Source organism: Bradyrhizobium sp. F1.4.3, from assembly GCF_040548375.1.
Taxonomy (GTDB): domain Bacteria; phylum Pseudomonadota; class Alphaproteobacteria; order Rhizobiales; family Xanthobacteraceae; genus Bradyrhizobium.
Genome location: NZ_JBEPRN010000023.1, coordinates 1 through 56,130 on the forward strand (window position 1 = coordinate 1; position 56,130 = coordinate 56,130).

At 64.3% G+C, this 56,130-nt stretch carries 52 protein-coding genes (1 of these 52 only partly in view); 19 read left to right on the forward strand and 33 right to left on the reverse strand.

Features of this window, described 5'->3' with window-relative positions:
• Positions 1-466 precede the first annotated feature (466 nt).
• Positions 467-1,996: a serine hydrolase domain-containing protein gene (locus ABIB73_RS34180; RefSeq protein WP_354231476.1), complete on the forward strand. Its 1,530-nt coding sequence runs from the start codon at positions 467-469 to the stop codon at positions 1,994-1,996.
• Between the two features lie 158 nt (positions 1,997-2,154).
• Here ABIB73_RS34180 and ABIB73_RS34185 read toward each other — a convergent pair whose 3' ends face one another.
• The 5 genes from ABIB73_RS34185 to ABIB73_RS34205 are packed head-to-tail and all read right to left on the reverse strand — an operon-like array spanning position 2,155 to position 5,752.
• The gene (locus tag ABIB73_RS34185) at positions 2,155-2,925 is read right to left on the reverse strand and encodes a sulfite exporter TauE/SafE family protein (protein ID WP_354231478.1); all 771 of its coding nucleotides are present in this window, start codon (positions 2,923-2,925) and stop codon (positions 2,155-2,157) included.
• Positions 2,922-4,190, reverse strand: coding sequence for a CCA tRNA nucleotidyltransferase (locus ABIB73_RS34190; protein WP_354231480.1), 1,269 nt, complete (start codon positions 4,188-4,190; stop codon positions 2,922-2,924). The genes ABIB73_RS34185 and ABIB73_RS34190 overlap by 4 nt, the downstream gene beginning before the upstream one ends.
• A gap of 10 nt (positions 4,191-4,200) precedes the next feature.
• Positions 4,201-4,464: a DUF6111 family protein gene (locus ABIB73_RS34195; RefSeq protein WP_354231482.1), complete on the reverse strand. Its 264-nt coding sequence runs from the start codon at positions 4,462-4,464 to the stop codon at positions 4,201-4,203.
• Entirely contained in the window at positions 4,461-5,144 is a 684-nt protein-coding gene (locus tag ABIB73_RS34200; protein ID WP_354231484.1) for a CoA pyrophosphatase, read from the reverse strand. The genes ABIB73_RS34195 and ABIB73_RS34200 overlap by 4 nt, the downstream gene beginning before the upstream one ends.
• On the reverse strand, positions 5,141-5,752 hold the full coding sequence (locus ABIB73_RS34205; protein WP_354231486.1) for a DUF1285 domain-containing protein: 612 nt from the start codon (positions 5,750-5,752) through the stop codon (positions 5,141-5,143). The genes ABIB73_RS34200 and ABIB73_RS34205 overlap by 4 nt, the downstream gene beginning before the upstream one ends.
• 268 nt (positions 5,753-6,020) lie before the next feature.
• On the opposite strand from ABIB73_RS34205, the gene ABIB73_RS34210 reads away from it, so the two are divergent.
• From ABIB73_RS34210 to ABIB73_RS34240, 7 genes are all read left to right on the forward strand, one after another.
• Entirely contained in the window at positions 6,021-7,019 is a 999-nt protein-coding gene (locus ABIB73_RS34210; protein WP_354231488.1) for an AAA family ATPase, read from the forward strand.
• Positions 7,019-7,963, forward strand: coding sequence for a DUF58 domain-containing protein (locus ABIB73_RS34215; protein ID WP_354231489.1), 945 nt, complete (start codon positions 7,019-7,021; stop codon positions 7,961-7,963). Before ABIB73_RS34210 ends, ABIB73_RS34215 begins: the two co-directional genes overlap by 1 nt.
• On the forward strand, positions 7,960-10,773 hold the full coding sequence (locus tag ABIB73_RS34220; protein WP_354231491.1) for a DUF4159 domain-containing protein: 2,814 nt from the start codon (positions 7,960-7,962) through the stop codon (positions 10,771-10,773). The genes ABIB73_RS34215 and ABIB73_RS34220 overlap by 4 nt, the downstream gene beginning before the upstream one ends.
• A 7-nt stretch (positions 10,774-10,780) precedes the next feature.
• Positions 10,781-12,844 carry a hypothetical protein gene (locus ABIB73_RS34225; RefSeq protein ID WP_354231493.1) on the forward strand — a complete coding sequence of 688 codons (2,064 nt, stop codon included), beginning with the start codon at positions 10,781-10,783 and terminating at the stop codon, positions 12,842-12,844.
• Positions 12,845-12,993: 149 nt separating this feature from the next.
• On the forward strand, positions 12,994-13,392 hold the full coding sequence (locus ABIB73_RS34230) for a DUF2946 domain-containing protein (protein WP_354231495.1): 399 nt from the start codon (positions 12,994-12,996) through the stop codon (positions 13,390-13,392).
• A 142-nt stretch (positions 13,393-13,534) separates the two neighbouring features.
• On the forward strand, positions 13,535-15,805 hold the full coding sequence (locus ABIB73_RS34235; RefSeq protein WP_354231497.1) for a TonB-dependent receptor: 2,271 nt from the start codon (positions 13,535-13,537) through the stop codon (positions 15,803-15,805).
• A gap of 292 nt (positions 15,806-16,097) precedes the next feature.
• Positions 16,098-16,514, forward strand: coding sequence for a nuclear transport factor 2 family protein (locus tag ABIB73_RS34240; RefSeq protein WP_354231499.1), 417 nt, complete (start codon positions 16,098-16,100; stop codon positions 16,512-16,514).
• Between the two features lie 164 nt (positions 16,515-16,678).
• Here ABIB73_RS34240 and ABIB73_RS34245 read toward each other — a convergent pair whose 3' ends face one another.
• The 4 genes from ABIB73_RS34245 to ABIB73_RS34260 are packed head-to-tail and all read right to left on the reverse strand — an operon-like array spanning position 16,679 to position 19,875.
• A complete protein-coding gene (locus ABIB73_RS34245) occupies positions 16,679-17,194 on the reverse strand; it encodes a GNAT family N-acetyltransferase (RefSeq protein WP_354231501.1) in 516 nt (171 codons plus the stop codon).
• A gap of 57 nt (positions 17,195-17,251) precedes the next feature.
• Positions 17,252-18,187, reverse strand: a complete 936-nt coding sequence (locus ABIB73_RS34250; protein ID WP_354231503.1) for a glycosyltransferase family 2 protein — start codon at positions 18,185-18,187, stop codon at positions 17,252-17,254.
• Complete coding sequence (locus tag ABIB73_RS34255) at positions 18,184-19,335, reverse strand: hypothetical protein (protein ID WP_354231505.1); 1,152 nt, start codon at positions 19,333-19,335, stop codon at positions 18,184-18,186. The genes ABIB73_RS34250 and ABIB73_RS34255 overlap by 4 nt, the downstream gene beginning before the upstream one ends.
• Positions 19,336-19,383: 48 nt before the next feature.
• Positions 19,384-19,875, reverse strand: a complete 492-nt coding sequence (locus ABIB73_RS34260; RefSeq protein ID WP_354231506.1) for an NUDIX domain-containing protein — start codon at positions 19,873-19,875, stop codon at positions 19,384-19,386.
• Between the two features lie 92 nt (positions 19,876-19,967).
• On the opposite strand from ABIB73_RS34260, the gene ABIB73_RS34265 reads away from it, so the two are divergent.
• Positions 19,968-20,849: a metallophosphoesterase family protein gene (locus ABIB73_RS34265; RefSeq protein WP_354231508.1), complete on the forward strand. Its 882-nt coding sequence runs from the start codon at positions 19,968-19,970 to the stop codon at positions 20,847-20,849.
• A gap of 42 nt (positions 20,850-20,891) precedes the next feature.
• Here ABIB73_RS34265 and ABIB73_RS34270 read toward each other — a convergent pair whose 3' ends face one another.
• The 3 genes from ABIB73_RS34270 to ABIB73_RS34280 form a co-directional block, all read right to left on the reverse strand.
• Complete coding sequence (locus ABIB73_RS34270; protein ID WP_354231510.1) at positions 20,892-21,443, reverse strand: hypothetical protein; 552 nt, start codon at positions 21,441-21,443, stop codon at positions 20,892-20,894.
• A 189-nt stretch (positions 21,444-21,632) separates the two neighbouring features.
• Complete coding sequence (locus ABIB73_RS34275; protein WP_354231512.1) at positions 21,633-21,842, reverse strand: DUF4170 domain-containing protein; 210 nt, start codon at positions 21,840-21,842, stop codon at positions 21,633-21,635.
• 30 nt (positions 21,843-21,872) lie between these two features.
• Positions 21,873-23,510, reverse strand: a complete 1,638-nt coding sequence (locus ABIB73_RS34280) for an isocitrate lyase (protein WP_354231513.1) — start codon at positions 23,508-23,510, stop codon at positions 21,873-21,875.
• Between the two features lie 244 nt (positions 23,511-23,754).
• Here ABIB73_RS34280 and ABIB73_RS34285 point away from each other — a divergent pair, with 244 nt between their 5' ends.
• Positions 23,755-25,200: a helix-turn-helix domain-containing protein gene (locus ABIB73_RS34285; protein WP_354231515.1), complete on the forward strand. Its 1,446-nt coding sequence runs from the start codon at positions 23,755-23,757 to the stop codon at positions 25,198-25,200.
• Positions 25,201-25,380: 180 nt separating this feature from the next.
• On the opposite strand, the gene ABIB73_RS34290 is transcribed toward ABIB73_RS34285, so the two are convergent.
• Positions 25,381-25,674, reverse strand: coding sequence for an antibiotic biosynthesis monooxygenase (locus ABIB73_RS34290; protein ID WP_014497428.1), 294 nt, complete (start codon positions 25,672-25,674; stop codon positions 25,381-25,383).
• A gap of 229 nt (positions 25,675-25,903) precedes the next feature.
• Between ABIB73_RS34290 and ABIB73_RS34295 the strand changes: the two genes are divergently transcribed.
• Positions 25,904-26,716: a M90 metallopeptidase family protein gene (locus ABIB73_RS34295; RefSeq protein WP_354231517.1), complete on the forward strand. Its 813-nt coding sequence runs from the start codon at positions 25,904-25,906 to the stop codon at positions 26,714-26,716.
• Between the two features lie 188 nt (positions 26,717-26,904).
• Positions 26,905-27,249, forward strand: a complete 345-nt coding sequence (locus ABIB73_RS34300; protein ID WP_354231519.1) for a hypothetical protein — start codon at positions 26,905-26,907, stop codon at positions 27,247-27,249.
• Positions 27,250-27,499: 250 nt separating this feature from the next.
• Here the strand turns inward: ABIB73_RS34300 and ABIB73_RS34305 are convergent, their stop codons facing one another.
• On the reverse strand, positions 27,500-28,141 hold the full coding sequence (locus tag ABIB73_RS34305) for a tetratricopeptide repeat protein (protein WP_354231521.1): 642 nt from the start codon (positions 28,139-28,141) through the stop codon (positions 27,500-27,502).
• Positions 28,142-28,278: 137 nt separating this feature from the next.
• Positions 28,279-29,235: a zinc metalloprotease HtpX gene (htpX, locus tag ABIB73_RS34310; RefSeq protein ID WP_354231523.1), complete on the reverse strand. Its 957-nt coding sequence runs from the start codon at positions 29,233-29,235 to the stop codon at positions 28,279-28,281.
• Between the two features lie 184 nt (positions 29,236-29,419).
• Between htpX and ABIB73_RS34315 the strand changes: the two genes are divergently transcribed.
• From ABIB73_RS34315 to ABIB73_RS34330, 4 genes are all read left to right on the forward strand, one after another.
• Entirely contained in the window at positions 29,420-30,721 is a 1,302-nt protein-coding gene (locus tag ABIB73_RS34315; protein ID WP_354231526.1) for a lytic murein transglycosylase, read from the forward strand.
• 167 nt (positions 30,722-30,888) lie between these two features.
• Positions 30,889-31,392: a DUF1993 domain-containing protein gene (locus ABIB73_RS34320; RefSeq protein ID WP_354231527.1), complete on the forward strand. Its 504-nt coding sequence runs from the start codon at positions 30,889-30,891 to the stop codon at positions 31,390-31,392.
• 174 nt (positions 31,393-31,566) lie between these two features.
• Entirely contained in the window at positions 31,567-32,661 is a 1,095-nt protein-coding gene (locus tag ABIB73_RS34325) for an alkene reductase (RefSeq protein ID WP_354231529.1), read from the forward strand.
• A 130-nt stretch (positions 32,662-32,791) separates the two neighbouring features.
• Positions 32,792-33,601 carry a tetratricopeptide repeat protein gene (locus ABIB73_RS34330; RefSeq protein ID WP_354231531.1) on the forward strand — a complete coding sequence of 270 codons (810 nt, stop codon included), beginning with the start codon at positions 32,792-32,794 and terminating at the stop codon, positions 33,599-33,601.
• Here the strand turns inward: ABIB73_RS34330 and ABIB73_RS34335 are convergent.
• From ABIB73_RS34335 to glpD, 8 genes are all read right to left on the reverse strand, one after another.
• Positions 33,590-34,300, reverse strand: a complete 711-nt coding sequence (locus ABIB73_RS34335) for a hypothetical protein (protein ID WP_354231533.1) — start codon at positions 34,298-34,300, stop codon at positions 33,590-33,592. The two genes, ABIB73_RS34330 and ABIB73_RS34335, sit on opposite strands and share 12 nt — an antisense overlap.
• A gap of 151 nt (positions 34,301-34,451) precedes the next feature.
• Positions 34,452-36,233 carry an ABC transporter substrate-binding protein gene (locus ABIB73_RS34340; RefSeq protein WP_354231535.1) on the reverse strand — a complete coding sequence of 594 codons (1,782 nt, stop codon included), beginning with the start codon at positions 36,231-36,233 and terminating at the stop codon, positions 34,452-34,454.
• A 75-nt stretch (positions 36,234-36,308) separates the two neighbouring features.
• Complete coding sequence (locus ABIB73_RS34345; protein ID WP_354231536.1) at positions 36,309-36,638, reverse strand: DUF2160 domain-containing protein; 330 nt, start codon at positions 36,636-36,638, stop codon at positions 36,309-36,311.
• A gap of 12 nt (positions 36,639-36,650) precedes the next feature.
• Positions 36,651-37,457, reverse strand: a complete 807-nt coding sequence (locus ABIB73_RS34350) for a carbohydrate ABC transporter permease (protein ID WP_354231537.1) — start codon at positions 37,455-37,457, stop codon at positions 36,651-36,653.
• The gene (locus tag ABIB73_RS34355; RefSeq protein WP_354231539.1) at positions 37,457-38,431 is read right to left on the reverse strand and encodes a carbohydrate ABC transporter permease; all 975 of its coding nucleotides are present in this window, start codon (positions 38,429-38,431) and stop codon (positions 37,457-37,459) included. Before ABIB73_RS34355 ends, ABIB73_RS34350 begins: the two co-directional genes overlap by 1 nt.
• Positions 38,431-39,516 (reverse strand): ABC transporter ATP-binding protein, encoded by a 1,086-nt coding sequence (locus ABIB73_RS34360; RefSeq protein WP_354231541.1) that lies wholly within the window; start codon positions 39,514-39,516, stop codon positions 38,431-38,433. The genes ABIB73_RS34355 and ABIB73_RS34360 overlap by 1 nt, the downstream gene beginning before the upstream one ends.
• Before the next feature lie 12 nt (positions 39,517-39,528).
• Positions 39,529-40,668 (reverse strand): ABC transporter ATP-binding protein, encoded by a 1,140-nt coding sequence (locus tag ABIB73_RS34365; protein WP_354231542.1) that lies wholly within the window; start codon positions 40,666-40,668, stop codon positions 39,529-39,531.
• Complete coding sequence (gene glpD, locus ABIB73_RS34370; protein ID WP_354231544.1) at positions 40,665-42,215, reverse strand: glycerol-3-phosphate dehydrogenase; 1,551 nt, start codon at positions 42,213-42,215, stop codon at positions 40,665-40,667. Before glpD ends, ABIB73_RS34365 begins: the two co-directional genes overlap by 4 nt.
• A 231-nt stretch (positions 42,216-42,446) precedes the next feature.
• Here glpD and ABIB73_RS34375 point away from each other — a divergent pair, with 231 nt between their 5' ends.
• Positions 42,447-42,728 carry a type II toxin-antitoxin system Phd/YefM family antitoxin gene (locus ABIB73_RS34375; protein ID WP_354231546.1) on the forward strand — a complete coding sequence of 94 codons (282 nt, stop codon included), beginning with the start codon at positions 42,447-42,449 and terminating at the stop codon, positions 42,726-42,728.
• Complete coding sequence (locus ABIB73_RS34380) at positions 42,725-43,168, forward strand: type II toxin-antitoxin system VapC family toxin (protein ID WP_354231548.1); 444 nt, start codon at positions 42,725-42,727, stop codon at positions 43,166-43,168. Before ABIB73_RS34375 ends, ABIB73_RS34380 begins: the two co-directional genes overlap by 4 nt.
• On the opposite strand, the gene ABIB73_RS34385 is transcribed toward ABIB73_RS34380, so the two are convergent.
• Together ABIB73_RS34385 and ABIB73_RS34390 are read right to left on the reverse strand one after the other, a co-directional pair.
• Positions 43,155-43,994: a DeoR/GlpR family DNA-binding transcription regulator gene (locus ABIB73_RS34385; RefSeq protein ID WP_354231550.1), complete on the reverse strand. Its 840-nt coding sequence runs from the start codon at positions 43,992-43,994 to the stop codon at positions 43,155-43,157. The genes ABIB73_RS34380 and ABIB73_RS34385 overlap by 14 nt on opposite strands.
• A gap of 91 nt (positions 43,995-44,085) precedes the next feature.
• Positions 44,086-44,772, reverse strand: coding sequence for an HAD family hydrolase (locus ABIB73_RS34390; RefSeq protein WP_354231552.1), 687 nt, complete (start codon positions 44,770-44,772; stop codon positions 44,086-44,088).
• A 154-nt stretch (positions 44,773-44,926) separates the two neighbouring features.
• Between ABIB73_RS34390 and ABIB73_RS34395 the strand changes: the two genes are divergently transcribed.
• The gene (locus tag ABIB73_RS34395; protein ID WP_354231641.1) at positions 44,927-45,403 is read left to right on the forward strand and encodes a nuclear transport factor 2 family protein; all 477 of its coding nucleotides are present in this window, start codon (positions 44,927-44,929) and stop codon (positions 45,401-45,403) included.
• A 117-nt stretch (positions 45,404-45,520) separates the two neighbouring features.
• On the opposite strand, the gene ABIB73_RS34400 is transcribed toward ABIB73_RS34395, so the two are convergent.
• From ABIB73_RS34400 to ABIB73_RS34435, 8 genes are all read right to left on the reverse strand, one after another.
• The gene (locus tag ABIB73_RS34400) at positions 45,521-45,712 is read right to left on the reverse strand and encodes a hypothetical protein (RefSeq protein ID WP_247497106.1); all 192 of its coding nucleotides are present in this window, start codon (positions 45,710-45,712) and stop codon (positions 45,521-45,523) included.
• 221 nt (positions 45,713-45,933) lie between these two features.
• Complete coding sequence (locus ABIB73_RS34405) at positions 45,934-46,344, reverse strand: acyl-CoA thioesterase (protein WP_354231554.1); 411 nt, start codon at positions 46,342-46,344, stop codon at positions 45,934-45,936.
• Between the two features lie 22 nt (positions 46,345-46,366).
• Positions 46,367-48,460, reverse strand: coding sequence for a 3-hydroxyacyl-CoA dehydrogenase NAD-binding domain-containing protein (locus ABIB73_RS34410; protein WP_354231556.1), 2,094 nt, complete (start codon positions 48,458-48,460; stop codon positions 46,367-46,369).
• A 2-nt stretch (positions 48,461-48,462) separates the two neighbouring features.
• Entirely contained in the window at positions 48,463-49,746 is a 1,284-nt protein-coding gene (locus tag ABIB73_RS34415; protein WP_354231558.1) for an acetyl-CoA C-acetyltransferase, read from the reverse strand.
• On the reverse strand, positions 49,746-52,013 hold the full coding sequence (locus tag ABIB73_RS34420; RefSeq protein ID WP_354231560.1) for an acyl-CoA dehydrogenase: 2,268 nt from the start codon (positions 52,011-52,013) through the stop codon (positions 49,746-49,748). The genes ABIB73_RS34415 and ABIB73_RS34420 overlap by 1 nt, the downstream gene beginning before the upstream one ends.
• A 324-nt stretch (positions 52,014-52,337) precedes the next feature.
• Positions 52,338-52,961 (reverse strand): flavin reductase family protein, encoded by a 624-nt coding sequence (locus ABIB73_RS34425; RefSeq protein ID WP_354231562.1) that lies wholly within the window; start codon positions 52,959-52,961, stop codon positions 52,338-52,340.
• A gap of 142 nt (positions 52,962-53,103) precedes the next feature.
• Positions 53,104-53,703, reverse strand: a complete 600-nt coding sequence (locus ABIB73_RS34430) for a TetR/AcrR family transcriptional regulator (protein ID WP_354231564.1) — start codon at positions 53,701-53,703, stop codon at positions 53,104-53,106.
• Positions 53,704-53,736: 33 nt separating this feature from the next.
• Positions 53,737-56,130, reverse strand: the 3' portion of a protein-coding gene (locus tag ABIB73_RS34435) for an efflux RND transporter permease subunit (RefSeq protein ID WP_354231566.1). The gene runs 744 nt beyond the window's last position; 2,394 of the gene's 3,138 nt are visible here — the last part of the coding sequence; its start codon lies beyond the right edge, outside the window — the gene reads right to left on this strand; its stop codon occupies positions 53,737-53,739.

The window sequence follows — 56,130 nt, forward strand, 5'->3', positions numbered from 1 at the left end:
GTGGACGTTCATCTGGTCTCTCCCTGGAACACTGAAGCTTCGCAACCTCAGCTTCCTCGGTTCAGACCAGATGGACAACCTCCTGAGAGACCACACCTAGCTCGGCGACAGAGACCGCGCGCGCGGTGCCGGGCCTGCTTTCACCGCCTCATCTTTCCATCGTTGTGCTGCCGTTCGCCAACCTCGGCGGTGATCCTGAGCAAGACTACTTCGTCGATGAGATTACAGTGACAGTGCACTTAACTAGACGCGGGTTGAGCCGGGTTGAGTGCACTGTCACCGTAACTCCCACGAATCCCGCCATCGCTCATCCCCGCCGATTCATTGGAGAATCATAGCAGAGGCGAAGTTTTCACACAGCCTGGGCCAACAGGGGACATTCATTTCGGGCTCGCTTCCGGTCGAATTGCGCTCTAGGATAGCACGGAAACATAGCCACAACCGTGAGGGCCGGATGCGGACCAGAATGCTGATGGCTGCCGTGCTCGTTGCGAGTTTAAGAGCATTTGGTTCGTTCGCTGTCGCGGCTGAAAATCAAGACACCCAGGAAGTCGTCTGGCCCACGAAATCCTGGCAGACATCGAGCCCGGAAGCACAGGGGATGGACTCAGCCAGCTTGGCTCGGCTCATAGAGGCTGTCGGCACCTACAAACAAGATAGTCTCACGGTCATTCGCCACGGAAGGATCGTTGCCGATGCTTACTATGCTCCCTATGTCCCGGGTGTCAGTCACGATTTGAGGTCCGTGACCAAGAGCGTTGTGAGCACGCTGACTGCTATTCTCCTGGAGAAAGGCGGTCTTGATAGCGTCGAGCATTCGGTGGTCGATCTATTTTCGGACAGACAAGTTCAAAATGTCGACGCTAGAAAAAAGGCTATTACGGTTCAAAACCTTCTCGACATGACCTCGGGCATCGAATGGGTCGAGAATCTTTATACGCCAGGCGAGACTATCATGAAGATGTACGACAGCGCCAATCGTACAGCCTTCGTCCTGAACCAGCCAATGGCCGCCGAGCCTGGTTCGGCTTTCCAATACAATGGCGGCAACCCTTATCTCCTCTCGGCGCTCATAACCAAAACGACCGGACAGAACGCATTCGACTTTGCAACGAAGGAGTTGTTTGAGCCGCTCGGCATCAAGACCGCGAAATGGGGGAAGGTGGACGCGCAGGGCGTGACGGATGGCGAAGCGGGTCTCTCCCTATCTCCCCACGACATGGCGAGGATCGGGTATCTCTACCTGCGCAACGGGCAATGGGAAGGAAGGCAGATCATCCCGTCATCTTGGGTCGAAAGGGCGAAATCCGGACCGGTAATCGCGACATTTGGATTCCATTATGGAAATTTGTGGTGGTCCTATCCGGAGAAGGGCGCCTACATGGCGCGCGGCCGCCATTCCCAACTGATACTTGTGATTCCCAAATTCGATATCATCGTTGTCATGACCGGCTTCCTGAATGACACCGAATTTTACTCGGCTTCGTCATTGATCGACGATATTTCCAGCGCCGTTAGATCTGATCAGCCGTTACCTGACAATCCAGTCGCACAAGCGCTATTGGCCAACGCCATACAGCACGCCGCCGAGGAGAAGCCCTACGTGGTCGCCCACACGCCAGAATTGGCCAAGGCAATCTCGGGCAAGCTCTACAGTTTCGTTGACAACACGCTACGCGTGAAGAGCTTTACCCTCAACTTTTATGATTCGGATTCGTCGTGGGTCATTGCGACGTATGGCGCGAATGGGAATGATCGATTTTCGGGGCTGTTTGGATTGGACGGCCGCTATCGAAAAAGTCCTCCGGCACGCTATGGCATCAATGCCGCGAGGGGACGCTGGACCAGCGACCATACGTTTGTGATGGAGCGCCGGATTTTAGGCCATAGCGAGACCCAAACGTGGGCGCTGACTTTCGCGGGCGACAAAGTAACGGTGAATTTTGAAAATACTGATGGCCTCAAAGCGGAGTTGCATGGCGAGCGAAGTGAGTAGATGCAATGAACCGAGGTCGGCTTCGGGTCGTAAGCCGCCGGTTACGGTCAAGCCGGGCGACTTCCGGTTTGGGCATGGCAGCCGACGTCTATAAGTCCACACCCTGTGCGAGGTTCGATCCGCGTTCGAGGCGCGAATGCCGATTGGGCCGGGATCATTCACGCAACGAGCTGCTTCGCCGCCGCTGAGATCATCACCAGCCCGCCGGTGATCACGGCGACGTCGAGAATGGCCGTGTGGATGTGCACCGGCATCCGCTCGACGAAGGCTTTTGCGAGGAACGCGCCGGGGATTGCAATCCCGCCGATCAGGAGCGCAAAAGCAAGCACCTGCGCGGTCACGGCACCGGCCAGCCCAAACACCGATATCTTGATGAGACCGGTGCCGAGCGAGATCATCGCGTCGGTCGCGATCACGGCGGCGCCTTCGAGGCCCGCGGCCATCAGCAGCGAGAGCAGGATCACGCCGGAGCCAGAGGTGCCGCCGACCAGCACGCCGTAGCCGACGGAGCCGGCCGCAAGGCCGGTGTCGCCGATCTTGACCTGGCGGCGGCGGAGCACGCGGCGCAGCGGCACGCTCAGGATCAGCATGGAGCCGATCACGAGCGCCGCGCCCGCATTGGTCAGCCGCGTATAGCCATAGGCGCCGAGCGCTGTCGTCAATGCCGCGCAGGCCAGCACGATCAGTGCGCGGCGACGATCGGCATAACGGAGATAGGCAATCGCGCGGCTCGAATTGGTGAAGATCGCGGAGATCGCGATGATCGGCACCACGGGCTCGGCGCCAACCAGCGGCACCAGCACCAGTGGCATCAGCGCGCCGGTACCGTAGCCGGCGAGGCCACCTATGATCGAAGCAAACAACGCCATCAACGCGACCAGCAAAAGCTGAAAAATCGAGATGTCGGCGAAGCCTGAGACGATGGTCACGTTCTCTCGTCGCGGCTGATGCGTGCCGCAGCTTGATCGGCGATGGAAGCGAGTGCGGCCTCGTCTAGTGGAAAATCCGCCGCAAGCCAAGCGTCCTCGGCGAGTGTCAACACATGTCCGAGCGCGGGCCCCTCGGCCATGCCGCGCGCGATGAAGTCGGCGGCCTTGAGCGGGAATTTCGGCGCCGTCCAGCGCTGCGGCAGATCGGCGAGCTCGCGCCAGCGCGACGAGGTCACGTCGCCGCCGGCCCGCGCCCAGGCCAGCAACACACGATCGTGATAGCGCGCAGCGCCGAGCCGGTACAGCAGCCGCCGCGCATTGGCTTCGTCCCTGGTCGGGAATCGCCACCAGCGATGGCCCATCGAATCCAGCGCCTTGGCTTCGGCGTTGCTGAGCCGCAACCGCGCCGCAACGCGCTTGGCATCTTCAGTGACGGCGACCGTCAGCGCCGCCAGCCGCCGCGTTGCGCCCGCCGGCAGGCCGAGTTCGCACTCGATCGCGATCATCGCCGACAGCGGCCCGGTATAGGCGACGCCGCCGATCAGCTCTTGCAGCAATCCGCCCTCGGCCATTGCCATCACTGCTGCGGACGCGCCGCCAGCGACCACCAGCTTAAGCATCTCCATGCGCACGCGCTCGGCCGACAGGCTCTCAAGGCCCGCACGTCCCCGGATGCAGGCGAGATAGCCGTCGCGGTCGGGATCGCCGGCGCCGAAGGCGGCGTGGATGCGGAAGAAGCGCAGAACGCGCAAATAGTCCTCGGCGATGCGCTGGTCGGGGTCACCGATGAAGCGCACGCGATGCGCTCTGGTGTCCGCAATCCCGCCGACATAATCATAGACGACGCCGGCAGCATCGACCGACAAGCCGTTCATAGTGAAGTCGCGACGCTCGGCATCCTTCACCCAGTCGCGGCCGAAGGCGACCTTGGCCTTGCGGCCGAAGGTCTCGGTGTCCTCGCGCAGTGTCGTGACCTCATAGGGCTGGCTGTCGATGACGAGCGTAATGGTGCCGTGGTCGACGCCGGTCGGCACGCTCTTGATGCCCGCACTTTTCGCGCGGCGTATCACCTCCTCAGGCAACGCCGTGGTCGCGATGTCGATGTCGCCCGGCGCGAGATCGAGAAGCGCGTTGCGGACGGCGCCGCCGACCACGCGCGCCTCCTCGCCATTCGCGTTGAGCAGTTGCAGGACGCGCGCGGTCCCGCCTGAGATCAGCCAGGGCGCATCGGCAAGGATCGGCTCAAGTATCGGCTCCGCGCTCATCATCCGGCCCTTATTTTTCTACGCCCTGCACGAGCTTGCCGTTCACGACATGGGCGGGAACGTAGGTCGAATCCGGCGCGGCGCCGGAGAAATGCGCGAACCCGATCAACCCCGCGATCACCAGCACAAGCGCCGCCAGGGCCAGGCGCGCGACGACGTAGATCCGCCAGGACGATTGCACGAACAGGCCGGAACGGGTGGCGGCCAGGAACAACGCATAGACGGCAAAGGGGATGAGGAAAATTCCGATCTCGGTCAGCACCGGCCGGATCATGACGCGTAGATCCGCTCATAAAGCACGCGCAGCATTCCGGCCGTCGCACCCCAGATGTAGCGCTCCGCGAACGGCATCGCGTAGTAGAACCGCTCCATGCCGCGGAATTCCTTGCTGTGCATCTGGTGGTTCGCCGGATTCATCAGGAAGGATAGCGGCACTTCGAACGCGTCATCAACCTCGGAATGGTTGATCGTGAGCTCGAAACCCGGCCGGACCCTGGCAACAGTCGGCAGGATGCGGAAGCCGAACGCCGTGCCGTAGAGATCGAGATAGCCGATCGGCTCGACGAAATCGCGCGACAGCCCGACCTCCTCCTCGGCCTCGCGCAACGCGGCATCGAGCGGAGAAGCGTCGGTTGCGTCGATCTTGCCGCCGGGAAAGGCGATCTGGCCGGCATGATCGTTCAGATGCGCCGAGCGCTGCGTCAGCAATATCGTCGGCTCGGGATGGTCGACCACCGCGATCAGGACCGCCGCCGGCCGCACCGGCTGCTCGCGCGCGACGATCTCGAGCATCTTGTCCGTGCCGGGATCGCCCGACGCGGGAACGATGTTCGGATCGTAGAGGCCGGGCGGAACGTCGAAGCCGAGCCGCACCCTGGAGCGGGCGAAGAAATCCGCCGCACCGATCGCGACGGGCTCGTGCTTGGACTCGCTCTTGGGGATAGCCTTGTTCAAAGCGCGGCCCTCACCTGCTCCGCGTCGGCCATGGCGAAGAATTCGCCAGCCGACTCGACGCCGAACATCGGCTGGCCATCGACCATCCGCTCCTCGCCCATGTCAACCAGATCGTAATAGAGCGCGCGGGTGACCTTGGCCCAGAGATCGGCGCGCACGTGCAGATAGGGCGTCAGCCCGCCGTCCGCCGCCTGCTCGAAACGGAGCCGGTGCGCGGCATCGCAGGTGACCCAGTCGTCGACATTGGTGCGGAAGCTCAGCACGCGATGGTTGTCCTCGCCATCCTTCTGCATCTCGACCGCCATGAACGGTGCGTCGTCGACGCGAATGCCCACCTTCTCCACAGGCGTAACGAGGAAATGCTTGTCGCCTTCGCGCTTCAGGACCGTCGAGAACAGGCGGACCAGCGCTGGGCGGCCGATTGGCGTGCCCATGTAGAACCATGTACCATCGATGCCGATTCGAATGTCGAGATCGCCGCAGAACGGCGGATTCCACAGATGCACCGGAGGCAGGCCTTTCCTGGCACCTTCGGCATTGGCAGCACTTTTGGCGGCGGCAGTCAGCCCCTCAAGACCACGATCAGCGCTCTGCCCTTGGTTCGCCATGGTTTGCCCTGACTTTGTCATTTGTCGCCGATGTCATTTGGCACGATTGGTGCAGGTTTGATTTGTAAGTCTACGTTGTATGTCGGTGCGCGGTTCCACCCCGGAATAGTCCGGTGTGGAGGTCGCCACTTCGTGATGCCCTACATAGCCCTAAGCCGATAAGGTGGGGATAGGTTAATTCAACGAATACATGGCCTTCCTGCAAGTCTAGCATAGGCCTGATTTGACGACGCAAGATAGCCGCGTGGCGGACTTAAGGAGCTGACGGATGGCGGAAAGTGTCGAGAAGCTTGAGGACGGAATCGTCCGTTCGGCCGAGCAGGTGTCGAGCCAGGTTCGTGCGGCGAAGGACGCGATCGCATCCGTCATCTTCGGCCAGGATCGCGTGATCGAGAACACGCTGGTCACCATCCTCTCCGGCGGCCACGCGCTGCTGATCGGCGTACCCGGCCTCGCCAAGACCAAGCTGGTCGAGACGCTCGGCATCACGCTCGGCATGGACGCCAAGCGTATCCAGTTCACGCCCGATTTGATGCCGTCGGACATTCTCGGCGCCGAAGTGCTCGACGAAAGCACCGCGGGCAAACGCTCCTTCCGCTTCATCGCCGGCCCGGTCTTCGCACAGCTCCTGATGGCCGACGAGATCAACCGCGCCAGCCCGCGCACGCAGTCGGCACTGTTGCAGGCGATGCAGGAGCAGCACATTACCGTTGCCGGCGCACGTCACGATCTGCCGAAGCCGTTCCATGTGCTCGCGACGCAAAACCCGCTGGAGCAGGAAGGCACCTATCCGCTGCCCGAAGCGCAGCTCGACCGCTTCCTGATGGAGATCGACGTCGACTATCCCGATCGCGATGCCGAACGGCGCATCTTGTTCGAGACCACCGGTGCCGAAGAGACGCTGGCGAAAGGCTCGATGACAGCGGATGCGCTCATCACCGCACAGCGGCTGGTCCGGCGTCTGCCCGTTGGCGACTCCGTGGTGGAGGCGATCCTGTCGCTGGTCCGCGCCGCCCGTCCGGGACCGGACAGCGGCGAGGCCGGCAAGTTCATCGCGTGGGGACCGGGCCCGCGCGCCAGCCAATCCCTCATGCTCGCGGTGCGCGCCCGCGCGCTGATCGACGGGCGTCTTGCGCCATCGATCGACGACGTGCTCGACCTCGCCGAGCCAGTGCTGAAGCACCGCATGGCGCTGACTTTCCAGGCGCGCGCCGAGGGACGCACGATTCCGGACGTGATCCGGCAATTGAAAACGCGGATCGGTTGATGGCCGCAGACACCGGGCACACAGCGAAGGAGACCATTGCGATCCGACGTGCCGATGGCGAAAGCCGCACGCTCGCCGCATCGCTGCCCCGCCTGGTGCTCGAGGCCCGCCGCATCGCCGCCAACGTCATCCACGGCCTGCACGGCCGCCGTCGCGCCGGCCCTGGTGAAAGTTTCTGGCAGTACCGCCGCTTCGTCTCGGGCGAGCCGTCGCAGAATGTCGACTGGCGGCGCTCGGCACGCGACGATCATCTCTATGTCCGCGAGCACGAATGGGAAGCCTCGCACACGGTCTGGATCTGGCCCGACCGCTCGCCCTCGATGGCATTCGCTTCGAAAACCGCGCGCGAGTCCAAGCTCGAACGCGGGCTGATCGTTGCGTTTGCGTTGTCCGAGCTGCTGGTCTCCGGCGGCGAGCGCGTCGGCATTCCCGGCCTGATGGCGCCAACCGCAAGCCGCAGCGTCATCGACAAGATGGCGCAGGCGATGCTGCATGACGATGCGGATCGCCTGAGCCTGCCGCCGTCCTTCGTGCCGTCAGCTCTCGCAGAGACGATCGTGCTGTCGGATTTCTGGTCGCCGATCGAGGAGATCAGGGCCACGCTCGCGGGCCTGTCCGGCTCCGGTGCGCATGGCACGCTGGTGCAGATCGTCGATCCCGCCGAAGAGTCATTCCCTTATTCCGGCCGCGTCGAGTTCGTCGAGCCGGAAGGGTTCGGCGTGATCACGGCGGGCCGCGCCGAGAGCTGGGTGCAGGATTACACCGCGCGGCTCGCGCTGCACCGCGACCAGATCCGCGCCGAAACCAACAAGCTCGACTGGCTGTTCACGACACATTCGACCGACCGTTCCGCCGCCGAACTGCTGCTGTTCCTGCATGCCGGCATGCAGGTGAGCAAGTCGGGCGCCCGCACCACGACGATCAAGGCGGGGCCGGCCGCATGATGGGACTGCCGCTCGCCTTCACCGAACCGCTGCTCCTGATCGGCCTCGTCAGCCTCCCCGTGCTGTGGTGGCTGTTGCGCGTGATGCCGCCGCGGCCGCGCCGCATCGAGTTTCCGCCGACGCGCCTGTTGTTCGACATCGCGCCAAGGGAAGAGACGCCCTCGCGGACGCCATGGTGGCTGACCGCGCTGCGGCTCTTGGCTGCGGCACTCGTCATTTTCGCCGCCGCCGGCCCGATCTGGAATCCGCAGACGGGGCTTGCCGGCAGCAAGGCGCCGCTGATGATCATGTTCGATGACGGCTGGAGCGCCGCATCGAACTGGGACACCAGGATCAGGGCCGCTGATGAGCTGATCGCCAATGCCGACAATGACCGCCGCGCGATCGCGCTGGTGCCATTGTCCGAGCCGAACCGCGACATCACCCTGATGCCGGCAGGCGCGGCGCGCGTTGCACTGCGGCAGCTGACGCCAAAGCCCTATTCCATCGACCGCGTTGAAACCCTCACCGCGATCGATCGTTTCCTGAAAGCCACCGGCGACTGCGAGATCGCCTGGCTGTCGGACGGCGTCGACACCGGTCGCGGCGAAGAATTCGTGCAAGGCCTCGGCAAGACCATCGGAGATCGCAGCTTGACGGTGTTCGAAGGCGGCACCTCCTCCCCGCTGGCGCTTGTCGCAGCAGAAAATGCGGCTGCGAAAATGACGGTGAAGGTGCTGCGCGCAGACAGCGGCATCACCGCCGGCACAGTACGGGCGCTGGATCAGAAGGGCTCGCCGATCGGCGAGGCGCGTTACACATTCGGCCCGCAAGACAAGGAGACCGAAGCGGCGTTCGACCTGCCGGTCGAACTGCGCAACGACATCAGCCGGCTCGAGATCTCCGGCGAACGTTCGGCCGGCACAGTACAGCTGCTCGACAAGCGCTGGCGTCGCCGCGCCATCGGCATCGTCTCGGGTTCGAGCAGCGAGACCGCGCAGCCGCTGCTGGCGCCGACCTTCTACCTCACCCGCGCGCTGGCGCCGTTCGCCGACGTCCGGCTGGCGGACAAGGGCTCGCCGCAGCAGGGCATCACGCAATTCCTCGACCAGAAGCTGCCGATGATCATCCTGGCCGATGTCGGCACCATCTCGCCGGAGCTGCGCGAACGTCTCAACGCCTGGGTCGACCAGGGCGGCGTGCTGGTGCGGTTCGCTGGTCCAAGGCTGGCGCAGGCCGAAGACGATCTCGTTCCGGTCAAGCTGCGCAAGGGCGGCCGCACGCTCGGCGGCAGCCTGACCTGGGAGAAGCCACAGCATCTCGCCGCCTTCGCGGCTGACGGTCCCTTTGCTGGCGTCGTCGTTCCCAAGGACGTCACTGTGAGCCGCCAGGTTCTGGCCGAGCCCGATGCGGTGCTCGCCACCAAGAGCTGGGCCTCGCTCGAAGACGGTACACCGCTCGTCACCGGCGAGCATCGCGGCAAGGGGCTGGTCAGCCTGTTCCATGTCAGCGCCGACATGCGCTGGTCGGATTTGCCGATGTCGGGCACCTTCGTCGAAATGCTGCGACGGGTCGTCGACATGTCCGGCTACACATCCAAACCCGGCCCCGGTGTCGCCGGCGAAGCCAGCACCGAGACGCTGGCGCCGCTGCGCATGCTCGACGGCTTCGGCGCCTTCGGCCCGCCGCCGGCCACCGCCAAGCCGCTGACGGCTGATTATCGCGACCGCGCCACGCCGGATCATCCGCCCGGCTTCTACGGTCCGGCAGAAGGACCGCTCGCCGTGAACACGCTCGCCGCCGCCGACCGCATCGCAGCCCTCAACACCGCGAGCCTGCGCGCCCGGCACGCCACCTACACCAATGCCGAGCCGCGCGATCTGCGCGGCTGGCTGCTGTCGACGTCGCTCGCGCTGTTCCTGGTCGACGCCATCATCGTAGCCCTGCTCGGCGGTGGCCTCGCCGCGCTGCTGCGCCGCCGCGCCGCACCCGCCATGATCCTGCTCGGGCTGGTGCTTGCGGGCCTGTTGTCGTTCTCGCCCACGCCGTCGCGCGCCGACAGCGCCTCGGACGAGTTTGCGATGAAGGCGGTCTCGCAGACCCGCCTCGCCTATGTCGTCACCGGCAATGCCGACGTCGATTCCATCGTCAAGGCCGGCATGTCCGGTCTGACGCTGTTCCTGGCGCAGCGCACCGCGCTCGAGGCCGGCGATCCCGTCGGCGTCGATCCCGCGCGCGACGAGCTTGCCTTCTTCCCGCTGATCTACTGGCCAATAGTGCCGGGCGCGCCGAAGCCGCCGCAGGACGCCATCAACAAGATCGACGCCTATATGAAACAGGGCGGCACCGTGATCTTCGACACCCGCGACGCCGTCGAGGCGCCGCCCGGCGAGAACGGCGCGTCGCAGACGCCGGGCATGCAGGCCTTGCGCGAAATCCTGTCCTCGCTCGACGTGCCCGAGCTCGAGCCGGTGCCGCGCGAGCACGTGCTGACCAAAACCTTCTATCTGCTGCGCGACTTCCCCGGCCGCTTCAATTCGGGCCAGACCTGGGTCGAGGCGCTTCCGCGCGAGGACGACGACGAGAGCGCGCAGAAGCCGGCGCGCGGCGGCGACGGCGTCTCGCCGATCATCATCACCTCGAACGACCTTGCGGGCGCCTGGGCACTCCGTCCCGACGGCCAGCCGATGCTGCCGCTGACCCCGGGCGAGCCGCGCCAGCGCGAATTCGCCTACCGCGCCGGCGTCAACATCGTGATGTACACGCTGACCGGCAACTACAAGGCCGACCAGGTGCACGCACCGGCCCTGATCGAACGACTGGGGCAATAGGATCGACATGAATTACGGCATTGCGTTCACGCCGCTGGTTCCCGCGATCGTCCTGTGGATCGCGCTCGCCGCGATCGTCATCATCGCGGGCGTGCTGCTGCTTGCGCGGGCGCGGGGCGCGGCCGTGCGCGTGGCTGCGCTGGCGCTGTTCCTGCTGGCGCTCGCCAATCCATCCTTCACGCGCGAAGACCGCGATCCCCTCACCTCGATTGCCGCCGTCGTCGTCGACAAGAGCCCGAGCCAGAATTTCGGCAACCGCACCCGCGAGGCCGCACAGGCGCAAGAAGCGCTGGTCGACAGCCTGAAGAAGATCAAGGGGCTTGAGGTTCGCGTCGTCGACGCTGGACAGGCCGACGGCGAGACCGACGGCACCCGGCTGTTCGGCGCGCTCGCCTCCGCGCTATCGGATGTGCCGGTTGACCGCGTCGCCGGCGCATTCCTGATCACCGACGGCCGCGTTCACGACATTCCCGCCAATGCCGCCGCGCTCGGCTTCCAGGCGCCGGTGCATGCGCTGATCACCGGGCAGAAGGACGAGCGCGATCGCCGCATCGCGATCACGGCGGCGCCGCGCTTCGGCATCGTCGGACAGACCCAGACCATCACCTACCGGCTCGACGACCAGGGCGTCAGCAACGAGCGCGCCAAGGTCACGGTCCGCAGGGACGGCGAGGTCATCAACGAGCGCACGCTGTCGAGCGGCCAGACCGCAAGCGTCGACGTCGAGATCAAGCATGCCGGCCCGAACATCGTCGAGATCGAGGCCTCGCCGCTCGAGCGCGAGCTGACGCCGGTGAACAATCGCGCCGTCGTCGCCATCGACGGCGTGCGCGACAAGCTGCGCGTGCTGCTGGTCTCCGGCGAGCCGCATTCCGGCGAGCGTACCTGGCGCAATCTGTTGAAGTCCGACGCCAGCGTCGATCTCGTGCACTTCACCATTCTGCGTCCGCCGGAGAAGCAGGACGGCACGCCGATCAACGAATTGTCGCTGATCGCGTTTCCGACCCGTGAGCTGTTCCAGCAGAAGATCAACGAATTCCAGCTGATCATCTTCGACCGTTATGCCCGCCAGGGCGTGCTGCCGATCGCCTATTTCGACAATATCGCACGCTATGTGCGCTCGGGCGGCGCCGTGCTGGTCTCGGCCGGCCCGGACTACGCCTCCAACACCAGCATCTGGCGCACGCCGCTGGATTCGGTGCTGCCGGCCGAACCGGTCGGCGTGACCGAGAAGCCGTTCTATGCGCATCTGTCGGATGTCGGCAAACGCCATCCGGTCACGCGCGGGCTGGAAGGCTCGGCATCCGAACCGCCGCACTGGAGCCGCTTCTTCCGCACCGTCGACACCCGCAATTCCGTCAACCCGCCGGTGATGACGGGCGCGGACGGCAAGCCGCTGTTGTTCCTGACACGCTTCGGCGAGGGCCGCGTCGCGCTGCTGCTCTCCGATCACATCTGGCTGTGGGCGCGCGGCTATGAAGGCGGCGGCCCGCATCTCGATCTGCTGCGGCGGATGTCGCACTGGCTGATGAAGCAGCCGGATCTCGACGAGGAAGCGCTGCGCCTCCAGGTGCAGGGCAAGGATCTCGTGGTGGTACGCCAGACCATGTCGGACAGCGTTCAGCCGGTGAGCGTGACCTCGCCCTCCGGCGTGTCGCGTGACCTGACGCTCAGCCCCGGCGACCCCGGTGAGTGGCGCGCGAGCCTGCCCGCGAGCGAGCTCGGCTTGTGGCAGGCCACCGACGGCACGCTGAAGGCGCTGATCAATGTCGGCCCGACCAATCCGAAGGAATTTTCGGAGGTCACCTCCACCACCGACACCTTGAAGCCGCTGACGCAGGCGACCGGCGGCAACGCAGTGCGCGTGGTCGATGGCTCCAGCGTCGAGCTGCCGCGCATCGTGCCGGTGCGCTCGGCAAGCGTCTTCCATGGCGACGGCTGGATGGGGGTGCGGATGCGTGACGCCAGCGTCGTGAAGGGCGTCGGCGTGCTGCCGATCTTCGCCGGCCTGATCGGGCTCCTGTTGCTGCTCGGCGCATTCGCCGCGACCTGGGTGCGCGAGGGGCGTTAGAGGCCCGTTGCAGGAACATCACATCGACCGGCCAGTCATGTCGGCCGATCCCGCGCCGGTTGACATCGGTGAATGGTTCGGGCGATGTTACATTATAACATCGTGAAGGCCGGGGATTGGCGCCCTCACGATGCGGGGTGTGTGTACAGATGAAGTGGTTCCGCTCGAACATCAGGCACGGCGCCCGGCTCGCGCTTTTCGCACTGCTGGTGCAGTTCGCGCTGACGTTCGGCCACAGCCACTGGTTCGCGCAAGCCGCCCCCCTCTCCTCGCTTCAGCAAACGGACAGCGCCAAGGGGATCGCTTCGATCAACCGCGCCGTCGTCCAGAAGCAATCACCCGCGAGTCCCCACCGCGAGCAGCCCGGCGACGACAATTGCGCGATCTGCGCCGTGGTCGCGATGGCCGGCACCGTCGTATCCGCAACGCCGCCATTGCTGCTGCTGCCGCAGGCGGTCGAACTGCTCTACCGCACTACCGATGCCGAATTCGTCCATCTGAAATCGGCCGCGACGGCGTTCCAGCCGCGCGCCCCTCCCGCCTCCTGATCCCTATCGATTGAGCTGCCCTCGGAATCGGCGTTGCGCCGACCTCGCAAGGCTATCGGAATTGATCCGTCGCGTATCGACGGTACGTGCGGCCTCCAATGCCTCGGCATGAGCGCGGCGGTGCACGATCGGAATCAGGACAATGGTGTCTCCAAAACCAATATTGGCCGGCTCGAGCCTCGCCGCACTTACGCTTTTCTACCTCGGCGGCAACGCCATGGCGCAGACCGCAGCGACCGGTGCCGTCACCACACTGCCCGGCATCGAAGTCGATGCCCCCAAACGGACGCAGCCGCCGCGCAAGCCCAAGGTTCGCGTCGTCACCGACAAACGGCGTGAAACGCCGCAGGTGCAGCCGCAGACGGAGGCGCAGATCACGGCCGGCCAGAACGAGAAGTTCGACACGGCGCGTCAAACCGTCCTCGCCCCTGCCGGCGCCACGACGCACACGCTCAATCAGCAGGCCATCGAGGCGCTGCCTCAGGGGACCAACGCCTCGCTGGACAAGGTGCTGCTGCAGTTCCCCGGCGTCACGCAGGATTCGGCCGCGAGCGGCGAGCTGCATGTCCGCAACGAGCACGCCAATCTTCAGTATCGCATCAACGGCGTCATGCTTCCCGATGGCGTCGGCGCGTTCGGGCAGATTCTCGATACCGGCATCGTCGGCAGCCTCAGCCTGCTCACAGGCGCATTGCCGGCGCAATATGGCCAGCGAACGGCGGGCGTGCTGGACATCCAGACCAAGGCCGACGCCTTCAACAACACGGGCGTCGTCGGCGTCTATGGCGGCAGCAACGGCACGATCTCGACGAACGTGGAATATGGCGGGACGGTTGGGCAGACCCAGTACTTCCTGTCGGGACGTTTTCTCCAGAACAATCTCGGCATCGAGAATCCGACGCCGTCGGTCAACGCGATTCACGACCGCACCAACCAGGAGAAGGGATTTCTCTACCTCTCGACGGTGATCGATCCGACAAGCCGTCTCACCTTCATGAGCGGCGTGTCGAACTCGACCTTTCAGATCCCGAACAATCCCGGCCAGACGCCGAATTTCACGGCCTTCGGCGTCTCGAATTTCGACTCGTCTCAGCTCAACGAGCACCAGAACGAGTTCAATCAATTCAACGTCGTCGCCTACCAGACATCGAACGGCGAGTTCGACACCCAGACTTCCTACTTCAATCGTTACAGCCAGCTGCACTTCTATCCCGACCCGATCGGTGATCTCGTGTTCAACGGCGTATCCTCGGACGTCTATCGCCAGAGTGTGGTCAACGGCATCCAGCAGGACACCGCCTGGCGCGTCGGCTATGCGCACACGCTGCGCTTCGGCTTCTCGGTGAGCGCGGAGCGGACGCTGGTCAACAGCGGAACGACGGTGTTGCCACTGCTCGACCCCGCGGACCCGACGGCGGGCACGGTCGACGCCCCCTTCTCCGTGTTCGATTCCAGCGCCAAGACCGGTTGGCTGATCGGGACCTACGTCCAGGACGAATGGAAGATCACCAACAATCTGACCCTCAACGCCGGCTTGCGCTTCGACCAGATGTACCAATATGTCGACGCGAACCAGCTCAGCCCGCGCGTCAGCCTGACCTGGAAACCGTTCGACGGCACGACATTCCACGCGGGCTATGCACGCAACTTCACCCCGCCCTCACAGGTGATCGCAGCGCCAGTCAACCTCGCGCTGGTGACCCCGCCCAACGCGCCTGCCAACACGCAGACGCCGGAAGTCGCGCAGAACAGCCCGGTGCTGCCGGAGCGGTCGCACGTGTTCGATGTCGGCGTGGTGCAGAAGATCTATCCGATCCCCGGTCTCGAGGTCGGCGTCGACGGCTACTTCAAGCTCGCGCGCGACCTGCTCGACGACGGCCAGTTCGGCGCGGCCTATGTGCTGAGCGGCTTCAACTACGACCGCGGCGAGAACGTCGGCGTCGAGCTCAAATCGACCTACAGAAACGGCAATTTCAGTGCTTACGCCAATCTCGCCTGGGCCAAGCAGATCGCGACCAGCGTCGTGTCGAACCAATATCTGTTCGGCGCGGATGAACTCGCCTATATTACGGGTCACTACATCTACACCGACCACGCGCAGATGCTGACGGCATCGGCCGGCGCCTCCTATCTATGGGAGGGAACCCGCTACAGCGTGTCGATGATCTATGGCAGCGGCCTGCGCTCGGGTTTTGCCAACACCGACCATTTGCCGGGCTACACGCAGGTGAATCTCGGTCTGTCGCACGACTTCAACATCGTCGCGCCGAACAAGCCAACGACCCTGCGGTTCGATGTGGTCAATGTCTTCGACACGATCTACCAGATCCGCGACGGCTCCGGCATCGGCGTGTTCGCGCCACAATACGGACCGCGGCGCGGCTTCTACCTCGGCGTCTCGCAGCGGTTCTAACCGCGCGCCTTGCTTCAGTCGGGGCCCGCGGGCCCCGACACGCCTCGCCCGCTAGCGGGCGTCCCCCAAAATCTTGGAAACAACCCCATGCAAGGTAGCGGAGGGTCAAAGGCATGCGGCCTTGTGATTTTCCGCGAGACCGCCTGACGCGGCCGGCAAAATCGGCGCCGACGCGCGCGGCACCGCGAGTCGTCGCCCATACCCCAAAAACTGAAACGATGACTTTCAATTATTTCTGTTTCGCCCGCTGAGCCAGCAACCACATCATCTCACCACAGACAGGGAGCCTCCGATGACCCAACAGGCCGGCAAGACCAGCGCCCCGCTATCGGTGGGCGCCGATGTGAGCGGGATCGAGACGCTGCTCAACCGCAATCTTCCGGACGTCTTCGGCGAAGGCGATCCGGCTCGCCGAAGGCGCGCCATTCAGGAACTCTATACAGAGGACTGCGTGCTGTACGTACCGCCCGGGACGTTCGTCGGTCACGACGCACTGGACAAGTTTGCCGGCGATCTCCGGGCGACGCATCCGCATTTTGTTTATACGCCTCACGGCGCGCCCCAGGTCCTGCACAATTCGGGACGCCTGGCATGGGGGTCGGGACCAGACGGCGAAGCGCCCGCCTACACCGGTGTGGATTTCATCATCGCGCGCGACGGCAAGATCGCTGCTCTCTATGTTTACCTCGATCAGCCGCCCACAGATTGAGGGAGCCGAAGGCGCGCCCATGCGATTTTTGCCAGACGTCGTGCCACAACCGCGCGAGATGATCGATCTCACCGGCATCAACGGGCCTCGCCTGCATCTTCGATACCTCATAAGGCCGACAATTGGCGTGCCGCGGTCCCGTGCAATGGCGCGCAGGCCGCAATCTACCCCCGCGCCTTGCTCCAGTCGGGTCCGACCGACCCGGACACGCCCTCGAAGGCGCCGTCGACCAGTTCGAACACCAGGACACGGCCCGCATCGACCGGGCCCGGCATGGTGACGCGGCCCTTGGGCACCAGCTTGAATCCGACGCGGCTGTAATAGGGCTCGTCGCCGACCAGCAGCACGAGGGCGTGCCCCTTTTCCTTCGCGTCCTTCAGCGCGCGCTCCATCAGGAGCCGGCCAACGCCGCGGCCGCGGAACGGCGGCTCGACTGTGAGCGGCCCGAGCAGCAGCGCTCGTGTCTCGCCGATCAGGATCGGCAATTGCCGCACCGAGCCCACCAGCAATGTGCCGATGCGGGCGGTGAAGGAGAGCTCGAGCAGATGGTCGACATGCTCGCGGATGCGATAGGCGCTGAGCACGAAGCGGCCGGGGCCGAAGGTGCGCTCGTGCAAGCGCTCGATCGCCTGTGCGTCGCCGGCCGCCTCGGGAAGAATGGTGAGTGAGAGATCGTTCATGTTATTACGCGGAGTAGCATTTGCGCATGCGGAGGTCCATGGGAGCGAGGCTCGCCTTCAGTCCCTTTTCAGCGCCGGTTGGGACAGATAGGCGAGCATCTTCATTTCCCGCCGTCCTCGCGTCACGGTGTCCAGCACGAGGCCCGACGACACCGACAACAGCGCCATGATCATCAACCCCATCGACAGGATGGCGGTCGGAAAGCGCGGCACGAGACCTGTTTCGATGAAGGTGATGACAATCGGGATCGCGAGGGTGATCGCGACCAGCGCCAGCAGAATTCCGATCACCGTGAAGAATCGCAACGGCCGCTCCGAGCGATAAAGCTTCAGTATGGTGCCGAGGATGCGAAAACCGTCGCGCCAGGTGTTGAGTTTCGAGAACGAGCCTTCGGGGCGCGCGTAATAGGGCGTCTCGACCTCGGCGACCGGCAGCGACAATTCCAGCGCATAGACCGCGAGCTCGGTCTCGATCTCGAAACCGTCAGAGAGCACGGGGAAGGATTTGACGAAACGGCGCGAAAAAACCCGGTAGCCGGACAGGATGTCCTTGAACTCCTGCCCGAAGGTCGACGACAGGAAGCCCGTCAACATGCGGTTGCCGGTACGGTGGCCGAGCCGGTAGGCGGCTTGCACCTGGTCAACGCGAAGACCGACCACCATGTCGAGATGATCGTCGAGCAGCTTGTCGATCATGCGGGGCGCGCTCGGCGCGTCATAGGTCGCATCGCCATCGACCAGCACATAGACGTCGGCCTCGACGTCGGCGAACATACGGCGGACCACGTGGCCCTTGCCCTGCCGGCGCTCGCTGCGCACGATCGCGCCTGCCTCACGCGCGACGGAGGCAGTGCGATCGCGCGAATTGTTGTCGTAGACGTAGATCTCGGCCGAGGGCAGCGCCTTACGAAAATCGGCAACGACGGCCGCGACCGCCGCTTCCTCGTTGTAGCAGGGCGCCAGCACCGCGATGCGAAGTTGCGTGGATGTCATCGCGGCAGAACTCCCAGGTTGGCCTGCGCGCGCCGGAGCGGCGCGGCCTGCCGCGCTTCCTCCGGCTGGATCAGCAATGCAAACGACACGCTCCACAAGGACAGCATCGCGATCGGCACCACGTAATAGGGAGTGAAGATCGGATGGCTCAGGAAGAAGACGAGGTTGACGAGGAGATTGCCGGCAGCAACGAGCGCGACCTGCCGCACGCTCCCCTCGCCCACCCGCAACAGCCACGCCGTCGGACCGATCGCCAGCACGATCAGCACGAACTGCATGTCACGCAGATAGTGGCCAAGCACGGCAAAATCGAAGCCCGGCGCGACCACGTCGGCGCTGCCGTAGGTCGTCGCAAGCGGGCTGCCGGCGTTGATGGCCTGGGCGATCAGGGTCGGGGCCATGCCGACGAGGACACCGGCGCCGAAGCCAAGCCCCTGCAGGAAGGTCGAAGGCTTGCGCGACCACACGAGGGGAATGCCGAGGAACAGGAAGTAGCCGGCCGCGAGCAGCGCGTTCGGCAATCTGAAATTGACGGACGCACCGAGCAGGAGACCGATCAGCGCAATCAGCAGCGTGCTGCGTTTGTCCCTGGCCAGCCATAGCGCCGTCAGGAAGCCCGCGACGGCGCACAGCGCCATGGTCGGCGCGACCGAATAGCTCGCCTTGGCCGGATTAATCATGAGATAGACGGCGAGCGCGCCGAACAGGCCTGCACCGAGGATCGACGGCAGCGTCCGCGCCATCGCAATGCCGAGCAGTGCAAGGCCGCACACGATCAGGCTCGCGGCAACGTAGAGCGGCACCACCTGGTGGCCCTGCGGGAACAGCGCCAGCAAAAATCCGGTGCCCGGCGGATATTGCATCACGACCTTGCCGCTCGGCATCGGATTGTGGCACGGCCAGCGGACCGGATCCTTCCACTCGGCGAAGTCGATCTCCTTCATCTTGCCTTCGAAATAGCGATCGTCGTCCCTGACCGCGTCCGTGTTCAGTCCATCGGCGCCGAAGCGCTGGAACAGATGCGCCTGTCGGAGATAGCAGATGTCGTCATAGACCCCGCGCGCCTCGCTCCAGCGCGACATCGCGACGATGTTGCTGGCGAGGATCGCAAGACAGATCAGGCCGAAGGCGAGTTTGGCAATCTTCATCCGGTTTCCGTGGGGCGCTTCGGGGCGAGTTACTAGCACAGGCCGTCCTCAGCGCCACGTCGCAATCAACGGTTTGCCGTCCAGCACTTCCGCGATCCGCAGCCGCGTTCCGGGCGTGGTCCCCTCCGGAAGCGCGGTGCAATCGAAGAAGCCACATTCGACGATCTCGCGGTTGGGCACGGGCAGCCGGTCCTGCCGGAAATGCCTGACCACATAGACTGCGACATGATCGCGGCGGGAGACGTGGCTGTTGAGAAAGATCCCGTGCAGCTCTGCCTCGCCGGTCAGATCGATTTCACCCTCCTCCTTGAGCTCGCGGCGCATCGCCTGTTCCATGGTCTCGCCGTAGTCGACGCCGCCGCCGGGCAGATACCAGCCGGTGACGTAGCTGTGCTTGACCAGGAACACCTTGTTGCCGGCATCGAGCACCACGGCACGGACGCCGAGCGTCATGCCGCGGACGAGCAGGAAATAGGCGTGGAAGATTCGCTGCAGCAGCGGCTCGAATTTTCGTCGTACGCGGTCCAGACGATCCCCCATCAGGCTCCCTTGACGCCCCGTTTCAGGCTTCGCTTGCGCGTTGCCTGCGACCTTGCCATTACAGCGGAGCAATAGCGAGGCAATCGCGCGCCATGGCTCCCTTCACGCTCGCCCATCTGTCCGACCCGCATCTGCCGCCGTTGCCGAAGCCGCGGCTGATCGAGTTCGCGGGCAAGCGTGCGCTTGGCTACGTCAACTGGACTCGCAACCGCCACAAGTACCAGCGCCGCGAGGTGCTCGACACACTCGTCGCCGACATCCAGGCGCAGGCGCCCGACCACATCGCGGTGACCGGCGATCTCGTCAATCTGGCGATGGAGGCGGAATTCGCGCCCGCACGCGCCTGGCTCGACGGCGTCGGCCCGCCCGACCGCGTCACCACGATTCCCGGCAATCACGACGCCTATGTCCGCGCCACCTCTCACCGCTTCGGCGAGACCTTTGCGCCCTATCTTGCGGACGACGACGGCAACATCGGCTTTCCCGCCGTGCGCCGGCGCGGGCCGGCTGCGCTGATCAGCCTCTCCAGCGCCGTGCCCACACCGCCTCTGATGGCGACGGGCACGCTCGGGCGCGATCAGCTCGCCGCGCTCGAACGGGTGCTCGACCAGCTCGCGGCCGAGGATGTCTTTCGCGTGCTGCTGGTGCATCATCCCCTGAAGTCCGAGGCGTGGCAGAAGCGGCTGACGGATTCCGCCGCGCTCCAAGCGTTGCTCAAGCGTCACGGCGTCGAGCTGATCCTGCACGGGCACGATCACATCCATTCGACGATGTGGCTCGAAGGCCCCAACGGCAACATTCCCGCGATCGGCGTGCCGTCGGCCTCCGCGCTCGCGCACGGGCGCTATCCGGCCGCAGCGTATAATCTGTTCGCGATTGAGAAGGACAATACCGGCTGGCGCTGCGAGCAGATCGTGCGGAGCCTCGACCATGGATTGCAGATCCGGGAGATCAAGCGCGCGCGGGTGGTTTGAGGCGCGCACGCCAGCGCGAGCACGGACGACGGAGGGCAATCATCAGCTCCGCAGGGCCGCAAGCACGGCGATGCCGAACAAGGCGGCGGCACCAAGGATGAAGCCGAACACGAACGGCCAGACGCGCGAGCGGCGCGGCTGCTCCGTGACCGCAGGCTTTGGCTCGGGCAGGACCACCATCGCGTGCTCGCGCTCGATCATGCGGCGGGCGACGTAGTCGGTCACGGCCTCGACGATCACTGCCGTGTCGTGCGATTCGGCGAGCACGATGCGGCCGAAGCGGGTGTCCTGGACGAAGCGATACAGCCGCTTGTCGCGGCCCATCAGGATGTGGGCGACGGCGTCGATCCAGAGCCGCGGCGTATCGCCCTGGCTGATGCCGCGGTCGAACAGGTCGACCTGCTCGGGCACCTGCGCGAACAGGGGATCGAGCGCGTCGTTGAGGATCTCCAGCCGCGCCACCTCGGCATCCCTGAGGTCGACGACCACGCCGGTACGATCCGCGGCCTCGATCCGCGCCCGCAACAGCGCGTCGCGCAACCGCACCGGGCGCGGCTGGCTGGGATGGGTCCCGCTGATCTCGGGCTCTGACATTGTCGGCCTCGTCCTCACTCACCTCCATTAACCTATCAGCAACCACGGCGTCCGCAAAGGGTCTACAATTCCAGATACTTACGACGCCCACAGGCGGTTCATGTGTGCCAAAAACAGACGGTCCCACCCAGGCAGAGCCTGGATGGGACCATCCGTCCTTGGACGTCTTCTTGATTAGTCAGGCAGCCGTCAGGCCGAGACCCGCGACGGCTCCTCCACGATCGAGAAACGGACGCCGGCCTTGTGGCGGTTCTCTTCCGAGACGCTGCGCCAGGCGTCCTCGGCTTCCGTGCGGGTCTTGAACGGACCCTGCACCTGGGCCGAGCCTTCGACGAGCTTGTGGAAGTTCATCGAACCGAACTCACCGCCGATCACCCAGAAATTGCTGCCTTTGGTCATTGTCAGTCTCCTGTTTGGTAGCGTGATGCGTTAGCCGAACTGGTTCATCGTGTTGTGGGCACCGCCCGCCTTTAGGGCAGCTTCGCCCGCGAAGTATTCCTTGTGGTCGTCGCCGATGTCGGAGCCGGCCATGTTCTGGTGCTTGGCGCAGGCGATGCCCTGACGGATCTCCTGGCGCTGAACATTCTTCACATAGCCCAGCATGCCCTGGTCGCCGAAATACTCCCTGGCGAGATTGTCCGTGGACAGAGCTGCCGTGTGATAGGTCGGCAACGTGATCAGATGATGGAAGATGCCGGCGCGCTTGGCCGAGTCGGCCTGGAAGGTGCGGATGCGCTCGTCGGCTTCAATGGCCAGCGGCGTCTCGTCGTATTCCGGCTTCATCAGGTCGGCGCGGTTGTACTTGCTGACATCTTGGCCTGCTTGCTTCATCGCGTCGTAGACCTGCCAACGGAAGTTGAGCGTCCAGTTGAATGACGGCGAGTTGTTGTAGGCCAGCTTCGCGTTCGGAACGACCTCGCGAATGCGGTCGACCATCTTGGCGATCTGTTCGATGTGCGGCTTCTCGGTCTCGATCCACAACAGGTCAGCACCGTTCTGCAGCGAGGTGATGCTGTCGAGCACGCAGCGGTCTTCACCCGTGCCGGGACGGAACTGGTAGAGGTTGCTGGCAAGCCGCTTCGGACGCATCATCTTGCCGTTGCGGTTGATGATGACATCGCCGTTGCGGGCGTTGTCAGCCGTCACTTCCTCGCAATCGAGGAAGCTGTTGTAGAGGTCGCCGAGGTCGCCGGGCTTGTGGCTCACGGCGATCTGCTGCGTCAGGCCGGCGCCGAGCGAGTCGGTGCGGGTCACGACGATGCCGTCTTCGACGCCGAGCTCGAGGAAGGCGTGGCGGCAGGCGCGAATTTTCGCCAGGAACACCTCATGCGGCACCGTCACCTTGCCGTCCTGATGGCCGCACTGCTTCTCGTCCGAGACCTGGTTCTCGATCTGGAGCGCGCAGGCGCCCGCTTCGATCATCTTCTTGGCGAGCAGATAGGTCGCCTCGGCATTGCCGAAGCCAGCGTCGATGTCGGCGATGACGGGGACGACGTGCGTCTTGAAGTTGTCGATCTGCTCGATCAACTCCTTCTCCCGGGTCTTGTCGCCTTCCTTGCGCGCCTTATCGAGGCTGCGGAAGATATCGTTGAGCTCACGGGAGTCCGCCTGACGCAGGAAGGTGTAGAGCTCCTCGATCAGCGCCGGCACCGAGGTCTTCTCGTGCATCGACTGGTCGGGCAGCGGTCCGAACTCGGAGCGCAGCGCCGCGATCATCCAGCCGGAGAGGTAGAGATAACGGCGATCGGTGGTGCCGAAGTGCTTCTTGACCGAGATCAGCTTCTGCTGGGCGATGAAGCCATGCCAGCAACCGAGCGACTGGGTGTACTTGGTCGGATCGGCGTCGTAGGCCGCCATATCGGCCCGCATCAGCGCCGCGGTGTAGCGGGCGACGTCCAGGCCAGTCTTGAAGCGGTTTTGCAGGCGCATGCGCGCCACGGCTTCGGCGGTCACCCCGTTCCAGGTCGGCTGGGTCTTGAGCAGCGCCTCGGCCGCCTCAATCGCGCTCTGATACGACGCCGGGCCCTGAATGGCCTGATCGTTGATCCCGCGTGGCTGGAAGTTCATGTCCGTGTTCCTTTCGGTGGCGACAGATCTGCAGCGTTTTCTCCGCCGCCCTTATCGACATTCTTGACAGTGCATTGCGAAATGCGTGGCGTGAGCTAAACGCGAGAACACGAAGTGCGTATAGAGGCCTTGTATTCGAATGGTGATGTCATGTAACATAAGAACATGTAATAGATGTAATTTTGTAAAGCTTGTAAAGTTATAGGTCAAAGAGACTGCCCTTCATGCGCCTGGAGATCTGAAAATGGCCGCCGAGTCCGGGAAAAAGCTGTTCGTCGGCCCGCGCTTCCGGCGGATCCGGCAGCAATTGGGGCTGTCGCAGACTCAGATCGCCGAGGGGCTCGGGATCTCGCCGAGCTACATCAACCTGATCGAGCGCAACCAGCGCCCGGTGACCGCGCAGATCCTGCTGCGGCTGGCCGAAACCTACGACCTCGACCTGCGCGACCTCGCCACCGCCGACGAGGACCGCTTCTTTGCCGAGCTGAACGAGATCTTTTCCGATCCGCTGTTCCGCCAGATCGACGTGCCCAAGCAGGAGCTGCGCGACCTCGCCGAGCTTTGCCCCGGCGTCACCCACGCGCTGCAACGGCTCTATGCGGCCTATGCCGAGGCGCGCCAGGGCGAAACGCTGGCCGCCGCGCAAATGGCCGACCGCGACGTCGGCACGCGCTACGAGGCCAATCCGGTCGAACGCGTGCGCGAGCTGATCGAGGCCAACCGCAACTATTTTCCGGAGCTCGAGCAGGCCGCGGAGACTCTTCGCGACGAACTGAACGCGCCGGCCGAGGGGCTGTATGCCGCGCTCGCCGCGCGCCTGCGCGAAAAGCATTCGATCCAGACCCGCATCATGCCTGTCGACGTGATGCGCGAGACGCTGCGGCGTTTCGACCGCCACCGCCGCCAGCTCTTGATCTCGGAGCTGGTCGATCCCGCCGGTCGCGCGTTCCAGCTCGCCTTCCAGCTCGGCTTAGGCGAATGCGCGCAAGCCCTGGAGACCATCATCGGCCGCGCCGGCCCGCTCGACGACGCGCCGCGCCGCCTGTTTCGGATCACGCTCGCCAATTACTTTGCGGCAGCCGTGATGATGCCCTATCCGGCTTTCCTGGCCGCCGCCGAAGCCCTCAACTACGACATCCATTTGCTGGCGCAGCGCTTCAATTCCGGCTTCGAGCAGGTCTGCCATCGCCTCACCACCCTGCAGCGGCCGAACGCGCGCGGCATTCCGTTCTTCCTGTTGCGCGTCGACAATGCCGGCAACGTGTCGAAGCGCTTCTCGTCCGGCACGTTCCCGTTCTCGAAATTTGGCGGCACCTGTCCGCTGTGGAACGTGCACTCGACCTTCGATACGCCGGACCGCCTTTTGAAGCAGGTGATCGAGCTGTCCGACGGCACACGCTATTTCTCGATCGCGCAGATGGTGCGCCGCCCCGTCGCGCCGCACCCGCTGCCGCAGCCGCGCTTTGCGATCGGATTGGGATGCGAGATCCGTCACGCGTCTCGCCTGGTCTATGCCGCCGGCATGGATTTGGAGAAGGCGGAAGGCACGCCGATCGGCGTCAACTGCCGGCTCTGCGAGCGCGAAAACTGCGCTCAGCGCGCCGAGCCACCGATCACACGCACGCTGATCCTGGACGAGACGACGCGGCGGGTGAGTTCGTTCGCGTTCTCGAATGCAAGGGAGCTGTGAGGGGCGTTGGGCGATAGATCAGCGCCACAACTTCACCGTCGTCCTGGCGAAAGCCAGGACCCATAGCCACCGAACTATCGAGCGAACGAAGGTGGCTGCCACGCGTCGCAAAACTCCTCCCTGAGGTAATGGGTCCTGGCTTTCGCCAGGACGACATTGGGCAGAGGGTCGGCGCTTACCTCACGCCAGCGTATGCACGATCACCGGCCCCGCCGCCGCACTTGCGTGGCCGGCGAGCAGCGGGCCGAGATCCTTCTCGATCCAGGCGATCGCGCGCCGGTTCGCCTCCTCCGCCTGCTCGAACTTGTCGAAGATCGAGATCGCGGTCACCGTGTCGTCGCCGGCATAGACCACGTAATAGGCCCTGAAACCGTCGACGTCGCTGATGATCGGAACGGCGCCGTCCTTGATGCGGCGCGCCAGCTCCTCGGCGCTCCCGCTTTTCGCCTTGGCCTGACGGATGGCGGCATACATGGCATCCTCCTTCCGGCTGTCCGGATCGCGGGCCTTGTGCCCGCACCACATGCTACGCCGAAGCGCGGGGCCAATCCATGCTTGGTTAACCCGGGACTAACCCGCCCCTCACGGTCTGCAACCAACCATTAAGCACGCCTCAACATCGGTGCCTTAGTCTCGCCCCACTCACTTTTCGCAAACAACGGCAGCCTATCCTGCCGCGTGAAGTGACATCAGGGGGTTCATCATGCGCATTGCGTTGCTGCTGACCGCGACCATTGTCGGCGCGCTCTTCGCCAATCCATCCTATGCCGGCTCGCTCGAGGCAACGTCCACTGACGCAGCGCAGGCGCTGCCGCCCGGCTTCCAGAGCTACCGCGGCTACATGTTCGACGTCTCGGAGAATTCCGACCGCAAGGATGTCGACAAGATCACCGACAATCTGAAACGCCAGATCGACGTCGTCGAGGCTGCCGGCCTGTCCCCGCGCGTGCTGCGCTTCTTCCATACCATCCCGATCGTCGCAAGCGAGCTGGCCTGCCTCGACGAAGGCGCAGCAACCGCGTGCTACGGCCGGGTTACGCCGGACATCCAGCGTACCGCGCCCCGGACGCTGACGGTGTGGGACCACGACAAGCAGCGCTGGACCAATCCGAATGCCGTCGACCTCGCGGTCGATTCGGGCCTCGGCGTGATCATGGTGCGGCCGGACATGATGCGCTACGAAAAGGAGGCGGTGCTGCTCCACGAGATGTTGCACGCCTATCACGCGCGGCTCTTGCCGGACGGCTACGCCAACAAGGGCGTGATCGGCTATTACGCCTACGCCAAGTCCAAGGACCTGCTGCCCAAGGAAGCCTATGCGCTGAAGAATCACATGGAATTCTTTGCCGTGACCGCCAGCATCTTCCTGGCCGGCAAGAGCGAATTCCACGATCCCAAGTCCCGCGAGGCGCTCAAGGAGAAGATGCCGGACTACTACAAATACCTGGTCGGCGTGTTCGGCTTCGACCCCGACCCGGCGGCTGCTTCAAGCGGACCGGTTGCCTCGCTGAAGTGAGGCAGACATAGCGCCTCCGCGCCAAACCAATGCCAAGAACCTCACCAAAGGCCGCGCTCACCAGCGCGGCCTTTTTGTTTTGTAAACCGGAAGCTGCGGATGACGCGCGGCCGGCAATTGCCAAGCCGGGGCCTGATCTGCATAGTCCCGCCGCATCGATTGGGACTGTTTCGAAGAGGATAGAAGACATGGCGGACGCCGACCTGGATGTCGTGATCCGGCAACTGGCCAGACAGCTGAATACGGGCCTGATGACCCGCGCCAAGGAGCGGCGGGATCGCTTCAACGGCCTTGCGGCCAAGGCCAAGGGCAAGGACACGGGCGCCCGCTTCAAGATGATGGCCAAGGCCACCATGGAGCAGGCCACCGCCGCCGCCAGGCGCCTTCAGATGTCCGCCGACAACGTCGCCGACAGCTACGCGCGATCGATGCGAATCGCAGCAAGTACGCCTGTCGCGGTGAAGGCGGAGAAAAAGCCGGCGAAGGAGAGGCCGGTAAAGAAGGTTGCGAAGGCGAAGAAGAAAGCCAAGTAGTCATCGCTGGCGCGCTTCACCTCGCCCCGCTTGCGGGGAGAGGCACAGGCCGCCTTTGGCGGCCGTCCTCTAAAGAACGCCGAAGCAGAGCTTCGGCTATGTTGCATCGCAGATGCAATCCGGATGAGGGGGGGTCTCCGCGAGTCCATCTCTCACTGTCATTGAGGATAGAGGCCCCTCACCCCAACCCTCTCAGCGCGAGCGAAGCTCGTCGCGGCCCGTAAGAACGGGAAGAGGGAGAAAACTCCTCTCACCGCGTCGGCACGGAGACGCGGGTGGGCTCGTCGCTCGAGAGCTCGGCGAGTTTTGCGCGCGCAGTGTCGCGCGTTCGGCCGTCCTTGCCGGGAGGCAGCGCCAGTGCGGCTTCGAAATCGGCGCGGGCATCGTCGGCCTGGCCGCGGGCGAGGAACGCCAGGCCGCGGTCGAGGCGGACCTGCGCATCCGACGGATCGAGGCGGACGGCGGTGCTGTAGCTCAGGATCGCGCGATCGAGATCGCCCTTGGCGGCGAGCGCAAAGCCGCGCTCACGATAGGGCGCGGCGCGCCTGGGATCGAGCGCGATCGCCTCGTCGTAGTCGGCGATTGCAAGCTCCACCTGGCCGTTCTGCTGATATGCCAGCGCGCGGTCGCGATAGAGCGAAGCGCGGTTGGGATTGAGGTGGATCGCTTCGATGAAATCGGCGAGCGCGCGCCGGTGGTCGCCGTGACGCAGCGCGATGCGCCCACGTCCCTCATAGGCAAAGGCGATCAAGGAACCGCGGAACGGCGAGAAGCCGATCACGGCCGAGCAGATGTCGGGCTCGTCCTCGTCGCCGCAATTCACGACCGTGTGCGTGGACAGGCCGACGAGCACGCCCAGGACGATCAACAATGGTATGGCTGCTCTGGTCATCTTCGACGCAGGCTGGCGAAAGGCCGGCCACGCATCCCCTTTCGAAGAAATAGTCTCTAGAGGGTACTAACACCGGCCGGGACGGCCCTGTGTGCGCCAGCTCACAAAGCGAGGCGCGATTTCCGGCGGGTTCCGTATCAGCCCCACGGACCACGTGAAGGACCACCTGAAGGGCCGTGCGAGGACGAGCGGCCCCACGGTCCCTGCGGCGGATAGTTTTCGTTGGCGCCGACCGACGGCGCGGCATGCGCGCCGAGCTCGGCCGCCAACTGCTGGAGCGCCGCGATGCGGTTCTGCGTCGCGGGATGGGTGGCGAAGAGATTGTCGACGCCGTGGCCCGACAGCGGATTGATGATGAACATGTGCGCGGTTGCGGGATTTCGCTCGGCCTCGACATTCGGCACCTGATGCGCCGCATTCTCGATCTTGACCAGCGCCGATGCGAGCCACATCGGCTGGCCGGCGATGCGCGCGCCGAGATTGTCGGCAGCATATTCGCGGGTGCGGCTGATCGCCATCTGCACCAGCATGGCGCCCAGCGGCGCCAGGATCATCATCAGGATCGAGCCGACGATGCCGGGACCGTTGTTGTCGCGGTTGCCGCCGAAGAACATGCCGAACTGCGCCAGCATCGAGATGGCACCCGCAATGGTCGCGGTGATCGTCATCAACAGCGTGTCATGATGCTTGATGTGCGCAAGCTCATGCGCAATCACGCCGGCAAGCTCCTCACGGCTGAGCTGGCGCATCAGGCCGGAGGTGACGGCGACCGCAGCGTTCTCCGGATTGCGGCCGGTCGCGAACGCGTTGGGCTGCGGCTCGTCCATCAGGAACACCCGCGGCATCGGCAGGCCGGCGCGGCCCGCAAGCTCGGCGACGAGGCCGACCAGCTCCGGCGCGCTGGCACGGTCGACCTCATGGGCGCCGTACATCGAGAGCACCATGCGGTCGGAGTTCCAGTAGGTGAAGAGATTGGTTGCGGCGGCAATGACGAGCGCGATCATCGCGCCGGCGGCACCACCGATCAGATAGCCCACCCCCATGAACAAGGCGGTGAGGCCTGCGAGCAGCATTGCGGTACGAAGATAGTTCATGGCCGTCTCCCGGGCCGGCCGCGGCCGCTGGAGGCGGCGCAGGCCGACACGCATGAGGTAGGGACGATCCCGGCCCGCCCGCAAGGTTTCAGGGTGCGGCTGGGAGCCGCGGCACTGGCTTGAGCCCGATCATTCCATTAAACTTCGTCAAGAATCCAAGCGTCTCCTCCCCACCGGAAACCTCATGCTCCAGACCCGATTTGCGATCGCGGCCGCCGCTCTGCTCGCACTCGCCTCAACCGCCTCCGCCCAGTTCGCACCGCCGCCCGCAAGGCCTGCCGCCCCCAAGGCTACCGCGCCGTCGCTGCGCGCGGCGTCGTGCCACAATGGGGCGAGCTTCGATCGCTTCCTCGCCGACGTAAAACAGCAGGCGGTTGCCGCCGGCGTATCGCAGCACACGATCGCGGAAGCCTCGCCCTACCTCGTCTACGACCAGGGCATCGTCAACCGCGACCGTGGCCAGCGCGTGTTCGGCCAGCTCTTCACCGAATTCGCCGGTCGCATGGCCGCGCCCTATCGCATGCAGAACGGCCAGCAGCACATCAAGCAACATGCGGCCGCATTCGCGCGTGCCGAAAAGGAATACGGCGTGCCGCCGGCGGTGATCGCCGCGTTCTGGGGACTGGAGAGCGACTTCGGCGCCAATATGGGCAATCTGCCGACGCTGAAATCGCTGGTGTCGCTGGCCTATGACTGCCGGCGCTCGGAGATGTTCGTGAACGAGACCATCGCCGCGCTGAAGATCATCGACCGCGGCGATCTCACGCCGGACGAGATGATCGGCTCCTGGGCCGGCGAGCTCGGGCAGACACAATTCCTGCCCGTGCATTACGTCAACTACGCCGTCGATTATGACGGCGACGGCCGGCGCGACCTGCTCCGCAGCGAGCCCGACGTGATCGGCTCGACTGCGAACTACATCGCCAACGGATTGAAGTGGCGGCGCGGCGAGCCGTGGCTGGAGGAGATCAAGGTCCCGCAAAACCTGCCGTGGGACCAGACCGATCTCACCGTGCAGCAGCCGCGCTCGAAATGGGCGCAATTAGGGGTGACCTATCCCGACGGCCGGCCGCTGCCGAACGACAATCTCGCGGCCTCCGTGCTGCTGCCGATGGGACGGACCGGGCCGGCCTTCATGGCCTATGCGAATTTCGCCGCCTACACCGAATGGAATAATTCGCTGATCTATTCGACCACGGCAGGCTATCTCGCCTCGCGCATCGCGGGTGCTGCGCCGATGCGCAGGCCGGCCGGGCAAGTGGCGCAACTGCCGTTCAACGAGTTGAAGGAATTGCAGCAGCTGCTGGTGCGTGCCGGCTTCAATGTCGGCAAGATCGACGGCGTGCTCGGCCAGCAGAGCCGCGCCGCCGTGAAGACGATGCAGATCAAATACGGCCTGCCGGCGGATTCCTGGCCGACCGCGGAGCTGCTCGCGCGCATGCGCGGCGGCACGGCGCAGGCGCAGCCGGCGAGCGCGGTCCGCTAAGCCCACTCTGTCATGCCCCGCGAAGGCGGGCGATGACGGTGAGTATGTGGCGCGGTAGAATTTTCGCACTGCACAGTGCTGCTCCCGCGATTGTATTTTTCCATGACGCTCCCATGTGAGTGGCTCAGGTTTTCTCCTGAGATTTCCCTCATTCGAGCGAGCATCACATGTCCTTCCACGACGCCGTCGTCCCCGCCTATTTGCAAATGCTGAACAGCCTCATCGGCCTCCTCACCAAGGCCGAAGCACATTGCGCGGCCAAAAAGATCGACCCGGCCGTCCTGCTGGGCTCCCGCCTGTTCCCGGACATGCTGCCGCTGTCGAAGCAGATCCAGCTCGCCAGCGATTTCGCCTCCAAGGGCTGTGCGCGGCTGACTCATAGCGAGGTGCCTTCGACGCCCGACACGGAAAAGACGTTTGAGGAGCTCAAGCAGCGGCTCGCCAAGACGATCGACTACGTCAAATCGTTCAAGCCGGAGCAGTTCGAAGGCGCCGACACCAAGGATGTGACCTTCCCGGCGGGCCCGGACCGGTCCATGACGCTCAAGGGCCAGCAGTTCTTCAGTGGAGTCTCGCTGCCGAACTTCTATTTCCACGCCACGACCGCCCATGGCATTCTGCGTCATAACGGCGTCGAGATCGGCAAGCGCGATTTCCTCGGCGCGAACTGAGTTCGCGGGGGCTGCGGCAGCGGAAAATCCGCTGCCGAGCCCGGATTGCGCATGAATTATGCTACGCGGGTCCCGCCGCGTAGCTCGCCTGCACTTTCCGTATGGCTCGTCCCTTGCGCTGATTGTCGCAATGCACAAGTGTTCCAGACCTCTCACCGCCTGGAAACACCCCCAATGAGCCGTCCGACCAAATTGTTTGAGACCTACAAGCTCGGTCCGATCACGCTGGCCAACCGCCTGGTGATGGCGCCGCTGACGCGCAACCGTGCCGTGCCCGGCACCTTCGTCCCGAGCCCGCTCGCGGCCGATTATTACGGCCAACGCGCCTCCGCGGGCCTCCTCATCACCGAAGCGAGCCAGGTCTCGCAGCAGGGCCAGGGCTACCAGGACACCCCCGGCATCTACAGCAAGGACCAGGTCGCCGGCTGGCGCAAAGTCACCGACAAGGTCCATGAGCGCGGTGGCAAGATCTTCATCCAGCTCTGGCATGTCGGCCGTATCTCGCATATCGACCTCCAGGCCAATGGTGTTGCACCGGTCGCGCCGAGCGCGATCCGCGCCAAGGGCAAGACCTTCGTGAACGGCACCTTCGCCGACGTCTCCGAGCCCCGCGCGCTCGAACTTTCCGAAATTCCGGGGATCATCGACGACTTCAAGCGCGCCACGAAGAATGCGCTGGAGGCTGGCTTCGACGGCGTCGAGATCCACGGCGCCAACGGCTATTTGCTCGACCAGTTCGCCAAGGACGGCGCCAACAAGCGCACCGATGCTTATGGCGGCGGGATCGAGAACCGTGCGCGGCTGATGCTCGAGGTCTCCAAGGCCGTCGTGGCTGAGGCCGGCGCTGCCCGCACCGGCATCCGCATCTCGCCGGTGACGCCGGCCAACGACATCGTGGACAGCAATCCGCAAGCCTTGTTCGACCATATCGTCGACGGCCTCAGCGCGCTGAAGCTGGTTTATCTGCACGTGGTCGAAGGCGCCACCGGTGGCCCGCGCGACTTCGCGCCGTTCGACTATGCGAGCCTGCGCAAGCGCTTTGCCGGCGCCTACATCGCCAACAACGGCTACGACTTCGATCTCGCCACCAAGGTGCTGGACTCAGGCGCGGCCGACCTGATCGCGTTCGGCAAACCGTTCATCTCCAACCCCGACCTCGTCGAGCGGCTGAAGGCCGGCGCGGCGCTGAACGATTGGGACAAGAACACGTTCTATGGCGGCAGCGCGAAGGGGTACACAGATTATCCGACGCTGCAGGCAGCGGAGTAGTTTCCTCTCCCTCTCCCCGCTTGTGCGGGGAGAGGGAGCTAAGCTCGACGTCGACAGCCAGACTTGATCGACAGGCCGAGAACAGGCGCCCCGTATTGCTGCGCCGTCGCATCCTTGCTCTAATGCGACTATGGATGACATCGCCGAGAAACTCGTTCGCCGCGCCACAGCAGCGTTCAACTCAGGCCGGCCGGATGAAGCACAAAAACTCTGCGAGCAGGGTCTCGCGCGGGATCCCGGCGACCCAATGCTGCACCATCTGCTGGCCGCGGTGTTGTTCTCCAGGAGCGAGATCGCATCGGCCCATGCGCATATCGAAGCAAGTCTGGCCAAACGCCCCGGCAACGCCGCAGCCCGGCTGCTTGCCGCCCGCATTGCACGTAGCGAAGGGAACTTCGACGTCGCGCTCGCGCACATCGATTCCGCGATCGCCACCAGCCCGCAACGCGAAATCTTCGTCGAGAAGGCGAGAACGCTCGATCAGGCTGGCCTGAGGGCTCAAGCGCGCGAGTCCTGGCGAGCGATCCTAAAGGTCATCCCCGGCCACCAGGAAGCCGCGGCACGGCTCGGCCGGCTTGCGTGGGAGGATGGCGATCCCGCCACCGCCGCAGGCCTGCTCGAGCAGGCGACCGCGACAGATGCACCAGCTTCCGTGTGGTTTGATCTTGGCCTCGCGCGACAGGACCTGCGTGACTACAGCGGCGCAGCAAGCGCATACCGCAAGGCGTTCGACATCAAGCCTGACCATGCCGAAGCTGCGCTCAACCTCGGCATTGCCCTGCAGGAGGGCGGCGACCTCGACGACGCCATGCACGCCTTTGCCCAAGCCTATCGCCTGCGCCCACAACTGTTCGGCTCGATCGCGATGGCGCTGACTTCGGCCTCACATGGCCGCCTATGGCTTGACGAGGACGGATTGCGCCGTGCCTTAGGAAGTTAGGCGTCCACGTTTCGCCCGAAAATGCTTGCGGTAGACATTGGGCGCAGCCAGCACATCGGCAACGACCCTCGCGTAAGCTTGCTGGTGGGCCTCATCGAAGGCCTCGAACACGAGCTCGGGCGCTTCACGCGGTACGGCAAAACACTGCGCCACCGGCGTGCCCTTTTCAAGAACGCCGGAAAAATCAGGCTGCATCCATACGGCCGGAAAGTTGATACCGCCGTCGTGAAATCGGTCGGCGTCGACCAGCCCCGAAACGAGGCGGAATGGCAGATCATCGCGGTTGACGGGATGCGTTGCGAACAGCGACCAGCCGGGCTCGAGCTCGATGGTCCAGAAACTGTTGAACTTGATCGCGGACCGTCCGTTCGCGAAAGGCGCAGCAGCGAATTGCGCTGCGGGGTGAAAACTCAGAGGCGCGCGCGGATGTCCCGACGTCGCCGGCTCGGGAATGTCCCAATCCCAAGTGAATCGTCCAGACTCAATCCTGATGTCACATGGCAGCGGAATCATGACCCCATAGGCCATCGCATCGACAAAGGGCGGACATTGCTTGACCGTGCGTATGTCCCGGCCGTGGATCTCCGAGTGCGCCTTCGCGGGCATCGCGCGCAGCCAGTCGGGCAAGGCTGTGCGCGCAGGATAGGGCCGGGCCAGATGACCGGCCAACCTGGGATCGCAACGGAACGTCATGCGCATGGCGAAGTCTCGCTTCCGGATCTCGGCTCGCCAATTCAGATCAAGGCCGTCGATAAGGCAATAGGCCAATGAGACAAAAGGGGCCGGGATCGCTCCCGGCCTCCTGCTCCTGGATGGCCGGGACGAACCCGGCCATCGTGATGTTTGCGAATTACTTCGCTTCAGCGCGCTTCGGCGGCGAGGCCGGCCACGACTTGATCAGCGTGTCGTAGTCGATGGTCTCGCCCTTCGGCTTTTCGTTCGCGAGCTTGCGCTGCGGAGCGATGTTGCCGTCCTTGGCCGACTTTGCGAACCAGTACTCAGCCGTTTCCTTCTTGTTGAGCTTCGGTCCGCAGGCACCCTGCACGCCGGACTTCTCCAGGCGCTCCATCACCGAATCCTGGGCAGCAGCAAGCGAGTCCATCGCCGCCTGCGGCGTCTTCGCACCGGACGACGCATCGCCGATGTTCTGCCACCACAACTGCGCAAGCTTCGGATAGTCAGGCACGTTGTTGCCGGTCGGGGTCCACTGCACGCGCGCGGGCGAGCGGTAGAACTCGATCAGGCCGCCGAGCTTAGGCGCACGCTCGGTGAACGACTTGTCCCAGATGTCGGACTCACGGATGAAGGTAAGACCGACATGGCTCTTCTTCGCGCTCACCGTCTTGGAGACGATGAACTGGAGATAGAGCCAGGCCGCCTTGCGGCGATCGACCGGGGTCGACTTCAGAAGCGTCGCCGAACCCACGTCCTGATAACCGAGCTTCATGCCTTCCTTCCAGTAGGAGCCGTGCGGCGACGGAGCCATGCGCCATTTCGGCGTACCGTCCGCATTCATCACCGGCAGACCGGGCTTCACCATGTCGGCGGTGAAAGCGGTATACCAGAAGATCTGCTGGGCGATATTGCCTTGCGACGGCACCGGACCGGATTCGGAGAAGGTCATGCCTTGCGCCTGCGGCGGGGCATACTTCTTCATCCAGTCGAGGTACTTGACGATCGAATAGACCGCCGCCGGGCCGTTGACGTCGCCGCCACGTTCCACTGACGAGCCGACCGGACGGCAGCCTTCCATGCGGATGCCCCATTCGTCGACCGGCAGGCCGTTCGGGAGACCCTTGTCGCCGTTGCCGGCCATCGACAACCACGCGTCGGTGAAACGCCAGCCGAGCGAGGGGTCCTTCTTGCCGTAATCCATGTGCCCGTAAACACGGACGCCGCTGATTTCCTTGATGTCGTTGGTGAAGAACTCGGCGATGTCTTCATAGGCCGACCAGTTCACGGGAACGCCGAGATCGTAGCCATACTTGGCCTTGAACTTGGCTTTGTAGTCCGGGTTGGTGAACCAGTCGTAGCGGAACCAATAGAGGTTCGCGAACTGCTGGTCCGGCAACTGATAGAGATGACCATTCGGCGCCGTCGTGAACGACTTGCCGATGAAGTCGTTGATGTCGAGCATCGGGTCGGTGACGTCCTTGGCGTCCTTGGCCATCCAGTCCGTCAGATCGACGGCCTGGCCGTAGCGGAAGTGTGTTCCGATGAAGTCGGAATCGTTGATCCAGCCGTCATAGACGTTTTTGCCGGACTGCATCTGGGTCTGGATCTTTTCGACGACGTCGCCTTCCTGGATGATGTCGTGCTTGACCTTGATGCCGGTGATTTCCTCGAACGCCTTGGCGAGCGTACGGGACTCATACTCGTGCGTCGTCAGCGTCTCGGAGACGACGTTGATCTCCATACCCTTGAAGGGTTGAGCGGCCTTGATGAACCACTGCATCTCCTTCATCTGGTCGTCTTTCGACAGGGTCGACGGCTGGAATTCGCTGTCGATCCACTTCTTGGCAGCAGCTTCGTCCGCGCGCGCCGGCGCGGCGATGGTCATCGACGCCGCGATCAGCGCGACCGCGCTGGTCATCGTCAGAAGACCGTCCTTGGTCGTTCTCAAGTGTCGCATATAGTTTCCTCCGGTTGCAGCGACAAACTAAATCCAGGCCCGGGTAGACCCCGGATCTGCTCTTCTTCGACTGTTTCAGACGGTGCGAAAGATCACCCCGGCTGAGACAAGCGAAATCACGGTTGCGAGCCACAGGCTCGTAATCTCTAAACCTTCCTCCCCGATCGGCAGCGTCGCGATCGGGTCAGTGCCGACAAGACCGATCCACACGAGGTGAATGACGGCGGCAACTATCAGCGAGATGAACAGGCGGTCGCCGCGCGTGGTCGGAATCCGCAGGATTCCGACACGCTCGGCTTCGGGATACACAGCGGCCAGCCAGGTCATCACGGCAAGCGTGCAGGCGAGTGCCACAAAGAAGATCGCGGTCGGCAGCGTCCAGGCCATCCATGCGATGGATTCCATTGTCGCCTCCCCTCACACCCGGCCGAGCGCGAAGCCGCGCGCGATGTAGTTGCGGACGAACCAGATCACGAGCGCGCCCGGAATGATGGTGAGCACGCCGGCTGCCGCCAAAAGCCCCCAATCCATGCCGGCCGCCGACACCGTGCGCGTCATCACGGCCGCGATCGGCTTGGCATTGACTGAGGTCAGCGTGCGCGCCAGCAGCAGCTCGACCCAGGAGAACATGAAGCAGAAGAACGCCGCGACGCCGATGCCGCTCGCGATCAACGGCACCAGGATCCTGATGAAGAAGCGCGGGAAGGAATAGCCGTCGAGGAAGGCGGTCTCGTCGATCTCGCGCGGCACGCCGGAGACGAAGCCCTCGAGGATCCACACCGCCAGCGGCACGTTGAAGATGCAATGCGCCAGCGCCACCGCCCAGGGCGTATCGAACAGGCCGATCGCCGAATAGAGGTTGAAGAACGGCAGCGCATAGACCGCGGCCGGCGCCATCCGGTTCGACAGCAGCCAGAAGAACAGATGCTTGTCGCCGAGGAAGCGATAACGCGAAAACGCGTAGGCTGCCGGCAACGCCACGGAGATCGAGATAATGGTATTGATAACCACGTATTCCAGCGAATTGATGTAGCCGGAATACCAGCTCTCGTCGGTAAAGATGCGCTTGTAGTGCTGGAGCGTTGGGGTGTGCGGCCACAGCGTCATCGTCGAGACGATCTCGGCGTTGGTCTTGAAGCTCATGTTGACGAGCCAGTAGATCGGCAACAGCAGGAAGATCAGGAACAGCCCCATGATGAGGCGGCGGCCGGGGATCGAATGCATCAGGCCACTCCTTCCTTTGGCTTGAGTGCAGTCACAGGCTTGAGCCCGGCCAAAGGCTTAGGCTCCGCCGCCGGCTCGCTCTCCGCTTGGACTTTGCGCTCGACGCCGGCATTGGTCATGACGGTGTAGAAGATCCAGCAGACGATCAGGATGATCAGGTTATAGACGAGCGAGAGCGCGGCAGCCTTGCCGAGGTCGAACTGGCCGAGCGCGATCTTGACGAGCTCGATCGACACGAAGGTCGTAGAGTTGCCCGGCCCGCCGCCCGTGACCACGAACGGCTCGGTGTAGATCATGAAACTATCCATGAAGCGCAGCAGCACCGCGATCAGCAGCACGCGGTTCATCTTCGGCAGCTGGATCGCCTTGAACACCGCCCAGCGCGAGGCGCCGTCGATCTGCGCTGCCTGATAATAGGCCTCGGGGATCGACTTCAGGCCGGCATAGCACAAGAGCGCTACGAGGCTGGTCCAGTGCCAGACGTCCATGACGATGACAGTGACCCAGGCGTCGATGTCATTTGAGACGTAATTATAGTCGAGGCCGATGTGGTTAAGGACATAGCCGAGCAGGCCGATGTCAGGCCGGCCAAAGATCTGCCAGATCGTACCGACCACGTTCCACGGAATCAGCAGCGGCAGCGCGAGGGTCACAAGACAGGCGGCCACCGTCCAGCCCTGGCGCGGCATCGACAGCGCCACGACGATGCCGAGCGGCACCTCGATCGCGAGGATCACCATCGAGAAGAACAGGTTGCGTCCGAGCGAGGCGAGGAAGCGGCCGCCGAGATCGGTCGAGGGATCGAGCAATTCCTTGAACCAGCCGACGCCGTTCCAGAAGAACTGGTTGTTGCCGAAGGTGTCCTGCATCGAATAGTTCACCACCGTCATCAGCGGCAGCACCGCCGAGAAGGCGACGACCAGGAACACCGGCAGCACCAGGAACCAGGCTTTTTGGTTGATGGTCTTGTCCATCAGGCGGCCCCCTCCACCAGAATGCTGTCGGCATAGACGTGCACGTGCGACGGATCGAATTTCAGCCCGGCGGTGCCGTCCGAGCTGGTGAAGCCGGCGCGCGCACGCGCCGCGAGCTTGGCATCGCCGACGTGGACGCGCGCGAAACGGATGCGGCCGAGATCGTCGATCCGGTCGATTTTTGTAGTGAGCAGGCCGGGCGCAGGCGCAACGACATCGACGAACTCCGGACGCACGCCGATCTCGATCTTGGCGCCGGCCGGGAGGTTGTCATAGCTGCGATTGAGTGCGATGACATGGCCATCGATCCGCGCTTCGCGGCCGCTCACCTCGGCCGGCAGGATGTTCATGCCGGGCGAGCCGATGAAATAGCCGACAAAGGTGTGCGCCGGCTTGTCGAACAGTTCGGCCGGCGTGCCACTCTGCACCACGCGGCCGTCATGCATGACGACGACGGTATCGGCAAAGGTCAGCGCCTCGGTCTGGTCGTGGGTGACGTAGATCATCGTCAGGTCAAGTTCGCGATGCAGCGCCTTCAGCTTGGAGCGCAGCTGCCATTTCAGTTCGGGATCGATCACGGTCAGCGGCTCGTCGAACAGCACGGCGGCGACGTCGGAGCGCACCAGGCCGCGGCCGAGCGAGATCTTCTGCTTGGCGTCGGCCGTCAGCCGCGTCGCCTTGCGGTTCAGATAAGGTTCGAGGTCGAGCAGGCGGCCGATGTCGGCGACGCGCTTGTCGATCTCGGCCTTCGGCACGCCGCGGTTCTTCAGAGGGAACGCCAGATTCTGCCCCACCGTCATGGTGTCGTAGATCACCGGAAACTGGAACACCTGGGCGATGTTGCGCTTCTGGGTTGACAGCGGTGTGATGTCCTGGCCGTCGAACAGGATTCTCCCCCGCGACGGCGTGATGATGCCGGAGATCACGTTGAGCAGCGTGGTCTTGCCGCAGCCGGACGGCCCGAGCAACGCATAGGCGCCGCCCTGCCGCCAGGTCATGGTGACCGGCTTCAGCGCAAAGCTCTCCTGCGGCGCATCATCGCCACCGTAGGAATGGGCGAGATCGACGAGGTCAATGCGGGCCATGGCGCATCCCCCTCACGTATTTTTCTTTGACGCGTTTTCTTCACGCGAACCGCTAAGCGCTTCGCTTGAAAACGCTATGGGACCCGGCGCAGCGACCAGGCGGTCGGCCGCGTCGAACACGAAGACATCGTTGGGGTCGAGCACGGCATCGATGGTCTGGCCGGGCTCGAACTCGTGCACGCCGTGCAGCACCGCAACCCAGTTCGATCCGTCGCGGGTCAAATGCACGAAACTCTCCGAACCGGTGATCTCGGTCACCGTTACCGTGGCATGGAAGGCATGGCGGTCAGCCTCGCCATTGGCGAGCGCAAGCTGGTGGGCGCGAAAGCCGACGCGATAGGCGCCGTCGGCGAGAGAGGAATAGAGACCGGACGCCGGCGCGGCGATGCCTCCCGCATATTGCACGGAGCCGTTCTTCTTCTCGATGCCAACGAGGTTGAGCGGCGGATCGGAAAACACCTGCGCGACGCGCAGGGTCTGCGGCCGGCGATAGACGTTGGCGGTCCCGCCGATCTGGAGCGCCTTGCCCTCCCACATGCAGACCGTATTGCCGCCGAGCAGCAGCGCTTCGGTCGGCTCGGTCGTGGCATAGACGAAGATTGCGCCGGACGCTTCGAAGATGCGCGGCAATTCGGCGCGTAGCTCCTCGCGCAGCTTGTAGTCGAGATTGGCGAGCGGCTCGTCGAGCAGCACGAGGTCGGCGCCCTTCACCAGCGCGCGCGCCATCGCGGTGCGCTGCTGCTGGCCGCCGGAAAGCTGCAGCGGCGTGCGCTTCAGGAACGGCTCGAGCCGGAGCAGCCGAGCGGCTTCCGCCACGCGCGTCTCGATCTCCTCCCGCGGCTTGCCCTGCACGCGCAAGGGCGAGGCAATGTTCTCATAGACCGTGAGCGAGGGGTAATTGATGAACTGCTGATAGACCATTGCGACCGAACGCTGGCGCACGTCGACACCGGTGACGTCCTTGCCGTTAACCAGCAGCTTGCCCGTGGTCGGCTTGTCGAGGCCGGCGAGCAGCCGCATGATCGAGGTTTTGCCCGACAGCGTCGGCCCCAGCAGCACGTTGAGCGTGCCGCTCTCGAGCGTCAGCGAGACGTCGCGGATGTGCGGGACCCCATCGACGGTCCGGGTCACGTGGTCGAGTGTCACGCTCATGAGCGTCCTCCTGCTTCCAGCAGCGGACTTTGCGGCACAGCGTGGGTCCTGATCCAGTCGTCCAAGGCGGCGATTTCGTCGGCAGATAGTCGCAGACCGAGCTTGGAGCGGCGCCAGACGATGTCCTCGGCGGTCACCGCCCATTCATTGGCCATGAGGTAGCGAACCTCCCGTTCGGTCAGTGTCGCACCAAAAGCCTGGCCGAGATCGGCGGCCGATTTTGCATCGCCGAGCAGCTTGATGACGCGGGTGCCATAGGCACGCGCGAGGCGCCGCGCATGCTCATGGCTGAGGAAGGGATAGCCGCGCTGGAGCTCGCCGATCAGGCCGTCGACCGCCGAGACGTCCATGTCGCCGCCGGGCAACGGCCATTTGCCGGTCCAGCCTTCGCGCGCTTTCGCGCTGCGAAGATAGGGCGCGAGCCGTTCCAGTGCCTCCTCGGCGAGGCGGCGGTAGGTCGTGATCTTGCCGCCATAGATCGACAGCAGCGGCGTGCCGCCGGGCGTGTCGAGCTCGAACACATAGTCGCGGGTCGCGGCCTTGGCTTCGCTGGCGCCGTCGTCGTAGAGCGGACGCACGCCGGAATAGGTCCAGACCACGTCCTCTTGTGTCACCGGCTTGGCCAGATATTCGCTGGCTGCAGCGCAGAGATATTGGATTTCCTCAGCCGTAGCCTTCACCTTGGCAGGATCGCCGTCATAGTCGCGGTCGGTGGTGCCGATCAGCGTAAAGTCGTCCTGATAGGGGATGACGAAAATGATGCGGCCGTCGGCGTTCTGGAACATGTAGGCGCGGTCGTGGTCGTAGAGCTTTTTGACCACGATGTGCGAGCCCTGCACCAGGCGCACTTTTGCTTTGGCGTTCACGCCGGCGCCGCGGCCGAGCACCTCCTCGACCCAGGGGCCACCGGCATTGACCAGCGCACGGGCCTGGATCGACGAGCGCGCGCCGGTCAGCGTATTGACCATGCCCACGGTCCAGATGCCGTCGGCCTGACGGATCTCGGTGGCGCGGGTGCGGGTGCGGATCTCGGCGCCCTTGTCGGCGGCGTCACGCGCGTTGAGCACAACCAGGCGGGCGTCATCGACGAAGCAGTCGGAATATTCGAATGCGCGGGTGTAGCGATTCGGGATCAGCGGACGGCCGACCTCGTCGCGCGTGAGATCGACCGAGCGGGTTGCCGGCAACAGATGGCGGCCGCCGATGTGGTCATAAAGGAAGAGGCCAAGGCGCAGGAGCCAGGCGGGGCGTAAGCCCGCGTGATGCGGCAAAACGAAACGCAGGGGACGGATGATGTGGGGCGCGATGCCCCAGAGGATCTCGCGCTCGATCAGCGCCTCGCGGACCAAGCGAAACTCGTAATATTCGAGGTAGCGCAGGCCGCCATGGACCAGCTTGGTCGACCAGGACGACGTCCCGCTCGCCAGATCGTTCATTTCGCACAGGAAAACCGTGTTGCCGCGGCCCGCCGCGTCGCGCGCGATGCCGCAGCCGTTAACACCGCCTCCAATGATGGCGAGGTCGAAAATACGCTCCAACAGACGCATCCCCCGGCGACCGCTCGTTCCGTCGAGCGGCTACTTTCGTTTTTGATTAGATCACACCAAAAAACGAAAGCAAGATGAAAGAGAAGCCGAAGGAAGCGAAAGCGGAACTTTTTCGGTGGGCAATCGGCCCGAGAACTGAGCAATTCAGCCGGCGAGTGGTGGAGCAAAACTGCTCTTGAATAATCACCCAATAAATATATAGTCATAATAGTCATATTGGTTTTCTTCGGCATGACAGATCACAGCACTGCACCCGACTCGCCACCGGCCGACACTTGGACGCTCGCCAACGCCAAGGCGCGACTGTCCGAGGTGATCGACCGTGCCCAAAGCGGCCCCCAGATCATCACCCGTCACGGCAAGCCCAATGCCGTGATCGTTTCCGCCGAGGAATGGGCGCGCAAGACCGCGCGCATAGGCACGCTGGCCGAATTCCTGTTGGCCTCGCCGCTGCGCGGCGCCGACCTCGAGCTTGAGCGCATGCACGACGCGCCACGCGACGAGATGCCGTGAACCTGCTGCTCGACACCAACGTGCTGTCGGAGGTTCAGCGGCCGGCGCCCGATCCAAAAGTTCTGGCCTGGCTGGACGGCGTCGACGAGGATCGTGCATTCATCAGCGTTGCATCGATCGCCGAGCTTCGCCGCGGCATCGCATTGCTGGAGGACGGTCGTTGGCGCGCGGCACTTGCCGCCTGGCTCGCCCATGATTTGCCGGCACGGTTTGCCGGGCGCATCCTGCCGATCGACCACGCCGTGGCCGAGCGCTGGGGCGACTTGATGGCGCTGAGCCGCAGAAGCGGCGTTGCCCTGTCCGTCATGGATGGCCTCTTTGCAGCGACCGCGCTCGCAGACAACCTCACGCTCGTCACGCGCAATGTGAGGGATTTCGCGGCATTCGGCATCCCGCTACTCAACCCGTGGGACGACGCACAAGATCCTAACGCAGCCTGACCACCGGCGCCGCTTCCTGGACGGGCTCGGGCGCCGCATCATCGACATCCCCCGCGCCCTTCGGCATCGCCTCCATCACCTCAATGCCCTTGCTGTGGCAGATGGTGGCGAGGCGCTCGGGCAGTTCCTGGTCGGTCACGAAGGTCTGGATCTGGCTGATATGCGCGATGCGCACCGGCGCGCTGCGCCTCAGCTTCGTGGAATCGGCAACAAGCATGACGCTGCGGGCATTCGCGATGATGGCTTGCGCCACCTGCACCTCGCGATAGTCGAAGTCGAGCAACGCGCCCTCCTCGTCGATCGCCGACGCACCGATGATGGCGTAGTCGACCTTGAACTGGCCGATCAGCTGCGTCGCAGTCGAGCCGACCACGGCGCCGTCGGCGCGCCGCACCGTGCCGCCGGCGACCACCACCTCGATGCGGGGATGGCGGTAGAGCAGCATCGCGACGTTGAGATTGTTGGTGATGACGAGCAGATCCTCATGCGAGGTCAGCGCGCTCGCGACCTCCTCCGTCGTGGTGCCGATGTTGATGAACAGCGAGCAGCCGTTCGGGATCAGCGAGGCCGCCGCAGCGCCAATCGCCTTCTTCTCGTCGGCGGCGACGAAGCGGCGCGCCTCGTAAGCGAGGTTTTCGACACCGGAGGCGATGATGGCGCCGCCATGGATACGGGTCAGCGAGCGGCGCTCGCAGAGATCGTTGAGATCCTTGCGGATGGTCTGCGCCGAGACTTCGAACCGGCGCGCCAGCTCCTCGACCATGACGCGGCCCGAGGCGCGCGCGATGTTGAGGATTTCGGCTTGGCGATGGGTCAATCCGGTCACGACGATGGCCTCAAATCAGAATGATGCATGGTGCGGCGGTTCACGGGTGCCGTCAATGCGCGAGCGGATCACGGGTTAACGGATGAGGCCCTCACCACGCCATGGTGCTGGCAAGGCGCGCGAGCAGGTCCGGATCGTCGAAGGCGCTTGCCGAGGCGATCGCGCCGGCGCCAACAAGGTCAGCATGGCTGAGGCTGGTCCGGATGCCGATGGTCGGAATGCCGGCCGCAGCGGCCGATTGCACGCCGGAGCGGGAATCCTCGAACGCGATCGAGGCCGCCGCGCTGGCGCCGACGAAGCGCAATCCTTCCTGATAGGGCAGCGGATGCGGCTTGCCGTGCAGCAGCTCGTCGCCGATCACGATCGCCTTGAACCGCTGCGTGATGCCGAGGCCGGACAACAGCAATTCGGCATTGAGGCGCGGCGCGTTGGTGACGGCGACCATGGGAACGCCGGCGGCGTCCGCGCGGTCGAGCAGCGCCATCAGACCCGGCAGCGGTTCGATCTGGCCGACGACCAGTGTGCGAAAGACCGCCTCTTTCTCGCCGAGGATTGCGGCGCGCCGCTCCAATGTCTCGTCGGCCAAGAAGCGCTCGCCGATCGACACGTTGGCGAAGCCTTGCAGCTCCTTCGAGAAGCGCGCGTGATCGAAGACATGGCCGCGCGGGCCAAGCACCTGGTTGAAGGCTTTCAGGTGCAACGGGTCGGTGTTGGCAAGCGTGCCGTCGATGTCGAACAGCAACGCCTTGCTCATCTCCCTGCCAATCGCCTCATTCATTTCCGTACTTTCCCAAATGCGCGATGCATCGATGCGAAAGACGTATCAATACAGCCCCGATCGCGCAATGACGCTTGCGCATGACGACCACGCGACACTCGACAAAGCCGCGCGCGGCTGCAACACTGACCGCAAGATCAAAAAGGAGGAAACGATGACGATCAACCGGCGCGAGCTGTCTATCTCAGGTCTGGCTCTCTCGACTCTTGCCGTTTCGGCCCTTGCCGTCTCGGGTCTTGCGCTCGCAACGCCGGCTGCGTCAGCGGACGAAGAGGCCGTGGCGAAAAAGGTCGAGGCCTTCCGCCTCGCCCAGATTGCCTCCGATCCCAAGGCGCTCGGCGCGCTGTGCTGGGACGATCTCAGCTACAGCCATTCCAGCGGCAAGGTCGAGGACAAGGCGACCTTCATCACCAATGCCACCGACGGCAAATCGAAATTCCTGTCGATCGAATACAAGGACCCGACCATCAAGGTCGTCGGCCCCGCCGCGATCGTGCGCTTCCACTGGATCGCGGAACAGGAAATGGCGGCCGATGGGAAAAAAGTGCCGACCAACCTTCACATCCTGATGAACTGGCAGAAGCAGGGCGACGACTGGAAGCTGCTCTCGCGGGCGGCGACGAAATTGTGATCGGCGGTGTCATTCCGGGACGCGCCGGAAGGCGCGGGCCCGGAATCCATTCATCGACATTTTATGCAGCGCAATGGATTCCGGGCTCGCGCTACGCGCGCCCCGGAATGACGGAAGTTACGCCGCTTCCTTCACATCACCGTTAACCAGCTTGCGCGCGGCGCGCTCGGCTTCGCGGGCGTTGCGGAAGAGCTGGCCTTCGAGGCGGTTGAAGCGGTGGGATGAGGCGAAGAAGCAGTAGCCTCCCTCGCTGCGAACGACAATACCTGCGGTCTGTGAATTGACTTCGATGATGTAGCTATCCGGCATGGCCCGTAGATCCTCAGTGCGGGCAAATAACGACAACTCTGCCCAAAGGTTCCAAAGGGCAAATCGGCCGTTTCCACCCCGAATCGACACGCAACTGAGTACGCCCGGACCTCATCCGTTTTATGACCCGTTCTTGGCAAAGCCGCGGCGCGTTGACTCACTCACGCCGCGTTTGGCCTATGCTGCACGTCTTCGCGAGATGGGCGTAACGCCGCGCGATACTAGGTCGCGATCGGCGGATCGGTCCGGCTGATTGGCTGTGGGCGTCCATGGTCGTCGATCGACACGTAGGTGAAGTTGCCGTCGGTGACGAGGAACGGATGCTCCTCCCTGCGGCGCAGCGCCCAGGCTTCGAGATGCACAGTCATGGATGTGCGCCCGACGCGCACGAGATTGGCATGGACCGAGACGAGGTCACCAACATAGACGGCCTTGCGAAAATTCATCGCCTCGATCGCGACCGTCACTGTGCGCGACTTCGCGACCTTTGAAGCGAACACGCCGCCGCCGACATCCATCTGGCTGAGCAGCCAGCCGCCAAAGATGTCGCCATTCGCATTGGTGTCGGCGGGCATCGCCAGCGTGCGGATGCAAAGATCGCCGCTCGGCTCGGTATTCCCTTGTTCGCTCATGCCTCCCTCATTTGAAATTTGCTCACTTGAAATTGTCCCAGCCCGGATCCGGCGCGAAGCGTCCACCAAATCGTTCGGCGAGCGCGCGCAGGGTGGATACCACGTCATCCACGCCGCGCGTGCGCGCATAGTTCAACGGACCGCCGCGGAACGGTGCATAGCCGGTGCCGAAGATCATCGCGCCGTCGACCGCATCGGCATCGTCGACGATGCCCTCGCGCAGGGCCGCGACGCAGACATTGGACATCGGCAGCACCAGGCGATCGATCATCTGGTCTGTCACGCGCGGACCTGTCTCGGGCAACGGCGCCTTCTCGGCCTTGCCGTCCGTCCAGGTGTAAAAACCCTTGCCGGTCTTGCGGCCGAGCTCGCCTTTGGCGACTTTTTCCCGCAACCAGGCCGGCGTCGGCGGCAAGAGATCGCCGAACTTGGTGCGCAACATGTCGCCGTCGAGGCAGATGTCGAGACCGACCTGATCGGCCAGTTCGATCGGCCCCATCGGCATGCCGAACTGTTCGGCAGCGGCGTCGATCAGGCGCTGGTCGGTCTTCTCGTCCAGCATCACCATCGCCTCCAGCATGTAGGGCGTCAGCGCGCGGTTGACGAGGAAGCCAGGCGAGCTCTTCACCGACAACGGCAGGCGGTCGATCGCACCGACGAAGGCGAGCGCCTCCTTCAATACCTGTTCATCGTTGCCGTCATGGCTGACGACCTCGACCAGTTGCAGCCGCGACACCGGGTTGAAGAAGTGCAGGCCGACGAGCCGTTCCGGCCGCGCCAGGCCGATGCGCAAATCCTGAAGCGGGATGCTCGAGGTGTTGGTCGAAAGAATCGCACCCGGCTTCATCTTCGGCTCGAGCCCGGCATAGACCTTCTGCTTGAGCTCGAGCTTTTCCGGCACCGCCTCGATGATGAGATCGGCGTTGCGGACACCCTCGCCATCCATGTCGGGGATCAGGCGATCGAGCGCGTCGCGCACCTCGGTCGGCTTGCGGATGATCTTGCCGTAAAGTTCGGCGGCGCGCTTCACCGCGCCGGCGATCGGCTCCGCTTTCATATCGGCGAGCGAGACGCGCATGCCCTGTCCTGCACACCAGGCTGCGATGTCGCCGCCCATGGCGCCGGCGCCGATGACATGGACGTGCTTGATCATATTGCCGATGCCTGCGGCCTTCTTCATCTGCTCACGCAGGAAGAACACGCGGATCAGATTCTGCGCGGTCGGCGTCACCATCAATTTGGCGAACGACGCCTGCTCGGCTCTCAGCATCGCGGCCTTGCTGCCGCCATGCGCCTCCCAGAGATCGATCAGCGCATAAGGCGCGGGATAATGCTCGCGTGGCGCCGCCTTCGCCGCCTCCGAGCGCATGCGCTTGGCGAGCAGCCCGCGCACCGGTCCGAAATTGGCCGCGCGGGTGAGAAGGCCCGGCCGCGCCCGCTTCAGCCGGCCGAACAGCGCGTCCTTCACCGCGTTGCGGACGTGCCGCTCCTGCGTCACGGTGTCGACGAGGCCAAGCGACTTGGCGCGGCGCGCATCGATGGTGCGGCCGGTCAGCATCAACGCCATCGACTGGGTCGGATTGACCAGCGCGGTGAAGCGTGCAGTACCGCCGAGACCGGGATGCAGGCCCAGCATCACCTCCGGGAAGCCGAAGCGCGCGCCGTCGATGGCGATGCGCGACTGGCAGGCGAGCGCGACCTCGAGCCCACCGCCGAGGCAGAAGCCATGGATCACCGCGACGGTCGGAAGTTTCAGCGCCTCCAGATGATCGACCACCGCATGCGCGGCGTGGATGCGCGTTTCCACCATCGCGGGATCATTCGCGCCGCGGAATTCGTTGACGTCGGCACCCGCAATGAAGCCGGACGGCTTTGCCGAGCGGATCACGAGGCCGGCGGGACGCTCGGTCTCGATCGCCGCGAGCACGGCGTCGAGCTCCTCCATCACGTCGGCGGACAGCGTGTTAGCGCTGGCGTCAGTGCGGTCGAACAGCAGCCAGGCAACACCGTCGGCATCGCGCGTCAGCTTGAAGTTCTTGTACGGACCGTCGGCCGCGGGTTGGGGCCCGAGTTCCAGCACGCGGTTACCGAGCGCGGTCATGATCTTCGAATCCATGGTCACACCGCCTCGATCAGCATCGCGCCACCGAGACCGCCGCCGATGCATTCGGTGGCAACCCCGCGTCGCGTGCCGAGCCGCTTCATCGCATTGACGAGATGCAGCACGATGCGATTGCCGGAGGTGCCGACGGGATGGCCGAGCGAGATCGCACCGCCGTCAACGTTGAGCCTGTCGCGATCGATCTCGCCGGCCGCGCCATCGAGGCCGAGAATCTCGCGGCAGAATTTTTCGTCGTTCCAGGCGGCGAGACAGCCGAGCACCTGCGTGGCGAAGGCTTCGTTCAATTCCCAGGTCTCGACGTCCTTGATGGTGAGGTTGTTGCGGTTGAGCAGCGGTGTCGCTGACATCACCGGACCAAGCCCCATGATGCTCGGATCGAGCGCGGCCCAATTGCTGTCGATGATGACCGCCTTCGGCGTCAGCCTGTGCTTGGCGACCGCTTCATCGGAGGCGAGGATCACCCAGGAGGCGCCGTCGGTGATCTGCGAGGAATTGCCGGCGGTGACCTGGCCCCAGGGGCGCTCGAACACCGGCTTCAGTTTTGCCAGCGTCTCGGACGAAGAATCCGGGCGGACGCCGTCATCACGGTCGAAGAACTTGCCGTCACGAGAGAACGCGGCCTCGACCTCGCCCTTGAGGAAGCCTTGCGCCTGCGCATTCGCGAGCCGGCGGTGGCTCTCGGCGGCGTAAGCATCTGATTGCGCGCGGGTGATGCCAAAGAGGTGGCCAACGACCTCCGCGGTCTGGCCCATGTTCAATTCGGTGATGGGATCGGTCAGTCCGCGCTCCAGGCCAATGATCGGCTTGAGATAACGCGGCCGCAGTTTGAAGGCAGCGCCCAGCTTCGCGGCAATGCCCTTCGCCGTGGCGAGGCCGGCAAACCAGCGCACGCCGGAATTCGGCCAGACCAGCGGCGCGTGGCTCAGCGCCTCGGTGCCGCCGGCGAGGATCATGTCGTCATGGCCTTCGCGGATGTAGCGGTAGGCTGTGTCGATCGACTGCATGCCTGAGCCGCAATTGATCTGCACGGTGAAGGCGACCATGTCCTCGCCCATGCCGAGCCGGAGTACTGCGACGCGGGCCGGGTTCATCTCGTCGGCGATGACGTTGACGCAGCCGAGGATGACCTGGTCGAACGCCGTGGGCTCAAACGGCTGGCGCGCCAGTAGCGGCCGCCCGCATTGCACGGCGAGATCGACCGGCGTGAACGGCCCGGGCCCCGAGCGTGCTTTCAGAAACGGCGTCCGGCTGCCGTCGACGATGAAAACCGGTCGTGCCATCAGCTCGCCGCCCTCTGTTCACCGAGTTCCTGGAAGAACTGATGCACATCTCCGGTTTTCTTGTAAATCGGCGACAGCGTCTCCGGCGCAAAATCGTCGACCTCGATCACTTTTGCGACAGCCTCGCGGGCTACGGCGAGTTGTTCGCCTTCGGCCTGCGTGATCACGCCCTTGGTCACGGCCTCCTTCCAGTCGCTTAGTTGCGCGGCGCGCATGCGCTTCGCGATCGCATCTGTGCTTACGACCAGTTTGAATGCGCGCTCCAGGCGGGCAAAACCGCCGTCATCGTCGACATGGGCGAGATCAGGCGTGAGGCGGTCGCGTGCGGTCGACGGCTCCAGCACGAGGCTTGCGCATTGGTGCACGACGCGGTCGGACGGGCCGAGCACGCGGGCGCCGAAAGGCTGCACCACGAGCTTGAGGAAGCCGGCGACGAAGCGGTTGGGCAGATTGGCGAGGATCTCCGCAAACCTGTTCTCGATGGTCCTGAAGCCGCTCGCCATGCACCATTCGAGCGCGGCAAAATCCTCCTTCTGCCGGCCCTCGTCCTGCCAGCGCTTCAGTGCGGCCGAGAGCAGATAGAGCTCGGAGAGAATGTCGCCGAAGCGCGCCGACAGCATCTCCTTGCGCTTCAGCGCGCCACCGAGCGTCAGCAGCGCCATGTCGGCGCAAAGCGCGAACGCCGCCGAATAGCGCGAGAGCTGGCGATAGAACTGCGTCGCCTCGCCCGCGTCGGGCGCCGGCGCGAAGGCGCCGAAGGTCCAGCTGCGGCTGAAGGCGCGAAACAGCGTCTGGAAACTGTGGCCGACATGCTTCCAGAATGCGTTGTCAAAAGCGGTGAGCCCGCGCTCGTGATCGGTGTCGGCGAGCGCATTCATCTCGTCGAGCAGGTAGGGATGCGCGCGAATTGCTCCTTGCCCGAACACGATGAGGTTGCGGGTCAGGATATTGGCGCCTTCCACGGTGATGCCGACCGGCACGGCCCGGTGCAGATTGCCGAGATAGTTTTGCGGCCCGTCGATCACGGCCTTGCCGCCATGAATGTCCATGGCGTCGTCGATCGCGACCCGCATCCGCTCGGTCGCGTGCAGCTTCATGATGCCGGAGATAACGGCCGGATGAACACCGGCATTCAGCGCCGCGCAGGTGAACCGGCGCGCCGCGTCGAGCTGATAGGCGGTCGCAACGATGCGCGCGAGCGGCTCCTCGACGCCTTCGAATTTGGAGATGGAGATGCCGAACTGCTCGCGGATGCGGGCATAGGCACCGGTGGTGCGCGCCGCATAGGCGGCGCCTGCGGCCGACAGCGACGGCAGCGAAATGCCACGGCCGGCGGCGAGCGCCGTCATCAGCATCTTCCAGCCCTGCCCCAGCCGCCCCTCACCGCCGATGACGTAGTCGAGCGGGATGAAGACGTCGCGGCCCCAATTCGGGCCGTTCTGAAACACCTGCATCGACGGCAAATGGCGATGGCCAATCTCGACGCCGGGCAGATTGGTCGGGATCAGCGCCACGCTGATGCCAAGCTCTTCCACATTGCCCACGAGGTGATCGGGATCATAGGCCTTGAAGGCGAGGCCAAGCAGCGTCGCGACGGGACCGAGCGTGATGTAGCGCTTGTGCCAGTTCAGCTTCAGGCCCAAGACCTCCTGCCCCTCGAAGATGCCCTTGCAGATGATGCCGGTGTCGATCATCGAGGCAGCGTCGGAGCCGGCTTCCGGACTGGTGAGGCCGAAGCAGGGAATGTCGCGGCCGTCGGCGAGCCGCGGCAGCCAGCGCTCCTGCTGCTCCTTGGTGCCGAAGCGCATCAGGAGCTCGCCGGGCCCGAGCGAGTTCGGCACCATCACCGTGACGGCGGCCGCGATCGAGCGGGTCGAGATCTTGCGCACGACTTCCGAATGCGCATAGGGCGAGAAGCCCAAGCCGCCGAATTCCTTCGGAATGATCATGCCGAAGAATTTCTCGCGCTTGATGAAGGCCCACGCGTCCTGCGGCAGGTCACGCCATTCCCAAAAAATCTTCCACTCGTCGAGCATGGCGCAGAGTCCGTCGACCGGGCCGGTGAGGAAGGCCTGCTCCTCGTCGGTCAGCGTGGCCGGTGGCACCTTCAGCAGTTTCGACCAGTCGGGATTGCCGGTGAAGAGATCGGCGTCCCACCAGACATCGCCGGCTTCCAGCGCCGCACGCTCGGTATCCGACATCGCCGGCAGCACGCCGCGCGCCCAGGAGAAGATCGGTTTTGTGATGGTATCGCGGCGGAAGCTCATGGCTGACCTCATGCATCGGCGCGGTTGACCGACATTTTAGCGGAAAGTGAGTGGCAGAAGTGAACACTTCGCGAGCAAAAAGCAGCGAATTGACGCGGCCGGGCGGCCGCCCCGGGGCCGATAACGGCCGGGGTGCGGTGCGAGTTCCGGGAGGGTGGGGATGGGTCTAATGCCCCACTCGCCATTCCGGGGCGCGCCAATAGGCGCGAGCCCGGAATCCATACTCACTCACGATCGTGGTTATGGATTCTCAGATGCGCAATTGCGCATCATAGCTCGACGCTTGCGCGTCGCCCCGGAATGACGGCGTAGAGAGAGGCGTGCCTAGTCCGGCCGAATCATCTCGAACATGTTTTCCGGCTTGACCTCAAAATAGTCGCCGCTGCGGCCGGCGCGGACGATCGGTCGGGCGGCGGCGGTCTGGTAGACGCCGTCCTTGATCATGGCCTTGTCGATGTGGACGGCGACGACCTCGCCGAGCGTCAGCCACGCGTTGGCCTCCTTGCCGTCGGCGCCCTTGAGGCGGACGACGTCGGCGACCTTGCACTCGAAGGCGACCGGGCTCTCGCCGACACGCGGCACGTTGACGAGCTTGCCGGGCACGGCGGTCAACCCCGCGATCTTGAACTCGTCGACCTCAGGGGCGACATGCGCCGCGGTCGCGTTCATATGCCTGGCCAGATCCATGGTGGCGAGATTCCAGACGAATTCGCCGGTCTGCTGGATGTTCTCGACCGTGTCCTTCCAGTTGGTGGAGGAGAAGCCGATGATCGGCGGCACGTAGCAGAAGGCGTTGAAGAAGCTGTAGGGCGCGAGATTGACGTGGCCCTTGGTATCGCGCGACGAAATCCAGCCGATCGGCCGCGGCGCGATGATGGCGTTGAAGGGATCGTGCTTGAGGCCATGGCCCTTGGAGGGTTCGTAGAAATGGAGGTCTTTGTCGGTCACGCTGGGCCTTTCCTAGTCCTGGGAGCCCGGATGGAGCGAAGCGTAATCCGGGTCCGCAAGCGCAACGCTGAATCATCCCGGATTGCGCTTCGCTCCATCCGGGCCACGTCGGCCTTGCTTATAGGAGGAATTCCAATACCCGTCAGTGGCGCGGGGACAGACCGGCGATGACGAAATCGATCATCTGGTCGATGGTCGGGCCCGGCTTGGTGGCGCACTGGGCGATCATCTGGGGGTGGAAGAAGCGCATCATCGCGGTGCAGGCGCACATCGAGGCCAGCTGCAGGTCCGGCGCCTCGAACTCGCCGGAGGCGACGCCTTGCGCGATCATCTGGCCGATCGCCGTGGTGATCAGCTCCATATGGGCGACGCAGACCTCCCAGTCCTCCTGCATCGCGATCTCGACCATCTCGTGCAGCTTGTTGTCGCCGACGTAACGCTCGGTGTTCATGCGATGGATGGTGGTGAGCAGCTCGCGGAAGCGCTCCAGCACCGGACCGGGCCTGGCCACGATCCGCTGGGCCTCGAACTCGACCTCGCCCATCAGTGAACGGGCCACCGACTGGTGAATCGCCTTCTTCGATTCGAAGAAGCGATAGACGTTGGCGGGGCTCATCCTGAGCTCCTTGGCGATGTCGCCGACCGTGGTCTTCTGGTAGCCGATCTGGCGGAACAGCCGCTCGGCCACCTCGAGAATACGATCCCGGGTGTCGACTTCGATATGTTCCGAAATAAGGGCCATCAGTCAGGACTCGTTCGTCAGCAGTCTTCTCATTTATTCAGCCGCTTCAGCAAGCGGAATTGCGGGATGCTCATCGCTGCCATGCTGCGGCGCGGCAGGCTGCTCGGGGGTGCCCGCCTCGTCCAGGCTCTTCCTGAACCACAGGGCGTAGAGGCCCGGCAGGTACAGCAGCGTCAGGAATGTCGCGACAAACAGGCCTCCCATGATCGTGATCGCCATCGGGCCCCAGAAGGCCGAGCGCGACAGCGGGATCATGGCCAGGATCGCGGCGAGCGCCGTCAGCACCACCGGCCGGGCGCGGCGGACAGTTGCCTCCACGATCGCCTCACGGCGGGTCAAGCCGTGAGAAACATCGGTCTCGATCTGGTCGACCAGGATGACCGCGTTGCGCATGATCATGCCGGCGAGCGCGATCAGGCCAAGCAGCGCCACGAAGCCGAACGGGGCGTTGGCGACGTTGAGCCCGAAGGAGGCGCCGACGATGCCGAGTGGCGCGGTCAGGAACACCAGGATCAGCCGCGAGAAGCTCTGGAGCTGGATCATCAGCAGCGTCAGCATCACCATGACCATCACCGGGAAGAGGATGAAGATCGAGGCGTTGCCCTTGGCGGACTCTTCGAACGCTCCACCCGGCTCGATGCGGTAGGCCGGCTCGAGGTTGTCCTGGATCGCCTTCAGCTTCGGCGAGATCTGGTTGGTGACATCAGGCGCCTGCACGCCGTCGACGACGTCGGAGCGCACCGTGATCGCCATGTCGCGGTTGCGCCGCCACATGATCGGCTCCTCGTGGGCATACTCGATCTTGGCGATCTGCTGGAGCGGCACGGCAACGCCACCCTGCGAGGTGATGGTGAGATCGCCGACACCACCGAGGTCGAGGCGTTCGGACGGGATCGCGCGGGCGACCACGCCGACCTTCTCGATGCCGTCGCGCACGGTCGTGACCTGCGCGCCCGAGATCAGCATCGACAGCGCCTGCGACACATCCTGCGGGGTTAGGCCCATGGCGCGGGCGCGATCCTGGTCGACGACGAGCTTCAGGTAAGGCGACTGTTCGTTCCAGTCGAGCTGGACCTCCTTGACGCTCTTGTTCTCGCGCATGACGTCGCGGACCTGGTAGGCGATCTCGCGCACCTTGTTGGCATCGGGGCCGATCACGCGGAACTGCACGGGAAAGCCGACCGGCGGGCCGAAGTTGAAGCGGTCGACGCGCACGCGCGCTTCCGTCAGCATGCCGTCGGCGACCGCGCCCTCGATCTTGGCCTTGACGCGCTCGCGCGCCTCGACGCCCTTGGCGACGATGACGATCTCGGCAAAGGCCTCGTTCGGAAGCTGCGGATTGAGGCCGAGCCAGAAGCGCGGCGAACCTTGGCCGACATAGGCGGTATAGGTGTCGATATCCTTGTCGTCCTTCAGCAACGTCTCGGCCTTCTTCACGGCCTTCACGGTGACGTTGAAGGCGGTGCCTTCCGGCATGCGAAGCTGGAGGAACAGCTCTGGCCGCTCCGACAGCGGGAAGAACTGCTGCTGGACATGACCGAAGCCGACGATCGAGGCGACGAAGACGCCGACGGTCGCGACCACCACGGTGATGCGGTGGTTGACGCACCACTGCACGATGGCGCGCAGGCCGCGGTACATGCGGGTCTCATAGACCGCGTGCGGATCGTGGTTGTGGTGCACCTTGATGTTGGGCAGCAGCATGACGCCGATATAGGGCGTGAAGATCACCGCCACGAACCAGGAGGCGACCAGCGCGATCGCCACGATCCAGAAGATGCTGCCGGCATATTCGCCGACCGCGGAATTGGCAAAGCCGATGGGGAGGAAGCCAGCGGCCGTGACCAGCGTTCCCGTGAGCATCGGAAACGCGGTGGATTCCCAGGCAAAGGATGCGGCGCGCATGCGGTCCCAGCCCTGCTCCATCTTCACCACCATCATTTCGACCGCGATGATGGCGTCGTCGACGAGCAGGCCGAGCGCGATGATCAGCGCGCCGAGCGTGATGCGGTGCAGGTCGAGCGACATCGTGTTCATGACGATGAAAACGATGCCGAGCACCAGCGGCACCGACAGCGCGACCACGATGCCGGTGCGCCAGCCGAGCGCCAGGAACGACACGAACAGCACGATGACGAGGGCTTCCATGAAGGAGTGCACGAACTCGCCGATGGCGTGCTCGACCACCTTGGGCTGGTCGGCGATGAGCCGAACGTCGACACCGTGCGGCACGGCCTTCATGAATTCGGCCGTCGCCTTCTCGACCTCCTTGCCGAGATCGAGAATGTTGGCGCCTTTGGCGGTGACGACACCGATGCCGATGGCGGGCTTGCCTTCCTGGCGCACGATGAAGCTCGGCGGATCGACGTAGCCATGGGTGACGGTGGCGATGTCACCCAGGCGGAACACGCGGCCGTTGCTCTCGAC

What these genes read in the sequence shown, in the direction of transcription:
- ABIB73_RS34195 (WP_354231482.1), bottom strand. Translation starts at nt 4,464, where the DNA reads ATGATCCGGCCGGTGCTGACCGAGATCGGAATTTTCCTCATCCCCTTT.
- ABIB73_RS34210 (WP_354231488.1), top strand. Translation starts at nt 6,021, where the DNA reads ATGGCGGAAAGTGTCGAGAAGCTTGAGGACGGAATCGTCCGTTCGGCC.
- ABIB73_RS34300 (WP_354231519.1), top strand. Translation starts at nt 26,905, where the DNA reads ATGGCGGACGCCGACCTGGATGTCGTGATCCGGCAACTGGCCAGACAG.
- ABIB73_RS34235 (WP_354231497.1), top strand. Translation starts at nt 13,535, where the DNA reads ATGGTGTCTCCAAAACCAATATTGGCCGGCTCGAGCCTCGCCGCACTT.
- ABIB73_RS34305 (WP_354231521.1), bottom strand. Translation starts at nt 28,141, where the DNA reads ATGACCAGAGCAGCCATACCATTGTTGATCGTCCTGGGCGTGCTCGTC.
- ABIB73_RS34265 (WP_354231508.1), top strand. Translation starts at nt 19,968, where the DNA reads ATGGCTCCCTTCACGCTCGCCCATCTGTCCGACCCGCATCTGCCGCCG.
- ABIB73_RS34190 (WP_354231480.1), bottom strand. Translation starts at nt 4,190, where the DNA reads ATGAGCGCGGAGCCGATACTTGAGCCGATCCTTGCCGATGCGCCCTGG.
- ABIB73_RS34180 (WP_354231476.1), top strand. Translation starts at nt 467, where the DNA reads ATGCTGATGGCTGCCGTGCTCGTTGCGAGTTTAAGAGCATTTGGTTCG.
- ABIB73_RS34335 (WP_354231533.1), bottom strand. Translation starts at nt 34,300, where the DNA reads ATGCGCATGACGTTCCGTTGCGATCCCAGGTTGGCCGGTCATCTGGCC.
- ABIB73_RS34375 (WP_354231546.1), top strand. Translation starts at nt 42,447, where the DNA reads ATGACAGATCACAGCACTGCACCCGACTCGCCACCGGCCGACACTTGG.
- ABIB73_RS34280 (WP_354231513.1), bottom strand. Translation starts at nt 23,510, where the DNA reads ATGAACTTCCAGCCACGCGGGATCAACGATCAGGCCATTCAGGGCCCG.
- ABIB73_RS34320 (WP_354231527.1), top strand. Translation starts at nt 30,889, where the DNA reads ATGTCCTTCCACGACGCCGTCGTCCCCGCCTATTTGCAAATGCTGAAC.
- ABIB73_RS34315 (WP_354231526.1), top strand. Translation starts at nt 29,420, where the DNA reads ATGCTCCAGACCCGATTTGCGATCGCGGCCGCCGCTCTGCTCGCACTC.
- ABIB73_RS34395 (WP_354231641.1), top strand. Translation starts at nt 44,927, where the DNA reads ATGACGATCAACCGGCGCGAGCTGTCTATCTCAGGTCTGGCTCTCTCG.
- ABIB73_RS34330 (WP_354231531.1), top strand. Translation starts at nt 32,792, where the DNA reads ATGGATGACATCGCCGAGAAACTCGTTCGCCGCGCCACAGCAGCGTTC.
- ABIB73_RS34245 (WP_354231501.1), bottom strand. Translation starts at nt 17,194, where the DNA reads ATGAACGATCTCTCACTCACCATTCTTCCCGAGGCGGCCGGCGACGCA.
- ABIB73_RS34430 (WP_354231564.1), bottom strand. Translation starts at nt 53,703, where the DNA reads ATGGCCCTTATTTCGGAACATATCGAAGTCGACACCCGGGATCGTATT.
- ABIB73_RS34255 (WP_354231505.1), bottom strand. Translation starts at nt 19,335, where the DNA reads ATGAAGATTGCCAAACTCGCCTTCGGCCTGATCTGTCTTGCGATCCTC.
- ABIB73_RS34250 (WP_354231503.1), bottom strand. Translation starts at nt 18,187, where the DNA reads ATGACATCCACGCAACTTCGCATCGCGGTGCTGGCGCCCTGCTACAAC.
- htpX (WP_354231523.1), bottom strand. Translation starts at nt 29,235, where the DNA reads ATGAACTATCTTCGTACCGCAATGCTGCTCGCAGGCCTCACCGCCTTG.
- ABIB73_RS34205 (WP_354231486.1), bottom strand. Translation starts at nt 5,752, where the DNA reads ATGGCGAACCAAGGGCAGAGCGCTGATCGTGGTCTTGAGGGGCTGACT.
- ABIB73_RS34260 (WP_354231506.1), bottom strand. Translation starts at nt 19,875, where the DNA reads ATGGGGGATCGTCTGGACCGCGTACGACGAAAATTCGAGCCGCTGCTG.
- ABIB73_RS34270 (WP_354231510.1), bottom strand. Translation starts at nt 21,443, where the DNA reads ATGTCAGAGCCCGAGATCAGCGGGACCCATCCCAGCCAGCCGCGCCCG.
- ABIB73_RS34275 (WP_354231512.1), bottom strand. Translation starts at nt 21,842, where the DNA reads ATGACCAAAGGCAGCAATTTCTGGGTGATCGGCGGTGAGTTCGGTTCG.
- glpD (WP_354231544.1), bottom strand. Translation starts at nt 42,215, where the DNA reads ATGCGTCTGTTGGAGCGTATTTTCGACCTCGCCATCATTGGAGGCGGT.
- ABIB73_RS34420 (WP_354231560.1), bottom strand. Translation starts at nt 52,013, where the DNA reads ATGAGCTTCCGCCGCGATACCATCACAAAACCGATCTTCTCCTGGGCG.
- ABIB73_RS34355 (WP_354231539.1), bottom strand. Translation starts at nt 38,431, where the DNA reads ATGGACAAGACCATCAACCAAAAAGCCTGGTTCCTGGTGCTGCCGGTG.
- ABIB73_RS34365 (WP_354231542.1), bottom strand. Translation starts at nt 40,668, where the DNA reads ATGAGCGTGACACTCGACCACGTGACCCGGACCGTCGATGGGGTCCCG.
- ABIB73_RS34285 (WP_354231515.1), top strand. Translation starts at nt 23,755, where the DNA reads ATGGCCGCCGAGTCCGGGAAAAAGCTGTTCGTCGGCCCGCGCTTCCGG.
- ABIB73_RS34350 (WP_354231537.1), bottom strand. Translation starts at nt 37,457, where the DNA reads ATGCATTCGATCCCCGGCCGCCGCCTCATCATGGGGCTGTTCCTGATC.
- ABIB73_RS34290 (WP_014497428.1), bottom strand. Translation starts at nt 25,674, where the DNA reads ATGTATGCCGCCATCCGTCAGGCCAAGGCGAAAAGCGGGAGCGCCGAG.
- ABIB73_RS34295 (WP_354231517.1), top strand. Translation starts at nt 25,904, where the DNA reads ATGCGCATTGCGTTGCTGCTGACCGCGACCATTGTCGGCGCGCTCTTC.
- ABIB73_RS34220 (WP_354231491.1), top strand. Translation starts at nt 7,960, where the DNA reads ATGATGGGACTGCCGCTCGCCTTCACCGAACCGCTGCTCCTGATCGGC.
- ABIB73_RS34410 (WP_354231556.1), bottom strand. Translation starts at nt 48,460, where the DNA reads ATGGATTCGAAGATCATGACCGCGCTCGGTAACCGCGTGCTGGAACTC.
- ABIB73_RS34340 (WP_354231535.1), bottom strand. Translation starts at nt 36,233, where the DNA reads ATGCGACACTTGAGAACGACCAAGGACGGTCTTCTGACGATGACCAGC.
- ABIB73_RS34405 (WP_354231554.1), bottom strand. Translation starts at nt 46,344, where the DNA reads ATGAGCGAACAAGGGAATACCGAGCCGAGCGGCGATCTTTGCATCCGC.
- ABIB73_RS34225 (WP_354231493.1), top strand. Translation starts at nt 10,781, where the DNA reads ATGAATTACGGCATTGCGTTCACGCCGCTGGTTCCCGCGATCGTCCTG.
- ABIB73_RS34415 (WP_354231558.1), bottom strand. Translation starts at nt 49,746, where the DNA reads ATGGCACGACCGGTTTTCATCGTCGACGGCAGCCGGACGCCGTTTCTG.
- ABIB73_RS34400 (WP_247497106.1), bottom strand. Translation starts at nt 45,712, where the DNA reads ATGCCGGATAGCTACATCATCGAAGTCAATTCACAGACCGCAGGTATT.
- ABIB73_RS34345 (WP_354231536.1), bottom strand. Translation starts at nt 36,638, where the DNA reads ATGGAATCCATCGCATGGATGGCCTGGACGCTGCCGACCGCGATCTTC.
- ABIB73_RS34325 (WP_354231529.1), top strand. Translation starts at nt 31,567, where the DNA reads ATGAGCCGTCCGACCAAATTGTTTGAGACCTACAAGCTCGGTCCGATC.
- ABIB73_RS34215 (WP_354231489.1), top strand. Translation starts at nt 7,019, where the DNA reads ATGGCCGCAGACACCGGGCACACAGCGAAGGAGACCATTGCGATCCGA.
- ABIB73_RS34390 (WP_354231552.1), bottom strand. Translation starts at nt 44,772, where the DNA reads ATGAATGAGGCGATTGGCAGGGAGATGAGCAAGGCGTTGCTGTTCGAC.
- ABIB73_RS34230 (WP_354231495.1), top strand. Translation starts at nt 12,994, where the DNA reads ATGAAGTGGTTCCGCTCGAACATCAGGCACGGCGCCCGGCTCGCGCTT.
- ABIB73_RS34360 (WP_354231541.1), bottom strand. Translation starts at nt 39,516, where the DNA reads ATGGCCCGCATTGACCTCGTCGATCTCGCCCATTCCTACGGTGGCGAT.
- ABIB73_RS34240 (WP_354231499.1), top strand. Translation starts at nt 16,098, where the DNA reads ATGACCCAACAGGCCGGCAAGACCAGCGCCCCGCTATCGGTGGGCGCC.